The organism is Staphylococcus sp. HMSC068G11, assembly GCF_001815825.1.
Taxonomy (GTDB): Bacteria; Bacillota; Bacilli; order Staphylococcales; family Staphylococcaceae; genus Staphylococcus; species Staphylococcus epidermidis.
In genome coordinates, this window is the sequence record NZ_KV822098.1 from 84,192 (window position 1) to 141,862 (window position 57,671).

Annotated in this window: 48 protein-coding genes and 1 pseudogene (1 of these 49 only partly in view); 2 read left to right on the forward strand and 47 right to left on the reverse strand. The window is 32.5% G+C overall.

Annotated features, from left to right (window positions below):
- From HMPREF3058_RS12235 to hflX, 6 genes and pseudogenes are all read right to left on the reverse strand, one after another.
- Positions 1-319, reverse strand: a pseudogene (locus tag HMPREF3058_RS12235) (transposase); the annotation flags it as partial.
- Positions 320-365: 46 nt separating this feature from the next.
- Positions 366-737, reverse strand: coding sequence for a hypothetical protein (locus tag HMPREF3058_RS08625; protein WP_002491156.1), 372 nt, complete (start codon positions 735-737; stop codon positions 366-368).
- Positions 738-1,178: 441 nt separating this feature from the next.
- A complete protein-coding gene (glnA, locus tag HMPREF3058_RS08630) occupies positions 1,179-2,519 on the reverse strand; it encodes a type I glutamate--ammonia ligase (RefSeq protein ID WP_001829492.1) in 1,341 nt (446 codons plus the stop codon).
- A gap of 18 nt (positions 2,520-2,537) precedes the next feature.
- Entirely contained in the window at positions 2,538-2,903 is a 366-nt protein-coding gene (locus tag HMPREF3058_RS08635) for a MerR family transcriptional regulator (RefSeq protein WP_001829488.1), read from the reverse strand.
- Between the two features lie 479 nt (positions 2,904-3,382).
- Entirely contained in the window at positions 3,383-4,621 is a 1,239-nt protein-coding gene (locus HMPREF3058_RS08640; protein ID WP_002491370.1) for a methionine gamma-lyase family protein, read from the reverse strand.
- A 15-nt stretch (positions 4,622-4,636) separates the two neighbouring features.
- Complete coding sequence (hflX, locus tag HMPREF3058_RS08645; protein WP_002457337.1) at positions 4,637-5,878, reverse strand: GTPase HflX; 1,242 nt, start codon at positions 5,876-5,878, stop codon at positions 4,637-4,639.
- A gap of 109 nt (positions 5,879-5,987) precedes the next feature.
- Between hflX and HMPREF3058_RS08650 the strand changes: the two genes are divergently transcribed.
- Positions 5,988-6,467, forward strand: coding sequence for a glutathione peroxidase (locus HMPREF3058_RS08650; RefSeq protein ID WP_002446329.1), 480 nt, complete (start codon positions 5,988-5,990; stop codon positions 6,465-6,467).
- A 218-nt stretch (positions 6,468-6,685) separates the two neighbouring features.
- On the opposite strand, the gene hfq is transcribed toward HMPREF3058_RS08650, so the two are convergent.
- The 17 genes from hfq to HMPREF3058_RS08735 all read right to left on the reverse strand — a co-directional run bounded on the left by hfq (position 6,686) and on the right by HMPREF3058_RS08735 (position 26,922).
- Complete coding sequence (gene hfq, locus HMPREF3058_RS08655; protein ID WP_001829517.1) at positions 6,686-6,925, reverse strand: RNA chaperone Hfq; 240 nt, start codon at positions 6,923-6,925, stop codon at positions 6,686-6,688.
- The gene (gene miaA, locus HMPREF3058_RS08660) at positions 6,879-7,877 is read right to left on the reverse strand and encodes a tRNA (adenosine(37)-N6)-dimethylallyltransferase MiaA (protein ID WP_002491369.1); all 999 of its coding nucleotides are present in this window, start codon (positions 7,875-7,877) and stop codon (positions 6,879-6,881) included. The genes hfq and miaA overlap by 47 nt, the downstream gene beginning before the upstream one ends.
- Positions 7,878-7,888: 11 nt before the next feature.
- Entirely contained in the window at positions 7,889-8,818 is a 930-nt protein-coding gene (locus HMPREF3058_RS08665; protein WP_070731370.1) for an alpha/beta hydrolase, read from the reverse strand.
- A gap of 221 nt (positions 8,819-9,039) precedes the next feature.
- On the reverse strand, positions 9,040-10,713 hold the full coding sequence (locus tag HMPREF3058_RS08670; RefSeq protein ID WP_002446326.1) for a glycerol-3-phosphate dehydrogenase/oxidase: 1,674 nt from the start codon (positions 10,711-10,713) through the stop codon (positions 9,040-9,042).
- A 176-nt stretch (positions 10,714-10,889) separates the two neighbouring features.
- Positions 10,890-12,389: a glycerol kinase GlpK gene (glpK, locus tag HMPREF3058_RS08675; RefSeq protein ID WP_002491397.1), complete on the reverse strand. Its 1,500-nt coding sequence runs from the start codon at positions 12,387-12,389 to the stop codon at positions 10,890-10,892.
- A 153-nt stretch (positions 12,390-12,542) separates the two neighbouring features.
- A complete protein-coding gene (locus HMPREF3058_RS08680) occupies positions 12,543-13,367 on the reverse strand; it encodes an MIP/aquaporin family protein (RefSeq protein WP_002446324.1) in 825 nt (274 codons plus the stop codon).
- Between the two features lie 372 nt (positions 13,368-13,739).
- Positions 13,740-14,273 (reverse strand): glycerol-3-phosphate responsive antiterminator, encoded by a 534-nt coding sequence (locus HMPREF3058_RS08685; RefSeq protein WP_002487388.1) that lies wholly within the window; start codon positions 14,271-14,273, stop codon positions 13,740-13,742.
- A 13-nt stretch (positions 14,274-14,286) separates the two neighbouring features.
- Positions 14,287-16,224, reverse strand: coding sequence for a DNA mismatch repair endonuclease MutL (gene mutL / locus HMPREF3058_RS08690; RefSeq protein ID WP_002491380.1), 1,938 nt, complete (start codon positions 16,222-16,224; stop codon positions 14,287-14,289).
- A gap of 14 nt (positions 16,225-16,238) precedes the next feature.
- Positions 16,239-18,860: a DNA mismatch repair protein MutS gene (gene mutS / locus HMPREF3058_RS08695; RefSeq protein ID WP_002491378.1), complete on the reverse strand. Its 2,622-nt coding sequence runs from the start codon at positions 18,858-18,860 to the stop codon at positions 16,239-16,241.
- 197 nt (positions 18,861-19,057) lie between these two features.
- Complete coding sequence (gene thiW, locus HMPREF3058_RS08700; protein ID WP_001829480.1) at positions 19,058-19,552, reverse strand: energy coupling factor transporter S component ThiW; 495 nt, start codon at positions 19,550-19,552, stop codon at positions 19,058-19,060.
- A 23-nt stretch (positions 19,553-19,575) separates the two neighbouring features.
- Complete coding sequence (locus HMPREF3058_RS08705; protein WP_002439569.1) at positions 19,576-19,941, reverse strand: YlbF/YmcA family competence regulator; 366 nt, start codon at positions 19,939-19,941, stop codon at positions 19,576-19,578.
- A gap of 1 nt (position 19,942) precedes the next feature.
- On the reverse strand, positions 19,943-21,487 hold the full coding sequence (gene miaB, locus HMPREF3058_RS08710; RefSeq protein WP_002491395.1) for a tRNA (N6-isopentenyl adenosine(37)-C2)-methylthiotransferase MiaB: 1,545 nt from the start codon (positions 21,485-21,487) through the stop codon (positions 19,943-19,945).
- A gap of 342 nt (positions 21,488-21,829) precedes the next feature.
- Positions 21,830-22,120, reverse strand: a complete 291-nt coding sequence (locus HMPREF3058_RS08715) for a thiamine-binding protein (RefSeq protein ID WP_001829496.1) — start codon at positions 22,118-22,120, stop codon at positions 21,830-21,832.
- A gap of 56 nt (positions 22,121-22,176) precedes the next feature.
- The gene (locus tag HMPREF3058_RS08720) at positions 22,177-22,794 is read right to left on the reverse strand and encodes a poly-gamma-glutamate hydrolase family protein (RefSeq protein WP_002491403.1); all 618 of its coding nucleotides are present in this window, start codon (positions 22,792-22,794) and stop codon (positions 22,177-22,179) included.
- Between the two features lie 593 nt (positions 22,795-23,387).
- Complete coding sequence (locus tag HMPREF3058_RS08725) at positions 23,388-24,254, reverse strand: 2-oxoacid:ferredoxin oxidoreductase subunit beta (RefSeq protein ID WP_002491375.1); 867 nt, start codon at positions 24,252-24,254, stop codon at positions 23,388-23,390.
- Positions 24,255-26,015 carry a 2-oxoacid:acceptor oxidoreductase subunit alpha gene (locus HMPREF3058_RS08730; RefSeq protein WP_002491382.1) on the reverse strand — a complete coding sequence of 587 codons (1,761 nt, stop codon included), beginning with the start codon at positions 26,013-26,015 and terminating at the stop codon, positions 24,255-24,257.
- A 112-nt stretch (positions 26,016-26,127) separates the two neighbouring features.
- Positions 26,128-26,922, reverse strand: coding sequence for a TIGR00282 family metallophosphoesterase (locus tag HMPREF3058_RS08735; RefSeq protein WP_002446316.1), 795 nt, complete (start codon positions 26,920-26,922; stop codon positions 26,128-26,130).
- A 162-nt stretch (positions 26,923-27,084) separates the two neighbouring features.
- On the opposite strand from HMPREF3058_RS08735, the gene HMPREF3058_RS08740 reads away from it, so the two are divergent.
- Entirely contained in the window at positions 27,085-27,300 is a 216-nt protein-coding gene (locus tag HMPREF3058_RS08740) for a hypothetical protein (RefSeq protein ID WP_002446315.1), read from the forward strand.
- Between the two features lie 88 nt (positions 27,301-27,388).
- Here HMPREF3058_RS08740 and rny read toward each other — a convergent pair whose 3' ends face one another.
- The 24 genes from rny to HMPREF3058_RS08860 all read right to left on the reverse strand — a co-directional run.
- Positions 27,389-28,948 (reverse strand): ribonuclease Y, encoded by a 1,560-nt coding sequence (rny, locus tag HMPREF3058_RS08745; protein ID WP_001829512.1) that lies wholly within the window; start codon positions 28,946-28,948, stop codon positions 27,389-27,391.
- A 225-nt stretch (positions 28,949-29,173) separates the two neighbouring features.
- On the reverse strand, positions 29,174-30,223 hold the full coding sequence (gene recA / locus HMPREF3058_RS08750; RefSeq protein ID WP_002439552.1) for a recombinase RecA: 1,050 nt from the start codon (positions 30,221-30,223) through the stop codon (positions 29,174-29,176).
- Positions 30,224-30,393: 170 nt separating this feature from the next.
- Positions 30,394-31,539, reverse strand: a complete 1,146-nt coding sequence (locus HMPREF3058_RS08755) for a CinA family nicotinamide mononucleotide deamidase-related protein (RefSeq protein ID WP_002499577.1) — start codon at positions 31,537-31,539, stop codon at positions 30,394-30,396.
- Positions 31,540-31,986: 447 nt separating this feature from the next.
- Positions 31,987-32,568: a CDP-diacylglycerol--glycerol-3-phosphate 3-phosphatidyltransferase gene (pgsA, locus tag HMPREF3058_RS08760; RefSeq protein ID WP_002470245.1), complete on the reverse strand. Its 582-nt coding sequence runs from the start codon at positions 32,566-32,568 to the stop codon at positions 31,987-31,989.
- A 28-nt stretch (positions 32,569-32,596) separates the two neighbouring features.
- Entirely contained in the window at positions 32,597-32,989 is a 393-nt protein-coding gene (locus tag HMPREF3058_RS08765) for a helix-turn-helix domain-containing protein (protein WP_002489928.1), read from the reverse strand.
- 18 nt (positions 32,990-33,007) lie between these two features.
- Positions 33,008-33,835 carry a YmfK family protein gene (locus HMPREF3058_RS08770; RefSeq protein WP_002457352.1) on the reverse strand — a complete coding sequence of 276 codons (828 nt, stop codon included), beginning with the start codon at positions 33,833-33,835 and terminating at the stop codon, positions 33,008-33,010.
- A 153-nt stretch (positions 33,836-33,988) separates the two neighbouring features.
- Entirely contained in the window at positions 33,989-34,693 is a 705-nt protein-coding gene (gene ymfI, locus HMPREF3058_RS08775) for an elongation factor P 5-aminopentanone reductase (RefSeq protein ID WP_002457353.1), read from the reverse strand.
- Complete coding sequence (gene yfmH, locus HMPREF3058_RS08780) at positions 34,690-35,979, reverse strand: EF-P 5-aminopentanol modification-associated protein YfmH (RefSeq protein WP_002491404.1); 1,290 nt, start codon at positions 35,977-35,979, stop codon at positions 34,690-34,692. The genes ymfI and yfmH overlap by 4 nt, the downstream gene beginning before the upstream one ends.
- Positions 35,979-37,250, reverse strand: coding sequence for an EF-P 5-aminopentanol modification-associated protein YfmF (yfmF, locus tag HMPREF3058_RS08785; RefSeq protein ID WP_002491387.1), 1,272 nt, complete (start codon positions 37,248-37,250; stop codon positions 35,979-35,981). Before yfmF ends, yfmH begins: the two co-directional genes overlap by 1 nt.
- Before the next feature lie 29 nt (positions 37,251-37,279).
- Entirely contained in the window at positions 37,280-37,993 is a 714-nt protein-coding gene (locus HMPREF3058_RS08790) for a GntR family transcriptional regulator (protein WP_002499576.1), read from the reverse strand.
- Between the two features lie 2 nt (positions 37,994-37,995).
- The gene (locus HMPREF3058_RS08795) at positions 37,996-40,389 is read right to left on the reverse strand and encodes a DNA translocase FtsK (RefSeq protein WP_070731372.1); all 2,394 of its coding nucleotides are present in this window, start codon (positions 40,387-40,389) and stop codon (positions 37,996-37,998) included.
- A gap of 266 nt (positions 40,390-40,655) precedes the next feature.
- Positions 40,656-42,329: a ribonuclease J2 gene (rnjB, locus tag HMPREF3058_RS08800; RefSeq protein ID WP_002457357.1), complete on the reverse strand. Its 1,674-nt coding sequence runs from the start codon at positions 42,327-42,329 to the stop codon at positions 40,656-40,658.
- 369 nt (positions 42,330-42,698) lie between these two features.
- Positions 42,699-44,804 carry a polyribonucleotide nucleotidyltransferase gene (gene pnp, locus HMPREF3058_RS08805; protein WP_002487417.1) on the reverse strand — a complete coding sequence of 702 codons (2,106 nt, stop codon included), beginning with the start codon at positions 44,802-44,804 and terminating at the stop codon, positions 42,699-42,701.
- A gap of 131 nt (positions 44,805-44,935) precedes the next feature.
- Complete coding sequence (rpsO, locus tag HMPREF3058_RS08810) at positions 44,936-45,205, reverse strand: 30S ribosomal protein S15 (RefSeq protein WP_002476036.1); 270 nt, start codon at positions 45,203-45,205, stop codon at positions 44,936-44,938.
- 118 nt (positions 45,206-45,323) lie between these two features.
- On the reverse strand, positions 45,324-46,295 hold the full coding sequence (locus HMPREF3058_RS08815; protein WP_002476021.1) for a bifunctional riboflavin kinase/FAD synthetase: 972 nt from the start codon (positions 46,293-46,295) through the stop codon (positions 45,324-45,326).
- Between the two features lie 15 nt (positions 46,296-46,310).
- Positions 46,311-47,228, reverse strand: a complete 918-nt coding sequence (gene truB / locus HMPREF3058_RS08820; RefSeq protein WP_002476045.1) for a tRNA pseudouridine(55) synthase TruB — start codon at positions 47,226-47,228, stop codon at positions 46,311-46,313.
- Between the two features lie 137 nt (positions 47,229-47,365).
- The gene (gene rbfA, locus HMPREF3058_RS08825; RefSeq protein WP_002457359.1) at positions 47,366-47,716 is read right to left on the reverse strand and encodes a 30S ribosome-binding factor RbfA; all 351 of its coding nucleotides are present in this window, start codon (positions 47,714-47,716) and stop codon (positions 47,366-47,368) included.
- 300 nt (positions 47,717-48,016) lie between these two features.
- Positions 48,017-50,179, reverse strand: a complete 2,163-nt coding sequence (gene infB / locus HMPREF3058_RS08830) for a translation initiation factor IF-2 (RefSeq protein ID WP_002489946.1) — start codon at positions 50,177-50,179, stop codon at positions 48,017-48,019.
- A 4-nt stretch (positions 50,180-50,183) separates the two neighbouring features.
- A complete protein-coding gene (locus tag HMPREF3058_RS08835; RefSeq protein WP_002476037.1) occupies positions 50,184-50,501 on the reverse strand; it encodes a YlxQ family RNA-binding protein in 318 nt (105 codons plus the stop codon).
- Complete coding sequence (gene rnpM / locus HMPREF3058_RS08840) at positions 50,501-50,785, reverse strand: RNase P modulator RnpM (protein WP_001829465.1); 285 nt, start codon at positions 50,783-50,785, stop codon at positions 50,501-50,503. The genes HMPREF3058_RS08835 and rnpM overlap by 1 nt, the downstream gene beginning before the upstream one ends.
- Positions 50,786-50,802: 17 nt before the next feature.
- Positions 50,803-52,026, reverse strand: coding sequence for a transcription termination factor NusA (nusA, locus tag HMPREF3058_RS08845; protein ID WP_002476040.1), 1,224 nt, complete (start codon positions 52,024-52,026; stop codon positions 50,803-50,805).
- Between the two features lie 21 nt (positions 52,027-52,047).
- Positions 52,048-52,515, reverse strand: coding sequence for a ribosome maturation factor RimP (gene rimP, locus HMPREF3058_RS08850; RefSeq protein ID WP_002446297.1), 468 nt, complete (start codon positions 52,513-52,515; stop codon positions 52,048-52,050).
- Between the two features lie 177 nt (positions 52,516-52,692).
- Positions 52,693-57,003 (reverse strand): PolC-type DNA polymerase III, encoded by a 4,311-nt coding sequence (locus HMPREF3058_RS08855; RefSeq protein ID WP_100214439.1) that lies wholly within the window; start codon positions 57,001-57,003, stop codon positions 52,693-52,695.
- 249 nt (positions 57,004-57,252) lie between these two features.
- Positions 57,253-57,671, reverse strand: the 3' portion of a protein-coding gene (locus tag HMPREF3058_RS08860; protein ID WP_002491396.1) for a proline--tRNA ligase. The gene runs 1,285 nt beyond the window's last position; the window shows 419 of its 1,704 coding nt (coding positions 1,286-1,704); the start codon falls outside the window, past its right edge; its stop codon occupies positions 57,253-57,255.

Genomic DNA, 57,671 nt, shown 5'->3' on the forward strand with positions numbered 1-57,671 from the left:
ATTTTTCTTTGACTGTAGATGGTTTTTGTTTTTGATTCTGAAAGCTTTTTATTAATTTGAGCTTTAAAATATTACAAATTATAATTCTTCATTATTTTTTATTTGCTTTTGAATTGAAGTTCAAACAATGGTGTTTCAGAGGACCCTCTGAACAATCATCACATTCATATAATTTAAAGTCTCGTTTAAAAACATATTTATCATAGCGATAGGCATATCTTTTAAATCCTAGTCTTTTATTGTTCGGACAAATGAATTCATCATTAATTTCGTCATATTTCCAATTTTGAGTAGTAAAGATGTAATTGTTATATTTTTCATTTTATGTTTCTTCTTAAGTTTAAAGAATATTACATATTTTAGTTTCATACTTTTAATTGCTTCTTAATTTCCTGTTCTAATGCATCTTGTAAAAATCTATAATCTCTTTGATTTCTTTTGTAATCTTCAGAAATACCAACTTTCAATGTATTAGGATTTTTCTTTTCTACAACTTCTTTTTGTATGTTTTTTAATAAACTAATATGATTGGTGTTTACAGTAATGTCTATCTCTATAACTTTATAAAAAATCTCATTTGAAAAATAGATTTTGTTTACATTCATAAATGCAATAAACTCTCGACAAGCTTTTTTTAATCTATTTATGTTTGTTTCAATATTATAATATATTCTATAAATTTCTTCTTTTTCATACTTTCTTCTTTCATTTTCTGGTAGTTTACTTAAAAGTTCCAAATTCAAATCACTATATGAATCTATGTCGTTGTAAGTATCTATAAAAGCTTGATTTAATTTATTAACTTTAATATGTGCCTCTTGTAATATAGGTCTTATATATTCTAAATTGTATTTAGCTTTATGAATCTTTTTTCATTAAAATATCTAATACATTCTTTAATAGAATAAATTATAATCCCTAACGCAATTGTAAAGAAAGAATAATAAATAGATGGTGTTTTATCAAGTATATCTAATAATAAGCATTCTATATGTGTATATAATTCCATTTAATTACCTCATATTTTATATGGTTAAAATATTTTTGAATAGTAGACAAGTAAAAATTCTATAATGTAATTTAATAGTATTGTCCACCTAAACTAAATAAAAAAGAAGCTAAGGCAAAATGCCTTAACTCCTTACCCCTATTAGGTTTCCCCTGAAATTGTTTAGCGCTTAGTATTGCTTAATATACTGTTCTCTTTCCCATTCGGATACTTGAGTTCTATAGTAATCCCATTCAATAGATTTTGAGTTAATAAATTGATTGTAAATATGATTACCTAAAGCGTTTTTAATTGATTTATTTTCACGCATTGCTTTTAACGCAGTGTATAAAGTTGAAGGTAAGTCTTGGATACCAACTGCTTCTCGTTCTTCACGATTCATTTCGTAGATATTTTGGTTTACTGGTTCTGGAACCTCAAGTTTATTCTCAATGCCATCTAAGCCTGCTTCTAAAATTGCTGCTAATGCCATGTAAGGGTTAGCTGCAGGATCAACTGAACGTACTTCAATACGAGTTGATAGACCTCTAGATGTTGGAACACGTACTAAAGGAGAACGGTTTTTACCACTCCATGCAATATAACATGGTGCCTCGTAACCTGGTACAAGACGTTTATATGAGTTGACGATTGGATTACATACTGCAGTGAATCCTCTAGCGTTTTTAAGGACACCAGCTGTAAATTGATAAGCAGTATCAGTCAATTGTAGATCACCTTCAGGATCAAAGAACGCATTCTCTTTTCCTTTAAATAGTGATACGTTGAAGTGCATACCACTTCCGTTTACACCAAATAATGGTTTTGGCATAAATGTAGCATGTAAATTATGCTTACGTGCAATTGTTTTAACAACTAGTTTAAATGTTTGGATATTATCACATGCTGTAACAGCGTCTGCATATTTAAAGTCAATTTCATGTTGACCTGGTGCTACTTCATGGTGGCTTGCTTCAATATCAAAGCCCATATCTTCTAATTCTAATACGATGTCACGACGACAATTTTCACCTAAATCTGTAGGAGCTAAATCGAAATAACCACCATCATCGTTTAATTCTAATGTAGGTTCGCCTTTTTCGTCTAATTTAAATAAGAAAAATTCTGGTTCAGGTCCTAGATTAAAATCAGTAAAGCCCATGTCTTCCATTCTTCTTAATACACGCTTCAAGTTAGCTCGTGGATCACCTTCAAATGGTGTACCATCTGTTTTAAATACATCACAGATTAGTCGTGCTACTTTTCCTTGTCCAGCAGTCCAAGGGAAAATAACCCAAGTATCTAAATCAGGATGTAAATACATATCTGATTCTTCGATACGAACGAAACCTTCAATAGATGAACCATCAAACATCATTTCATTGTCTAATACTTTTTCTAATTGACTTACTGGAACTTCAACATTTTTAATAGTCCCTAAAATATCAGTGAATTGTAATCTTAAATATCTTACGTTTTCTTCTTCAGCAAATTTACGAATATCATCTTTTGTAAAACTACGTTTTGGCATGGTATAAATCCTCCAATTTTATTTAATAAATCGTGATAAATCGCCACGATTTATTGGTAATGTTTCACTACGTGGTTTCTGCGTTGCGTCAACAATCATTCTCTTTCTTGTCTCTTGTTCATCAGTAGTTAAATGCCCTTGCTCATCGAATATAATTTGTTTAATACCTCTAATATTAAATCCCTTTTCGATAAGAGACTTTATTTCTAACAACCTCTCTAAATCGTTCATAGAAAATAATCTCTTATTTCCATCTGTTCTTTCAGGCATCACAAGTTCATGTGTTTCATAGTAACGAATTTGTCTTGGTGATAAATCTGTCAATTTACTAACCACACTCATAGAGAAAACGGCCATGTTTCGTCTGATTGAATCATTAGACATTCCTTGAACCTCTCCTCTACTTTTGAACTTGTTATTAATTTAGCATAGTTTTACTTTAATTACAAAAGTATGTAAGGTTTTCTGACATAAACCTTCTAAACCTTATTATATCAATGTTTATTTATTAGTAATTAATTAAAATTAGAAATGAGAATGGCTTATAACACAAAAATTTTATAATTTTCCGACAATTTATATTGTTCGAAATAAAAAGAGATTGCTTTTCAAAGTATAACTAAGCTTAATAACTTTTATCTTAGACGTAACAACTCTAAGAATAAGGCTAGAATATCGTCCATTCTCTTTATATCTATTACTTTTGGGGAGTCGAAAATCTTATCGAAAACAAACTCCTTATAACATCGTTATCATTTATATGATCTTTCTTTGATGATTTAATGAATCATACGAGAATGCTTTTATGCTATATCCTTATATTGAGCCTAATCTTTTATACTTTGATCTCAATCTCTTAAAAATTATAGTAAATTGTTATCTTGCATATCTTGCACCGCACGCGTAACAGCTAATTTGACATGTTCATAAGTTAAACCACCTTGAACATATGCTTCATAAGGCGGGCGTATAGGTCCGTCTGCAGATAATTCAATAGATGAGCCCTGAATAAATGTACCTGCAGCCATGATGACATCATCTTCGTATCCAGGCATATAGCTAGGTTCTGGACTAAAATGTGCGTTAATTGGTGAAGCGTGTTGTATACTTTGACAAAATGAAATCATTTGCTCTTTCGTCTCAAATTGAACCGTTTGAATTAAGTCTGTACGATAAACATTATATTTAGGGGAGGTCTTCATGTTTAGTTTTTCTAATAACAAACTAGTAAACAGTGCACCTTTTAAACTTTGGCTAACCACATGTGGTGCTAGAAAGAAGCCTTGATACATTTCTTGTAGAGAATTAAGTGAGGCACCTGCTTCCTTACCAATGCCTGGTGCTGTTAAACGATAACCACAGCGTTCAATTAAATCTTGTCTACCAGCAATATATCCTCCAATTTTAGCTAAACCTCCACCTGGATTTTTAATTAATGATCCGGCGATTAAATCAGCACCTACTTCAATTGGTTCTTTTTCTTCTACAAATTCCCCATAACAATTATCAACAAAAATAATGATATTGGGATAAACCTCTTTAATTGATTTTATTGCTTGTTCAATTTCATTTATTGTAATTGATGGACGTTGATCATATCCTTTTGATCGCTGAATTGCTACAACTTTTGTATTGTCATTAATTTCAGTGATGACTTTAGGAATATCAATTCGACCGTCACGTAATTCGACTTCATTATAGCGAACACCATATTCTTTAAGACTTTCAACACCATTGCCATTTATGCCAATGACTTCAAGAAGTGTATCATATGGACTACCTGTAATATAAAGTAGTTCATCATTGTTTTTTAACGTACTTTGTAAGGCTAAAGTAATAGCGTGGGTACCTGATATAATTTGAGGTCTAACAAGTGCGTCATCTGCTTTAAATGTGTGCGCATAAATTTCTTCTAAATGGTCTCTCCCAAAATCATCATATCCATAACCCGTAGACCCGTGTAAATCACTTTCGCTAGCTTTAACATGGTGAAAAGCATTTAAGACCTTTTCTTGATTAAATAATGCACGCTTTTCAATTTTCTTAAAGTAAGGAATAAGTGTGTTTTCAACTTCTTCAACTAAATTGCTAAAATCTTGCATAATCTGTCTTCCTTTTTATAATTTTTTAAATCCTTTGATACGATAAGATGCTTGCGTTTCGTCAAATATTAATTCAGTAACAAGCGTATGTTGTTTAAGAAAATATAATCTATCTGCATCAGCACTGTCTACAATTTCTTCGTATGGACTGAGACTATTTTTTATTTCTTGAATTACTAAATTTTTTACCTTTTCTTTATCATTTTCATCACGACTAGATACAAAAACATGCGCAGATTTAGATACAGGTACATCCATCTGTTCGTTACATAAGTCTTTTTTATTAAAAATAACTACTTGTGGAATATGATCCATTTCTAAATCATTAATGATTTGATTTACAGTGTCAATTTGAGTACGGTATTCCGAATGACTTGCATCGACGACATGCATAAGTATGTCTGCACCTTTAGCTTCTTCTAGTGTAGATTTAAACGCAGCCACCAAAGTCGTTGGTAATTTTTGAATAAATCCTACCGTATCAGAAATAATTAAATTAAATCCTTCATTCACTTGTATTTGTCGTGTTTTGGGATCTAATGTTGCAAACAAAATATTTTTTTCATAGGTCTCCTCATTAGCTAAAACATTAAACCATGACGATTTACCCGCATTTGTATAACCAACTAAAGCGATTTGAAAAACTTGATTTTGTTCACGTTTATTTCTATATCTTTCCCGATGATCCACGACCGTTTTTAATTGATGTTTAATCTCATTCATACGTGTTCTAATATGGCGACGATCCATTTCTAACTTTGTTTCACCTGGACCTCTTGTTCCTATGCCACCACCAAGACGAGATAGACTTTTACCATGACCTTGTAGTCTTGGTAACAAATAGTCGAGTTGTGCAAGTTCAACTTGTAGCTTTCCCTCTCTACTTCTCGCTCGCAACGCGAATATCTCTAAAATTAATTGGGTTCTATCGATGATTTTAATGCCCAAATTATCATTTAACGTTTTAGACTGTGCCGTCGTTAATTCATCATTGGTTACGACAACATCTATATCATGGAATTCTATGAAAGATTTTATTTCATCGATTTTTCCTTTTCCAACATAATATTTGTGGTCAAATTGCTCTCTATTTTGAGTGATTTGTCCTTTAACATTAAGTTGGCAAGTTTGTGATAAAGCATCAAGCTCTTCCATAGTAGATTCAAAATTAAATTGACGATCCGTTTGAGCATGTACACCGATTAATACAGCAGTTTCTCGATTATTTTTTGTTTCATAGGTCGCATGCTGTGTCACGTTATACATCTCCTTTTAAAAGTTACTCAAGACATTTTATCATAGAGTGTGAACAAAGACTAACTACACAAATTGTGTTAAATTAGATGTATAGCGAAAGGGTGATAATATGGAAAGTATTTATGATTTCGTTGTAGAAAAAAACAATGGTGAAAGTTATAAATTAGAGCAGTATAAGGGCGACGTTATGCTTATTGTCAACACTGCTAGCGAATGTGGTTTTACACCTCAATTCGAGGGTTTACAGAAGTTATATGATGAGTATAAGGATCAAGGATTTATTATTTTAGGATTTCCATGTAACCAATTTGGTGGTCAAGAACCAGGCTCGGGGGAAGAAGCTGCTCAAAATTGCAAAATTAACTATGGTGTGACTTTCCCTATTCATGAAAAAGTTGATGTTAAAGGTGATAATCAACATCCATTATTCCGATTTTTAACAGACGCTGCTAAAGGTATGATAAACGAAAAAATCAAATGGAACTTCACTAAATTCTTAATTGACCGTGAAGGTAATGTGATTAAACGTTTTTCCCCTCAAAAGAAACCGGAACAAATAAAGTCTGAAATTGAAAAATTACTATCTTAAATTTTAAAAAGAAAATGCTTCATCTAATGTTTTTGAACTGAATTAATAAATTCAATATTTACATTAGATGAAGCATTTTTTATTACAAACATTCCTTGGTTTGTGTTAAAGTGCTACGTTTAAAACATGTGCTTCAATATTTAATAACATTCTTAAATAAGTCAAAATATGACTTCTATTGAGTTGATGCATTATGAATGCACTTTGATTACAACTTTTTATTCTTCACTATTCACTTCAGTTGCTTCAGACGATTCATTGTCTACAGTGAAAGTGCTGATCGCATGTTTGTAAATCAGATGTTGCTTACCTTGAGAATTTAAACTTACAACATATTTGTCATAATTTTCAACGACACCTTTCATTTGAAAGCCGTTTAAAAAGAAAATTGTGACTTCAGTTTTTTCCGATTTAAAGTTCTCTAGTGCTTGGTCTTGGATGTTTTCGTTTGCAATCATGGTTAGAACTCCTTTTATTTATTTGGGTTGTAATCTCATCTAACATCATTTGAAGTGACATCCTTTCTTTATTTAACCAATGAACATTCATTTTATTTTTAAACCAAGTCAACTGTCTTTTAGCATATTGTCGAGAATGCTGTTTTAATTTCTCTACAGCACTTTCCATGCTTATATTTCCCTTTATAACGGGTACAAGCTCTTTATACCCAATGGCTTGCATACTTTGACTCGCTTCAAAACCTTGTTCAACGAGATGTTTCACTTCATTAAATAATCCGTGGCCCAACATAATATCAACACGTTTATTTATTCTTAAATATAATGTTTCACGCGACATTTCAATCCCTATTAATAATGTATCATAATTTTCAGTAAATTGTTGCACTTTCTTGCGAGAACTTAAAAGTTTTTTTGTTTTCAAATAATATTCTATTGCTCGCAACACTCTTTTTCTGTTATTAGGATGTATATCCTTGGCTGATTCTTTGTCGAATGAAGCTAAATATTCGTGAAGCTTATTATTATTAAGCTGCTCAAGTTCTGTTAACTTTAATTTAACTTGCTTCATTTTATCATCAGATATGGATTCATCTTCAAAAGCATAGTTATATAAGAGAGATTGTATATATAGTCCTGTTCCTCCTGCTATAATAGGCACCTTGCCTCTTCCAGTAATATCTTTAATATATTTTTCTGCCCTTGTTTTAAATTCATATGCAGAAAAAGAAGCATCCGGAGGCAAGATATCTATCATATAATGTGGTATACCTTCCATTTCTTCAGTTGTAACTTTTGCTGTACCAATATCCATTCCTTGATAGACCTGCATTGAATCTCCGCTAATAATTTCTCCGTTAAATTTTTTAGCAACTTCAATACTTAACTCAGTTTTACCTGAAGCCGTTGGACCTACAATAACGATTAAAAAAGGCTTTGTCATTTCAGTCATTTAAGATTCACTCACTTTTGTTTTTTCAAAATTTGCTTTTCCATCCATTCAAACATGTGTTGCCAAGTTTTCAAATAATCTTCTTCAAATAATATTTCATGACGCTTATGTTTATATAGTTGTACTGTTATATGTTTAATACCTGCCCTTTTATATAATCTAGCTAAATGCTTTATACCTTTACCATATTCACCAAACGGATCATCTTTCCCAGAAATAAATAGTATAGGTAGATTTTTGTCCGTTCTTTTTAATTGTTGTCGTTCTGCTGTTTTCATCATGGTCTTTAAAGTTTGATAAATGAGCTGATTTGATACTTTGAATCCACAAAATTCATCTTCCACAAATTTATCAACTTCATCTTGACGTGTAGAAATCCAATCACTTTCTGTTCGAGGTTGAGTGATTTTTTTATTGAAAGTTTTATTCAATAATTGATTCACCCATTTGAGTCGACGTCGTTTTCCAAAAATAAATGTAACTATCTTCATCGCTAAACGTATTGGAACACCTTTCCACTTGGGGAACATACCTGTTCCTGTAAGAATTAAACCTTGAGCAATAATGTCAGGATACTTTTCAACAAATAATCTAGCAATAATGGAGCCCATTGAATGACCTATGATAATATAGGGTACATTGAGCTCTTCAAGATATAATGTCTCAATGATTTCATAAGCGTCATCTACAATTTGATTCATGCTATTAAAATGACCACGTTCATTCTCATCTATTTCTTTACCATGTCCACGGTGATTATGTCTGACAACATCATAACCTTGTGTATTTAAAGCTTCAACTAACTCTTGATAACGGTCCATATGTTCAGCCATGCCATGGAAAAGATGAACAATACCAATAGTACTCTTTTTTGCTTTATCAATTTTCACCTCTATCATTGTTCCATCTTCAACTGTTATTTTAAAATGACTTTGACTCACAACATATGCCCCCATTCCTTTTTATTTGTTATGTCATTTATAGTACATCAACCTATATCATATTTAATATACCGTGTGTGAGATATCATATCAAATCGTACGCACATTGAGGTTTTAGAAGTTTATAGTATTAAAATAAAAAACTACTTGCAGATAAAAAGGTCTCCTCCATCTACAAGTAGTTTATTATAATCTATTAGATATACAATCAATAGGAATGATTAAGCTTTAGTTGCGGGTTGATCATTACCTGTACGTGCCTCATCAATCGCAACTTCTACTTCTTTAGTATAAGCCTCTTTTTGAGTTTCACTATAATTAAGCATATCTGCCATAACATCTATCACAGCATTTTTATAATCTAACACATCTTGAATATTAAAGTATAATTTGCCAGAACGACGTACTAAGAAGTCAGTTGGTTTGTAAACCATTTCTTGTTGAATGCTATAAACTAATTCAACATAAATTTCTAATGGCAACTTACTATCATGGTATGGTGCCGTTTGAGCAATATTAAATAGTTGGTCCACATTTGAACCATATTTACTTGCTAAGCGACGTGCCACATCTTCATCAATTCCAAATCCTTTAGCTGCATCAACTTTTTGTTCAACAAAGTGTTCAAAGTTTTTGCTTCCGCCAACGTCACCACCGGAAATTTTTAGATATTTTGTGGCACATGATTCAAATTTTAACCCGTATTCTTGTTTTAAACGTTTAGCTAATAGATCAACAATTTCTAGTGCCATATGACGATAACCAGTTAATTTACCGCCTGCTATAGTTAATAATCCAGATTCACCTTCCCAAACTTCATCTTTACGTGAGATTTCAGAAGGATCTTTACCTTTTTCAAGAATTAACGGACGAATACCTGCCCATGTTGATTCAATATCTTCATCTTTAACATTAACTGTTGGGAACATGTAGTTAATTGCATTAATTAAATAGTCTCTATCTTCTTGTGTTGTTAAAGGAGTTGCTTTTTCATTATCATAAAATGTGTCAGTTGTTCCTACATAGGCTTTTCCTTCACGTGGAATTGCGAAAATCATACGTCCGTCTTTTTCAGTATCAAAGTAAACTGCTTGACCTAATGGGAATTTAGATTGATCTATAACAACGTGCACACCTTTAGTTAATCTTAATTGCTTATTGTTACGAGCATAATCGCCACTTCTCACTTCATCAACCCATGGCCCCGAAGCATTAATAACTTTTTTAGCTTTAATCGCATACGTTTCGCCATCAATCATATCCAATACTTCAATACCATTTACTTTCTTATTGGAATCATAAGTGAAGTGTTCTGATTTTGTATAATTAAGGATTTCTGCTCCATTTTCAGCAGCTTTTTTCATAACTTCAATAGTTAAACGCGCATCATCAGTACGGTATTCTACATAGTAGCCACCGCCTTTTAATCCATCACGTTTAACTAAAGGTTCTTTATTTAAAGTTTCTTGCTTAGATAACATTTTTTTACGTTCAGATTTTTTGACACCAGCTAGACGATCGTACATAGCTAGTCCAATAGAAGTTGAGAACTTACCAAATGTACCACCTTTATGCATAGGTAAAAGCATCCATTCTGGTGTTGTCACATGCGGACCATTTTCATAAACAATAGCACGTTCTTTACCTGTTTCTGCAACTACCCCTACTTGCAGTTGTTTTAAATATCTTAAACCACCATGTACAAGTTTAGTTGAGCGTGAACTTGTACCTTGTGCAAAGTCTTGCATCTCTACTAAAGCTACTTTCATGCCACGATTGCTTGCATCTAAAGCAATACCTGCACCTGTAATACCGCCACCTACGATAACAACATCGTATTCAGTGTCTCTTAAATTCTTTTTAATATGATCCCTTTTCAATGTAGATAATGACATTATCTAAACGCCTCCTAGTTATAAATAAAAAACGAGAAATTTATCCCCACAATAACATTAAATTGTTTTGTACGAACAAATCTCTCGTTTCTCGATTTTCTTATTAACTTATCTAAATTATAACACAGTTAAGAAAATCAAGTCCATTTAAAGATTTAAAAAGTCTAAAACATAGCTTAATCTTCTAATTTAAATACTTGAGTCGCCTTAACAGCTTTTTTCCAACCACTATAACGTTTATGACGTTGATCTTCATCCATTTCTGGTTTGAACTCAGTTTGAAGTTTCCAACGTTCACGGATATCCTCTTTATCATCCCAGAATCCAACAGCTAATCCAGCTAAATATGCAGCACCAAGTGCTGTTGTTTCTTGGATTTCAGGTCTTTCAACAGATGAATTTACGATATCTGCTTGGAACTGCATAATGAAGTTATTTTTTACAGCACCACCATCAACGCGTAAATTTTGAACTTCAATACCTGAGTCCTTAGACATAGCTTCCATAACATCTCTTGTTTGATAACATAAAGATTCTAATGTCGCACGAATGAAATGTTCTTTTTCCGTACCACGAGATAATCCGAAAATAGCTCCTCTTGCTTCTGAATCCCAATAAGGTGTACCTAAACCAACAAATGCTGGAACCATATAAACACCCTCAGTTGACTCTACTCTTGAAGCATAGTTTTCGGTTTGTGGCGCAGAATTAATCATTCTCAAACCATCTCGTAGCCATTGGATAGCAGAACCAGATACGAAAATTGAACCTTCAAGTGCATAATTAACTTTTCCATCTAAACCGTATGCAATAGTTGTTAACAAGCCACTTTCAGACTTAACTGCTTCTTCACCAGTATTCATTAGCATAAATCCACCTGTGCCGTATGTATTTTTTACATCACCACGGTCGAAACATGCTTGACCAAATAATGCTGCTTGTTGGTCACCGGCAATACCAGCAATAGGTACTTCTTGACCAAAGAAGTGATAGTCGATAGTTTTCCCGTAAATTTCACTTGATTCTTTAACTTCAGGTAACATTTGTTTAGGAATATCTAAGAGTTCTAACAACTCATCATCCCATTTTAGGTCATAAATATTAAACATTAATGTACGACTTGCATTTGTGTAATCTGTAATATGAGCAGTACGCCCTGACAATTTCCATACTAACCATGAATCGATTGTTCCGAAGAGTAAATCACCATTTTCAGCTTTTTCTCTAGCACCTTCAACATGATCAAGAATCCATTTTACTTTAGTTCCCGCAAAGTACGGGTCTAAAAGTAGACCTGTTTTTTCTCTAAATGTTTCTTCATAACCTTGTTCCTTTAAATTTGTACAAATATCTTGTGTCTGACGTGATTGCCAAACAATAGCGTGATAGATTGGACGACCTGTATTTTTATCCCATACAACTGTCGTTTCACGTTGGTTTGTAATACCAATACCTTCAATTTGATTTGCATTAATATTGTTTTCATTAAGTAACTCAGCCATAACTGATAGAACAGATGTCCATATTTCATTAGCATCATGTTCTACCCAGCCTGGATGTGGAAAGTGTTGTTTAAATTCTCTTTGAGAAACACCTTTAATTTCTCCTTCTTTATTAAAAAGTATCGCACGTGAACTCGTAGTTCCTTGATCAATTGATAAAATATATTTTTCCATAGGTATATGACTCCTTCAAAAGTGAATAATGAATTCATTATCTAAACAATTAAACATTCTAAAATGATAATTAAATAGACTTTTAAATGTGATTGTTCAACACACATGAACATATCACATTAATCATACGGTTATATATACGAATGCCATATGTTAATAAATTGATTCAATATCGTTGTTTTTATTTTGAGATATCTTATTTAGTATCACACCAAGTATAAGTGTGAATATAAGTACAATTAAACCAATGAAACAACTAAAATTGAATGTTTGTTTATAAAATACTTCATAAACAATCGCACCTAACATACCACCTGCCATTGGTCCCAGAACGGGTACAATTGCGTAAGACCAGTTAGATTTACCTTTACCATGAATTGGCAAAATAGCATGCGCAATACGTGGTGCTAGGTCACGGGCTGGATTAATAGCGTAACCAGTAGTACCTCCTAAGCTTAAACCAATTGCTATGATAAGACTACCAACAATAATTGGATTTAAACCATCAGCAATTTTATTAACCCCGATAAATAAAATTCCTAATGTTAAAGCCATAGTCCCGATAATCTCACTTAAAAAGTTAGCAAAATAATTTTTAATAGCTGGTGCTGTTGAAAATACACCTAATTTGACTGCTGGATCTTCTGTAACTTTCCAGTGTGGTAAATACATTAACCATACTAAAGCTCCACCAACAATACCGCCAAGCATTTGACAAACAATATAGCCCGGTACTTGTGCCCAGCTAAATCCACCATCCATGGCTAAAGCAACTGTTACAGCTGGATTTAAATGTGCACCAGAAAACGTTCCAACAGCATAAACGCCCATTGTTACTGCCAAACCCCAACCAAATGCAATAACAATCCAATCTGCACCGTTACCAGCACTTCTCTTTAAGTTAACGTTTGCACAAACGCCACCACCAAAAAGAATAAGGATTGCAGTACCTAAAAATTCTGCTAAATAAGCATTCATATACATTCCTCCCAAAAAACAGGGAGACCCCTACGTCAAATATATTACTAGTAGAAATCTCCGCGTCTCTCTTCTAATATTAACTTTTAAACTTGTTATAAGTTTACTATTACGTTGTAAGCGTTGTCAACAATTTTGTAAAAAAATTGTCATATTTGATTAAAGTTTTTATTGATATAGTGTGCATTTATTTTTGATGCACTAAATAAAAAGTTTAACAATTTTTTTAAAAGTGCATTTTACTTTTTTTCATATAAAAAAGAATGCACTTTAAGTTATTAATCATCCGGTATTCAAATCCACTCATTCCATGAAAAAGTGATAATACGCTGATTAACAAACTTAAATGCATTCTCATTAACAGTATATGAATTACCAAAGTTTTTCGTAACTTGTAGTAACGTACTTAGCACCATTGGAAATTGCTTCACTAATTTCCGATTGTTCATCAATAAGACCACCAGCTATTACTGATGCTGATGTTTCTTGTTGAATTTTACTTACTGCTTTACTTGCAACACCAGGTAAAACTTCAACATAGTCAGGCTCTACTTTTTTAATGAGTTCAATACTTCTTGTTAATGCTTGACTATCTATAATAAACACTCTAAATATCGTCAATGTATTTAACATTTTAGCTTTTTTGATGACCTTAGCTTTTGTAGAAACAATACCTTTAGGTTTATATTGTTGAATAATGTACTCACAAGCAAATTCATCATGACTGAGTCCTTTGATTAAATCGATATGTACATAACATTCAATCGAATGACTTTTAAGTAACTCCATAATGCTTTTCAAATGACCTATATGCATATCTAACACAACACATGCCTTGTAGTCTGTTTTAATTAACTTTTCTAAATCTCTCATATTTCTAATGGCTGGCAAAATATTCTCTTTCATAATTAAAACTCCTCTACATTACTCTTTTAAATAACTTTTCTAATTCGTAATTTGAAAAATTGATAATAATCGGTCTGCCATGAGGACAAGTAAAAGGATCTTCTGCTTCTCTTAGTTGATCAATTAAATCTGCCATTTCATTATTTTTTAAATAGTGATTAGCCTTAATTGATTTCTTACAAGACATCATGATTGCTGCATCTTCTCTTATTTTCTTCACATCAACACTTTTGTGTTTTAATACAAGTTCAATCATATCTTTAATAATTTCTTCCGCTTCTACTTTTGGAAACCATACTGGGTAGCTATTTACAATATAATCATGCCCACCAAAATGTTCAAGATGTACTCCTACTTTATCTAATTCATCTTTGTACTGATCAATAATCATCTGTTCATCTTTAGAGAAATGGAAAGTGAGTGGTATTAATAAGTTTTGCACTTCATTTGTCACTTCGCCAATTTTTTCTCTAAAATATTCATATTTAATTCTTTCCTGAGCAGCATGTTGGTCAATCATAAACATTCCATTTTCATTTTGTGCAATGATATACGTACCGTGTACTTGACCTACAATTTCCATATAAGGCACCCTACGATGAGGTGTCTGACTCACTGTTCCTTTAATATCTTTTGATTGCTGATTTAATATCTCATATTCGTTAGATGTGTCTTGTTCCATATCAAACAATACTTCTTTTTGACTTTGTAAGTAACTATCATCAATGTGATTGTTTAATTCATTAGAAACTTCCGTACTTTCATTATTTGTCGATGAAGTTGAATCTAAATTATTCCTATGCGACTCAACATCATGATTCTTATCTTTTTGATCATGTACATATGGTGCAGATGTTTCTCCAATTTGTGATTGTTTCTTCTCGAAATTAATCTTTTGTTGTTCAAATGTTTCTAAAACCTTATTCTTTTTGGGCGTACGATTTAAGTCGTTTTGTGGGATGAGAATTTTGTCTTTAAAAGCCTCTCTGATTTTAGTTACGATAAGATCGTAAAGTTGATCTTCTTTAGAAAGTCTCACTTCTAATTTTGTTGGGTGAACATTTACATCAACCAAAATAGGATCCATTTGGATATTAATATAGCATATAGGAAATCTTCCTATTGTAAGCAATGTGTGATAACCTTCTAAAATTGCTTTATTGAGTACAAAGTTTTTGATGTATCTACCATTGATGAAAATAGAAATGTAATGTTTATTACTTCTAGAATGTTCAGGCTTAGCTACAAATCCTTCAAGATGATAATCACTAGTATCACCCGAAATATGCACTAAATCCTTTGCTACTTTCATTCCATAAATTTCAGCCATTACTTCATTTGTTCTTCCTGAGCCATTCGTACTTAAAAGTTTTTTACCATCTGAAACTAAAGAAATTCTAATTTCGGGATGACTCATCGCCATTCTATTTACAATGTCCGTAATTTTACCTAGTTCGGTATACAAACTTTTTATATATTTTAAACGTGCAGGTGTATTGTAGAATAATGACTCCACTTGTATATCTGTACCCTTTTTAGCTTTTGCAGGTTTTTGATGAATAATTTTACCATCTTCAGCATATATTTCATGTCCATTTTCATTATCAGTACAGGTCTTTAATGTCACCTTTGCTACTGATGAAATACTAGCTAAAGCTTCTCCCCTAAACCCTAAAGTACGAATATGGAACAAATCATCATCTGCGACTATTTTACTCGTTGCGTGTCTATGAAATACTAACCCTAAATCTTCCTGAGCAATACCTGTGCCATTATCTACAACCCTTATTGATGAAACTCCAGACTGTTCAACCTCAATATTAATTTCTGTCGCTTGTGCATCAATTGCATTCTCTAAGAGCTCTTTAACTACGGAACTTGGTCTTTCAACTACTTCACCCGCAGCTATTTTATTAGCTAGAGACGTCTCAAGTTCTTTTATTTTCCCCATCGTTTACACCTCTTCTACTTTAATTGACTTTGTAATTCATTCAGCTTGATTAAGGCTTCCAATGGTGTCATATTGGATAGATTTAATTCTCGAATTTGACATTCAACTTCACTTTGTTGATTGTAACCATCAAATAAATCAAAAGTCGCTTGCTCATAATTGTGATTTGATGTATGCGTTTCTATAACTGATTGTTCTTCTTCTATTTGACCAAAATCGTTATACGACGGAACCGTACGTTGATTGTCAGTATCCTGATGAGAAAGTTGATACGAAGGTTTTTGCTCAAATGCATTTAAAATAACTTGCGCTCTATCAATGACTTCATTAGGTAAATCCGCTAATTTTGCCACTTGAATACCATAGCTATCATCCACAGCGCCATCTTTGACTTTATGCAAAAATATCAGTTCACCTTGATACTCGTTTGCAGCAACATGTACATTTTTTAAACACTTAAGCATTTGATCAAGTGAAGTCAATTCATGATAATGTGTTGAGAAAAGTGTCTTAGCATGAGAAGTTTGAGCGACATATTCAATCATCGCTTGCGCTAACGCAAGACCGTCATAAGTGGATGTACCTCTTCCTATTTCGTCAAAGATAATTAAACTATTTTCAGTAGCATAAGTTAAAGCTTTTTGAGCTTCTAACATTTCTACCATAAATGTACTTTTACCTGATACAAGGTCATCTGCTGCACCAATCCTAGTAAAAATTTGATCAAATATAGGTAATGTTGCTGAATCACATGGTACATATGCTCCCATTTGAGCCATGATACTTATTATAGCAACTTGTCTCATATATGTTGACTTACCTGACATATTAGGTCCCGTAATGAGATAAATAAACGTTTCATCATCGAGATGGCAATCATTAGGTACATAATCATTATGATCCATCACTCTCTCAACAACAGGATGTCTTGAGTTTTCTAAATGTAAAACTTTATCATCGCTAAATGTAGGTTTGACATAATTATATTTTTGAGCAATTTCAGCAAAACTTTGTAAACAATCAAGTTCTGAAATGATTTTCGCTTGCTTTTGTAAACGTTCCGTGTACGTTTTAATGTGTTCTCTTAATTTAACAAATAATTCATATTCTAACTCTACTGCTTTATCTTCAGCACCAAGTATTATATCTTCTTTTTCTTTTAATTCATCCGTAATAAATCGTTCAGCATTAGATAATGTTTGTTTTCGATCATAGCCAAACGCTTCAGGTTGAAAATTATTTAAGTTTGCACGTGTAATTTCTATAAAATAACCAAACACTTTATTAAAACTAATCTTCAATGACTTAATACCTGTACGTTCACGTTCCTTAGCTTGTAATTCTGCAAGCCAAGTTTTACCATTTTTTGAAGCTTCTAAATATTCATCTAGTTGCGTGTTGAATCCTTTTTTAAATAAACCACCATCTTTGATGGAAATAGGCGGTTCTTCAACTAAACTTTCTTCTAAAATTTGTAACAAGTCATCTAAAGGTTCCAATTCTTTAAATTGCGTGGTAGTTTGTGCATCCAACTCATTGAGTAATGCTTTAATATGAGGTATTTCGGATATAGAATGCTTAAGTTGTATTAAATCTCTTGCATTTACGTTTCCGTAACTCACTCTTCCTACAAGTCGTTCTATATCATACACTTGATTTAAATGATTACGTAATGTATCTCTTTCAATAAAACGGTCCATAAACTCTTCAACAATATTTAATCTGTCGTTGATTTGTTGTTTATTAATTAATGGGCGATCAATCCACTGCTTTAAACGTCTAGCACCCATTGGTGTTTTTGTCTCATCCATTAACCATAACAAGGTCCCTTTTTTTGATTTTAATCGTATGCTTTCTGTCAGCTCTAAATTTCGCTTGGCATAATAATCCATCTTCATATAATCAACTGCAGCATATTCAATCACTTCCTCAATATGAGATAAATCTCTCTTTTGTGTGTGATGAATATAATCTAGCAATAATTGAGTTGTGTCATGCATTAACTGATGTGTCAACTGATTCATATCATAATCTTCATCAGATATATTTTCACGAACAGTAATCGTCTCAGTTATCATGTTGATTTGTCTTTTTAATTCTTCAGATAGAGCTTGCTTTATGACAATTTCATTGGGATTAATTGTTGTAATCTCATTAAGCAAGGTTGCCGTATCTTTGAAATGAGTTACTTTGAGTTCTCCTGTAGAAACATCACAATAGCATAATCCAAATTCTTCATTTTCGATAAAACTTAAAATATAATTATTTTTCTTTTCATCCATACCATTTTGATCCATAACAGTTCCTGGTGTGACGATTCTTACAACTTCTCTTCTAACCATTCCTTTTGTTTGTTTTGGATCTTCCATTTGTTCACATATAGCGACCTTATACCCATTATTAATCAATGTTTCAATGTAATTATCAGCAGAATGATATGGTACGCCACACATTGGAATAGGATTTTCTTTTTTAGCATCTCTTTTCGTCAATGTTATTTCAAGTACTCTTGATGCTTCTTTAGCATCATCAAAGAACATTTCATAGAAATCTCCGAGTCTAAAAAATAGCAAACAATCATCATATTCAGATTTTATCTTTAAATATTGTTGCATCATTGGTGTAATGTTAGCCATTTCTATTTTCACAACCCTTATTTTTATATCTTTATTCATATTATATGTATAAATTTATGGTTTTTAACTCATTCATTTTAACATATATGTTTTTGAAACGCTTTTGTGTAATAGATACAAAAAGTACGCTTTCATATGAACAGATATCAACATTTTACTTATAATCCCCTATTCATCAAGCGTACTTCAAATAAATATTAATTTTTGTTAAATCTATCTAGTAAACCTCTTCTTTTCAAAATAATAAGCAATATATAACTAATTAAAGCCCCAATAAAGCTTGATACTATGAACATAAGCATTAATGGTTTAATAAAGAAATCTTGAAGTCCTAAAAACCATGCTAAAGGTATACACATTAAACTACCAATAACACCAGTCCCTAACACTTCACCAACTGAAGCCATAAAAATATGCTTCCTATACATATAAAACAGACTGGAAAGTAAGACACCTATCATACTTCCTGGAAAAGCAAATGCACTTCCAGTTCCAAATGAAATTCGTAGTACAGAAGAAATAAAAGCTTGTGCTAAACCATACCATGGTCCAACGAATACAGCACATAATACATTCACAAAATGTTGAACAGGTGCTGCTTTAATTGGACCTAAAGGAATAACAATTAAACTACTTAACACGACATTAATAGCTATTAAGAACGCTGTGATGGTCAACTTTCTAATATTCATTGTGCTTAACTCCTCTAAAATAATTATTCATTATGTTCTTTTTTATTATATTCATTGAGTCTATCTTCCATTGTTTTGACCATCATTTGTAGTAAATCATTCGCCTCGTATTGTGCTGAACGAAATTCTTCAACAATAGGTAATTCATTAATTTCATCTTTTAGATACTGAATTTTAGCTTCAGATTGCTCGAGTGCATTTTGTTTTCCATAATTTTGAAAATTAACCGATTGTTTTTGTTGTGCTTTCAAACGATTCATCTTTTGTTTTATTGCTTGATTATTATGAATTTGTTTTTCTACATTATGATAATCTTGAACAACTTCTAGTTTTCCAATTTTCTCTGCTAAACTTTCGACTTTTCGTATGATTTCTTTTTCACTATACATATTATTGTGTCACCATTGAACGTTGATGTTCTTGTATAAATGTTCCATTTAAAGAATATTGTTTTGCGTCGTCAATTTTGACATCAACGAGTTTACCAATGCTCTCTCTTGGTCCTTTAAAATTCACAAGTTTATTTTTATCAGTATAGCCTGCTAGAACACTCTCATCTTTTTTACTAGAACCTTCACATAATACCGTAACAATCTTACCTTCATACTGACTCATTGCTTGTTGAGAATACATTCCAACCTTCTTATTAAGTCTTTGCAAACGTTCTTTTTTCACTTCTAAAGGTACATTATCCTTCATTTTAGCTGCTGGTGTTCCATCTCTTTGTGAATATAAATATGTGTACGCATGCTCAAATTGAACGTCATCATATAATGTTAATGTTTCTTCAAATTGTTCTTCAGTTTCATTTGGATAACCTACTATAATATCAGTAGTTAAAGCTACGTTAGGGATAGCTTCCTTTATTCTTGAAACTAAATCAAGATAACTCTCTCTTGTATATTTACGACCCATTATCTTTAGTACTTGGTTATTACCTGATTGTACCGGTAAATGGATATGCGGTACTATGTTCCCACCTTTAGCTATAACTTCAATCATTCGATCTGTAAAGTCCCAAGGATGACTTGTTGTAAAACGAACTCGAGGTATATCAATTTTAGAAATATCTTCCAATAAGTCACCTAATTCATAATCCAGACCTTCGATATCTTTACCATATGAATTTACATTTTGACCTAATAAGGTAATTTCTTGATAACCTTCTCTTGCTAATTCTCTAACTTCATCAATGATGTCCTCTGGACGACGACTACGTTCTTTTCCTCTAGTAAACGGAACAATACAATAAGTACAAAACTTGTCGCAACCATACATAATATTAACCCAAGCTTTAATGTGACCATCACGCACTTTAGGTAAATTTTCGATGATGTCTCCCTCTTTAGACCATACTTCAACTACCATCGCTTTTGATAAGTATGCCTCTTCTAAAATTTCAGGTAAATGATGAATGTTGTGTGTCCCAAAGACCATATCTACATTTTGATAAGATTTTAATATTTTATTTACGACTGATTCTTCTTGAGACATGCAACCGCACACCCCAATTAAACAATCTGGGCGTTCTTTTTTTAAATGTTTTAAATTTCCTATTTCACTAAAGACTTTATTTTCAGCATTTTCTCTAATGGCGCATGTATTAATTAAAATCACATCCGCTTCATTAATATCTGATGTCGCACTATAACCTAATGCATTTAATATTCCTGCCATAACTTCAGTGTCATGTGCATTCATTTGACATCCATATGTTTTAATTAAAAAAGTACGACCTTTACCCATACCTTTGTATTTTTCATCTATATGAAAATCTCTGTTATATTGAACTTCTTGTTTTCCTCTTTTTTTAGCTTCTTTTAAGCTAGGTGGCTGATACACTTGTTCAAAGTATTTACTATAATCTTTCTCAGCTTTACGATCACGTTCTGCTAGAATATTTATCGTTCCAGCCTTTCTTTGCTCTTCATTCACTTTGAAAATCCTTTCTATATGCCCATAATCATTACTTCATTATATTAAATTTATAGTCAAAGTGCAAAAAGACATGTATATAATGTTACAGCTATCTTTTATAATTAAATTATTAGCTTTTTATTACAGTAATCGATGTAAATCATATCTAAATGTTTATTTAGACATCATTTATTTATAATATATCAGTTGATAAAAGTCTTTTATATCATATTTTCTGTGTGACAATGCATAGCGTCTGAAGCATACCGATATTTTCTTACAAAATTTTAAGAGCCTTCAACACTATAGCATGTTAGGCTCTTAAATAGACAAGATAAGAAATATTATTCTAATTTACACTTAGTCGTATTTTCCTGTAAGCGTTTCAATTTCTATTCCTTCAGGTACGTGATAAAACTTAACTTGACTAATAATACTTGGACATTCTAATTCAACCATTCTATCATTTAATTTTTGAATTAAAATAAGACATTCACTCATTTCACCTTGAACTGTTGTTTCTAACGGGCCTACTCTGAAATGCAAACCTGAATCATCAATAATTTTAATTGCCTCATCAACATATGGAATAACATCGTTGTTGTTCGGTGTTTTTGGAATAATTTGAATACTCATTAATGTATCTTGCATGTTTCATCTCTCCAATTAAGTTTTATAATATTATTTTAACACGCGTTAGAATTTAATTATGCACGTTCTATAGCTTTTTTCATTGCATCTGCAAAGTCGTACATTAAATCATCCCAATTATCTTTATTTTCACGGTTTTTGCGTGAACTTTTTCTATTTTTAAACAGCTCTTTTCTTAACTGAGCTGTCAATTCTAATTGCACTCCTCCTTGGGTTTGAGTCATATTAACAATATTATTTTCTTGAGTTCCAGAAATATGGTGTGGTGCTTCTTGCACACTAATTCCTATATCTTCAAGGGATTCAGTGATTAACTCAATGAGTCGGTCATCACTACCTCCTATATAAGCCACGCTTTCATTCCCTTCACAACCATGTATGGCTACAGTTCTTTGACTACCTCTCACTAAATCTAATGCAATTTGGTCATCATAGTGTGTAGAAGTCACATGTAACTCATTATTTCCCTCACTTCTCATACCTTTAAAAGAAAAATAGTTATAGTCGCCACGATGTGCAATCATATATGCTAATTCAGTTGTGGCAGGTTCAATTCCACCGCCATGTATTGCTAATATAGTGACCATGCTAGAACGATTTTCAAACTCTATTTCCCAATCTTTTCCTTCTTTAGTTAATTCTTTTAATTCTGTCATAGATTTGAATTTGTCCATATTAACCTCCGAAAAATCATCTTATATTTTTATTATTCCCAAAATTCATATTCTTAAAATGTTTTTACAAAATCTTTTACATATTTATTAAAAAAATAAAATTATTGCATTGATTAGGACTGTTCATTTAACTGTTCGCATTATTTATATATTTAATAATAACTCTGAGCAAAAATTTCATCTGTTAATTACTTTACCTATATTTTTAAAATATTTTGGAATAAATTATGTCATTCTTATATCATTTAACTTTAGATGAGATGGGTGATTAATCGTGTAAAAAATGTTAAATGAGAATTACATTATTGAATCATTATACTTTGATAAGCAATATAGATATAAAATAAGAGTGAGCAGAATTAAAATGTTATTCTGACCCACTCTTTAAATATGTTATTTCCCTATATGCATGCTCTATAATACTTTTTAAATTGAACCGTACTTCTTGATTTTCTATCGTAATCATTAAAGTTATTAGATAAGAAATTTCAGTAAAATTGGATAGTCATGATGTATCATATTAAAAGTACACCTTCGTTTTTATTTTACCTACTTATTTTGACGCAATTCTAGTTACTATGAATGAGTATCCTTTATAAAAATTGTGCAGTTAAGTCGTTAAAAGTTTCTTCTGTAATATGAATGTCTCTTTTAGCTAACGCCTCATGTTCTAGTTCTGAAATTTGCGATTCATAAGAAGGTGTTGTTGTATCTTGATAAACAATACCTTTAACCAATGAATCATGATCCAACACAGTTTTCATAGCAAGTTGTTTATCTGTGTTGTCATAGCCCTCAATATCATCGATACTTGTTAAATGTTCTTTAAACCAGTCATAAGTATTCACTTTATTGTAAGTAACACAAGGTGAGAAAACATTAACAAAAGAAAAACCATCATGATGAATCGCATCTTCAATCATTTTAGTTAATGCCTTTATATCACTTGAGAATCCTTGTGCTACAAAAGTTGCACCAGAGGATAGTGCCAATTCCAATGGGGCTACATTCTTTTCTATATTTCCTTTAGGTGTTGATTTAGTTACAAATCCTTTAGCTGAGGAAGGTGATGTTTGTCCTTTAGTTAATCCATATATTTGATTGTCCATGACAATATACGTCATATTCATATTACGTCTAAGAGCATGAATAGTATGTCCCATTCCTATTGCATAGCCGTCTCCATCGCCACCAGAAGCGATAACTGTTAAATCTTTGTTTGCCATTTTAACGCCTTGCGCTAGAGGCAATGCACGACCATGAATAGAATGCACGCCATAAGAATTAATATAACCTGATAGTCTACCAGAACAACCAATCCCTGTAATGATTGCTACATCTTCTGGTTCTAAACCAATATTCGCTGTCGCTTTTTGTATAGCAGCTTGAACTGAAAAGTCACCGCAACCAGGGCACCAGTTTGGCTTCACATTATTTCTAAAATCTTTAAATGTAGCCAATTACACCAACTCCTTTAACTCTTTAGCAATTTCTAAACCTTTTTCTTCAATTTCATAAGGTAAGAAAGGTTTCCCATCGTATTTTGTTTGATTAACTAATTTATCATTAACTTGTGTGTTCATTTTTAAAATACTTGATAATTGTCCTTGATAATTATGTTCTGCAACTATTACTTTCGAAGCTTTATTAATAGCTTGTTGAACAATATCTTTAGGGAAAGGATGTAATTGTCGAATATGCATCGTATTCACTTTTACACCTTGTCGTTCTAGTCTTTTTGCCCCTTCTCCAATAGCACCTTTAGTAGATATAAATCCTATATACAGTATATCTGCTTTGTCATCATGTTCATTGAGTAACACAGGATTATTGATAACCAAGCTTTCAGTTTTGCGCATTCGTTTTTCCATCTGATTCTGACGATTCATAGGCGCCTCACTTGGCTTCCCTTCTTCATTATGTTCAACACCTGTTACATGATGTATACCACCTTTAACACCTGGTATTGGTCGTGGTGATACACCACTAGCTGTTAATGCATATCTTTTAAAGTATGCTTTATCATCTTCAGCTCTCTCGATATCTGACTGTATTATTTCTCCACGACGAATATCGATTTTATTATAATCGAGTGTTTTAACAGTTTGTTTTCCTAATGATAATTGTAAATCACTTAACAGAATGACTGGACATTGGTATTCTTCAGCTAAATTAAATGCTTCCATAGTAAGATAAAACGCATCTTCAGCATCTGTAGGAGCAACGACAATTTTCGGAATATCACCATGGGTACCATAAATCATTTGTAATAAATCTGATTGTTCTTGCTTTGTTGGTAAGCCAGTAGAAGGACCACCTCTTTGAGTATTAATAATGACTAACGGCGTTTCAGTCATACCAGACAATCCAATAGATTCCATCATTAAGGAAAGACCTGGACCTGCACTTGCTGTAAATCCTCGTACGCCTGCATAGTTAGCACCAATCGCCATCGTTGCTGCTGCTATTTCATCTTCAGTTTGAACGACAGTACCATCAACTTTAGGTAGATTGGCAATCATGTATTCCATAATTTCAGAAGCTGGCGTAATTGGATAAGCAGACATAAATCTTGATCCAGCTGCTATTGCTCCTAATCCAATTGCGTCATTACCTATCATATATAAATGAGGATGACCGCTACCATTCTCTAACGTAAAGTCTCCATTAACGTTGGTAACTTGTTGTTTCATTAAATCATAACCCATATTAAGAGCTTGTATATTCATATCAACAACTTTATTACCTTTTTTTGAAAACATGTTATCGATTAAAGTTTCAAAAGTTGATGTATTTAAATCCATCAGTGCAGATGTCGCACCAATTGCCACCATATTCTTCATTAATGCTGTTCCAAGTTCCTTTGCAGTGCTAGTGAATGGTAACTCAATTAATTGAGCCACACAGTTCTCTGGCTTTTGGGGTTTTGCTTTAGCATCTGCAATTATAATACTATCTTCTCTCATTTCATGATGATTTAATTCAATCGTTTCCTGGTCAAAAGCAATGAGTATATCTAAATCATCACTAATCGCATGCACAGGCGATGTTGAAACTCTTATCTTATTATTAGTATGGCCACCTTTTATACGACTAGAAAAGTGTCTATATCCATACAAAAAATAACCTTTTCTATTCATTGCAGTAGCAAAGATTTCACCGGTAGATTCAATACCTTCGCCTTGCTGACCGCCCACTTTCCATGATATTTGTGATTTCATATCACATGCCTCCTGTGGTATTAATTCACTCTCTATGATAACAAAATAAACCACTGTTTTACTATTTCAACAGTGGTACAAGTTTAAATTCATACTAATGGACTATATCCTTTTAAATTTGGAAAGGATGGTCCTCATTTATTAACAGTCTCTTTATTTGAATCGTTTTACCTTCTTTATCTAAATCTATGATAACTCCTGATAATACGCCTCGCCCATCATCTGGAACAACATGCCTTTGTGGCAAACTGGTAATAAAACGTTGAATAACTTCATCTCTATTGATACCTAAAATACCATCGTAATAACCTGTCATTCCGACATCTGTGATATATCCTGTGCCATGAGGTAATATACGATCGTCAGAAGTTTGAATATGTGTATGAGTACCAACAACAGCGCTCACTCTGCCATCTAAATACCAACCCATAGCATTTTTTTCAGATGTAGTTTCAGCGTGAAAATCTACAAATATGTATGGTGTAGATTTTTGAGCTTCCTCGATTAACTGGTCAGCCTTTTTAAATGGATCATCAATATCTTGCATAAATGAACGCCCTTGTAAATTAATAATAGCCAATTTAATATCGTTAATTTTTATTATTCTCATACCTGTTCCTGGAGCTTCATCAGGAAAATTTGCAGGTCTAACCATTCGATGAGCATCATCAATAAAATCGTAAATTTCTCTTTGACCATATGTATGATTACCCATAGTCATGAAATCCACGCCTTCTCTTAGAAGTTGTTTGTAAATTTTTTCTGTTAATCCTTTACCGTGTGCGGCATTTTCAGCGTTTACTATAGAAACTGTTGGGTGATAAGCTTGTTTAATTTTAGGTAAATAAGTAGTCATCATTTTCCTGCCTACTTTACCAACGATGTCACCTATAAACAATATTCTCATTTCTGTTCATCCTCTCATAAATTAAGTTTAATGGATACTGTACTATAATAAAAGTCTCATCAACAAATTAATTATTCTGAAAATTAAAAGACTTTACTTTTTTGTATTTATGTATTGTGTTAATATAAAACTAATAAAAATATAGGAGTTGTTTATTCATTCATGTCTATTAATATTGATCCTGAAAAATTTGCTGAATTAGTTGTAACTTCAAATCCAGCCAAATCTGATGAAGCTGAAGATATCGCTAAAGAAAGTTTAATTTTATACATTAATGCTTATCGTTTAGCAGAAAAATATGCAAACATCGCTACAAATTGCTATGATACAGCTGAAATTTTAAAAGAAATTAATGAAGTTGATTTACAATTAAAATAAATCATTATATCCGAGCGTTTATACGCTCGGTTTTTTATATTATATTTAATAAGCCACTGGCCGTAGATACGGTCAGTGGCTTATGGAATTATTTAGCATATTCTATTGCTCTAGTCTCTCGAACAACTGTCACTTTGATATGTCCAGGATATTGTAACTCTTCTTCAATTTGGTTCTTAATATCTCTTGCCAATCTATATGATTTTAAATCATCAATTTCTTCAGGTGAGACGACTACACGAATCTCTCTACCAGCTTGTATAGCAAATGCTTTTTCTACCCCATCATAACTTTCAGATAACGTTTCGAGTCTCTCAAGTCTTCTAATATAATTTTCAAGTGTCTCTTTACGTGCACCTGGTCGCGCAGCTGATAATGCATCTGCTGCTGCAACTAAAATAGAAATGATAGAGGTTGGTTCAACATCACCATGATGTGAGTGAATAGCATTAATAATTATGTTATTTTCATTATATTTCTTGGCTAATTCAACACCTATTTCTACGTGACTACCTTCAACTTCATGATCAATAGCTTTACCAACATCATGTAATAATCCTGCACGTTTAGCTAGAGTAACATCCTCTCCTAGTTCTGCTGCAAGCATACCTGAGAGGTGGGCAACTTCAATTGAATGTTTAAGTACATTCTGACCATAACTAGTTCGATAATTTAATCGACCCAAAATTTTCACTAAATCAGGATGCATATTGTGTACATTTATTTCAAAAGTAGCTTGTTCTCCAGCATCTCTTATGATATCGTCTACTTCCTTTCTAGCTTTTTCGACCATATCTTCAATACGTCCAGGATGAATACGTCCATCAGAAACTAAATTAACTAGTGCAGTTCTAGCAATTTCACGTCTAATTGGATCAAAGCCTGATAAAATAACTGCTTCTGGTGTGTCATCAATGATTAAATCAATGCCAGTAAGTGTTTCTAACGTACGTATATTTCTACCTTCTCTACCTATGATACGACCTTTCATTTCATCATTAGGCAGATTTACGACTGAAACAGTTGACTCAGTTGTATGTTCTGCTGCTAATCTTTGTACAGTTGTAGCAAGTAATTCTTTAGCTGTCTTATCAACTTTTTCTTTCGCTTCTTTTTCTTTTTCTTTAACAAGTATTGCAATATCTTGTGACAGTTCTTCTTCAACTCTTTGAAGCTGTTCTTTCACAGCTTCTTCTTGAGTGAGACCGGAGATGCGTTCTAATTCTTGTTCATGCTTCATTATTAATGTTTGAACACTACTCTCTTTTGCATCTACTTGTTGTTGTCTTTCTTCAAGTTTTGATTCTTTTTGTTCCAAAATCTCATCTTTTTTATCTAAAAGATCAGATTTCCGATCCAAATTTTCTTCTTTTTGAAGAAGTCGGGTTTCTTGTCTTTGAAGTTCACCACGTCTTTCACGCAGTTCATTCTCAGCTTGTTCTTTTAAAATTTGGTTCTCTTCTTTTGCCTCAAGTAATTTTTCTTTTTTAATATTGTCTGCTTCTTTATTAGCATAGCTAACAATATCATCGGCAGTTTGTCTTGCTTGAACTTGTTTTTGGTGTAATAAATTTCGGGCAACAATATACCCTACAACAACGCCTAGAATAATCCCCAGCAAAATGAGTAGGAGGCTTAATAAATTCACATAAACACCTCCTTTATCTAGGGTTTGCTTTGTATATCAAAATCAATATGATTATATGAAATTATATAAGAATCATACATATTAATTGTACGTTTATCGACAGATATGTGTCAAGATATGAAATTGCACTACACTCACTTTAAATTGCTTTTCTTAAAGAACAAATCAAAAACTACAAAAAAAGATGGCTAATTGAGCCATCCTTTTACTTAATCAACTAAAAAACTATTCATCAAATAAAGTTTTTGGTGAATCGTCTTCATTTTCATTTTCATCCACATCACCATCGAAAATACCTAACTTTTCACGTAACTTACGGTCAATTTCTTCTTTGATTTGTGGATTTTCCTTAAGATAATTTTTGACGTTTTCTTTACCTTGCCCCATTCTATCTCCATTATAAGAATACCAGGCACCTGATTTATCAACGATATCATTCTCTACACCTAAATCAATGAGCTCTCCTTCCTTAGAGATACCTTGACCATACATAATATCTACTTCTGCAACTCTAAATGGAGGTGCAACTTTATTTTTCACAACTTTTATTTTGGTTCTGTTACCTACAATGTCTTGACCTTGTTTTAACTGCTCTGCTCTTCTTACCTCTAAACGTACAGAACTATAGAATTTTAGGGCTCTACCACCGGGCGTTGTTTCAGGATTCCCGAACATCACGCCAACCTTTTCACGAATTTGGTTAATAAATATAGCTGTAGTATTAGATTTAGAAATAGCCCCTGATAACTTTCTTAATGCTTGAGACATTAATCTTGCTTGTAAACCAACATGAGTATCTCCCATTTCACCTTCAATTTCAGCTTTAGGTGTTAAGGCTGCTACTGAATCGACAACAACTATGTCCACAGCACCACTACGAACAAAAGCTTCGGCGATTTCAAGACCTTGCTCACCATGATCTGGTTGAGATAAGTATAAATTGTCAATATCTACACCTAATGCTTGTGCATATACTGGATCGAGAGCGTGTTCGGCATCGATAAATGCTGCTACACCACCGTTTTTTTGTACTTCAGCGATAGCATGTAAAGCTACTGTCGTCTTACCTGAACTTTCAGGTCCATATATTTCGATAATTCTTCCTTTAGGATAACCTCCAACCCCTAATGCATTATCAACTGTGACAGAACCACTTGAAGTACTTGATACTCTGCGACCTTTATTATCGCCTAATTTCATAACGGCACCTTTACCAAAAGATTTTTCCATATTTTTAATGACTGTATCTAAAGCTTTTTGACGTTCATTATCCAAAACGAGACCTCCTACTACAGAAAGTTATCTGTATAATATCTTATACTTACTATACAAGTATTTTAAGCAAAACACAAGTCTTTTGCGAATATTTGTTCGCATTTATTGTGTTTTAGCTAATACAAAAACGAACAAACGTACTTATATTTTTAGCAAAAATTTAAAATTTACTATTTATTAAGCCAATTTAATAATCTAATCATCGCATAATTTTGACTTCTGCTTCTCAATAAATTACGACTTTGAGACATCTTAAATGTTTCGATATCGAAATTATTTCCATCATAAATTCCTAAATATACAATATTATCTTTATTTAAAAGTACAATACCCAAATCTGTTTGGTACAAATCCCTGACATATTGAGCAGCATTGAATAAAACGGTATTAAACTCACAAGTTATATCAATAAATTGGTTAGAATGTGGTAGCATACCTTTAACTAGATTTTTACTGTCAGCATTTTTTAATCGAGTAAACAAAGCTCCATTAGTTACACCGTCATAAATAGCAAAATTCTGTTTTGCACTATTTATAACCGATTCTTCAATGCTAACTTCGTCTGAACCAAAATAATAAGTACCAATCCTATTTAAAATTTCATCTCGAATAGGCTTAATAAGCAGTTGACATCGTTCCTTACTTTCGGCATTGGCTGTTAATCTAACATATACTTCATGCGTACCTGCAAGAGGTGCGATTGTCGGATTAGTTTGCTCATCTATAAGGTCAATTAATAGTGTTTCTAATTTCGACTCTCCTATACCAGCAAATCTAAGTAATTCAGAAAAAATAACTTCATCTTTATCCATAAGATAAGGTAATAATTCATTTTTCGCCATAGGTTGCATTTCTTTCGGTGGACCTGGTAGTAGAATTATTTTTTGTTTACCTAATTCTACAAGCATACCAGGAGCCATACCATTTTTATTTGGTAAAACTATGGCATCTTCAATCACTAATGCTTGTTGCTTATTATTAGAGGTCATATCTTGACCTTGTTCTTTAAAATAGTTTTTGATAAAGTTTAACGATGCTTCATCCGTCACTAGATTTTTTCCTAATACTTTAGCTACAGTATGTTTAGTTAAATCATCTTTTGTTGGCCCTAATCCACCTGTTAAAACAATAGTATCAAATCTAGATAGACATTGCTTTATTACATATTCTAACCTTTGAGGGTTATCACCAATAACTGTGTGTTCTACTACACTTTTACCAATACTATTAAAAAGTTTTGAAAGATATTGTCCATTTGTATTAGCTATTTGACCTAGTAATAATTCAGAGCCAACAGCTACTATTGAAATATTCATCAATGATATACTCCCTGATATTTATATTGTCTTTTCAATAAGTCCATTATATATTTTTTTGTAATATAAATCTAAAATAAGAATCTTTATAGAAACAGTTTAATTATGTATCACAGAACTGTCATCTAATATAACTTAAACATAACATCACATTTTTTTATAACATGCTGAAATTGCATTTTTATAAAAGATTTACCAGATGTATATCAATATTACATCTGAAAAGTGAAATATTAAATCAATTCTAGTAATTGTTTTATCTTCTTTGTCACACTAAAGCAACTAAATAAATAAAAGGTTTGCATCCCATATAAAATAGGAAACAAACCTTTGACAAAGATAACTAAATCAAAATGTATTTATTTTAGAGAGTATGATTATATAACAAATTGATATGGTACTTTATAGATGAAATAAATATACAAGCTCAATTTTTTAATTACACATTTATTTAGAATGTTTAAATACATCTCTTCCTTTATAAAAATATTCAATACCTGAAAGAATAGTAAAGAATACTCCAATGTATAATAACCACACTCCAATTGGGAAATGTACATAGTGCACGAAAGGATCGCCGAATAAAATCCATATAATTGCAACCATTGTCACTGCAGTTTTTATTTTTCCGAGTTGCCCTGCAGCACTTACAAAGCCTTGTTCAATTTGTAGTAATCGTAATCCTGTAACGGCAAATTCTCGAGCAATAATAATGATAGCAACGACAGAATTAGTAAAACCAAGTTGCACCATAACAATTAATGCACTCGCAACCAATAATTTGTCTGCAAGTGGATCTAAGAATTTCCCCATATTAGTAACTAATTGCCATTTACGGGCAAGATAACCATCAGCAAAATCACTTAATGATGCAACCACAAATATGATAGCACTAATTAATATTTCAATTCTGATATGATTTCCACCTAAAATTGAAATTTGCCCAAAACCAAAATCAACTAAAGCAAATAAAATAAAAAATGGTATTAAAATAACTCTAAATACCGTTATTTGATTCGGTATATTCATATTAAATCCTCATTTCTAAAACATATATTTATATAATTAATATTGCGAGTATCCAAACGATTAAAGATATTAAAATAATGAAACCCATCCACATCAGCAATTGAAACGCTTCTTTAGATTGACGTCGGTAAGGGGGTTCATACCCATTAGAAAATGTTTGTATCACATCATCAATTTGATATTGTGTTTCAGGAATCTCATCTTGATGTGCTTCAATAAGTTGATTTGGTTCGATATTTACAACTTTAGCGTATTTTCTAATAAAACCTTCAGTATAATCACTCTTGGCTAGTTCATTAAAATCATTATTTTCTATATGTATTAACGTTTGACGCTTTAACTGAGTTCTTTGTTCTAATTCACTTAGTGTCATACCCAATCTTTCACGTCTACTTTTCAACACTTCACCAATCGTTTTCACTCAAAGTCCTCCTAGAAATTATTCAAAGAAACCAAACCCTCCACCAAATGGATCTCCAAAATCTAAATTATTCTTACTTTGAACCGTATGTTTCTTCATTTCTTCATATCGAATCTCTTGATTTTCATTTTCTCTTAATTCAATAATATAGTCAAAATCTTCCATATTATAATTGCACGACTCTACAAATAAATCTGGATGCTCAACTACTTTTATTGAGGGCAACGTCATAACCTCTCTCACCAATTCTTGGTGTTCAGGGTTCAATTCACGTGCTGTTACCGCACCATCAATGATATATACGTGATTAGAATCATATTCACCTTTAAATAGTGAACGCCTTACTGTTTGTTTAATTAAAGTTGAGCTAATGAATAACCATCTTTTATGTGCACAAACACTTCCAGCTACAATAGATTCAGTTTTACCAACTCTAGGCATTCCACGTATACCGATTAATTTATGTCCCTCTTCTTTAAATAACTCAGCTAAAAAATCAACAAGTAATCCTAAATCTTCTCGTTCAAATTTAAAAGTTTTTTTATCATCAGCATCTTGTTCAATATATCTACCGTGTCGTACAGCGAGTCTATCTCGTAATTCAGGAACTCTTAACTTTGTAATTTCTATTTCATTAATTTCTTTTACAATTTGTTCGAACCTTTCGACCTTTTCTAGTTGATCTGTTTTGATTAACAATCCCCTTTTTCCCTGATCAACACCATTAATTGTAACAATACTAATACCGAGCATTCCAAGCAAACTTGAAATATCACCGAGTAAGCCAGCACGATTTACAGTTATCTCATATTCTAAGTACCACTCTTTCCTTTTTGCAAAAGTCACCTCTTGATCACCCCTTGTTAACAACGAAGCACATGAAATCTTTGTTTATCATATTATAACACCAATAATAAAAAGATACTTCTTTTATTATTACTTATATGTTGCTCCTATAACAATTGAAACAAGAAAACTTATCTTTTACTGACAAAACATTTAAATATACCATCCGCCATTCACTTTGTGGACCGTTCCCGTTATACTTTTTGACATAGTACTACACAAGTATGCACAAGCATGTGCCACTTCAGAGGGATCAATCATTCTTTGCTGAGGTAACTCTGATACTATATTCGATAACTCATCTTTCGACCATACATCACTCATTTTCCCTTTTACCATACCTGGAGTAATAGCATTTACAGTTACTGAAGTTAAAGCTAATTCTTGACTTAATGCTTTAACAAAACCAATTTGAGCACTTTTCATCGCCGAATAGATTGTCTCTAAACTAGCACCAGTTTCTCCCCAAATTGATGAAATAACAATGATACGTCCATTGTTACTCTGCCTTAAAATATCAATAAAGTAGCGAGTCAAACGTATAAATTGTCTTACATTTAATGCATAACTATTATCGATGTCACAATCACTCATATCTTGTAACATGCCATATAATGCTGTTCCACTGGTATAAATTAGACAATCTAGCTCGTCAATGTGTCCAAAGTAATCTTCGAGCTTTATATCTTTGGTTAAATCACATTGAATAAATGTAATTTTGCTATTTTTAAATTGATTACTTAAATCAGAATATTGAGCTGAATGATAATGTAAGAAGACTTCATAACCTTCAAATAGCAGTCGTTTTACAATGGCACGACCTATTGTTCCAGAACCACCTATGACTAGCGCTTTCATCTATTTTCCATCTCCAGACGACTATCAACAAGTTGGTCAAAGTTCAAGAATAATTCGGAAGTTTCATTTACACTCTCTAACGTAATATTTTCTACGATATCTAGCATATCAAATACACTCACTCCCTCGAAATAGAGTTTTGCATATTGATTAGCAATATATTCTGGAGAATTTAAACTTGATATGAATTCTCCAATAAATTGCTTTTTCAATAAATCAAATGCTTCTTGATCTTTAAGGTTTCCTTTATATTTTCTTAATTCATCCATTATTAGTTGTTTAAATAGATCAGGCTGTTGTGTTGCACTAGTAATAATTGAAAAACTGTAACTTGGTTCCAATACAAATTGATAACCGAATGTTTCATCTATTAAATCTTTATTTAAAAGTTGTTGATAAAACTCAGTTTCCTCACCAAAAACTAATTCGTAGAAAAATGTCATTTCCAAATCTCTTTGAACAAATTTCGTTGCACTTTCATCTAATGGTTCATTTTTAAAACCTAACATCAATCGTGGTGACTGTAATTTCATTTTCTCGGAAACAAACCGTTGATTTACCTCTCTAGGCTCATCAATTTGCGCACGTTCAATACGTGGTTGATAAGTTTTATCTCTTTGATTTTCATGCTTTTCTACAAGTTTAATTATCGATTGAGGACTAACATCGCCTACCACAAACAACACCATATTAGAGGGATGATAAAATGTTTCATAACATAAGTATAGATCATCTTTAGTTATTTCATAAATGCTTTCAACACTACCAGCAATATCCACCCGTATCGGGTGTTTGGAATACATAGCCCTTAAAGTATTAAACATTAATTTATATCCTGGTTGTTCCTGGTACATTTTAATTTCCTCAGCTATAATCCCTTTTTCTTTATTAACTGTTTCTTCAGTAAAATAAGGTGTTTCTACCATATTGAGGAGACGTTTAATGTTACTTTCAATATTACTTGTTGCGCTAAATAAATAACTCGTACGATCAAAGCTTGTAAACGCATTAGCTTGCGCATTCTCTTCGGCAAATGCAGTAAATAAATCTTCATCTTCTTTTTCAAACAATTTATGTTCTAAAAAGTGTGCCACACCGTCTGGAACTTCTACAAATTGCTGACTACCTAAGGGCTTAAATTGATTGTCCAATGAACCAAACTGAGTTGTGTAGGTCACATACGTTTTTTGAAAACCAGGCTTTGGTATGACAAATAATTTCAACCCATTATCAAACTCATGTTCGAAAACTTTCTCATCTATAAGTTCATATTGATGTGTTTTCATCAGTGTTGGTCTCCTTTCGTTAGTACATAAATTGTATCTAGAACAGCTTCATTTGCCAATTTAATAACATCTGTCTTCGTCACTCGATTCACTGCATTTATAAAATCTTGATCAGTTTGCTGTTGGTTTAATAATAATTGATTATGCAGTATTTCAATTATACTTTTGGGTCTATCTGATGCTTCGTGTCTATGAGAAATAATGATTTTTTTAGCTAATTCAATTTTATTAGAATCGAAATCTCCATTTTTTATCTTATCAAACTCTTTGATAACAGTTTCTTTTGCTTGCTCATATTTCTCAGCAGAAACACCACTTAAAACAAATAAAAATCCGTTTTTACCATCAATTTGTGAATGTATAGAGTATGCCAAACTTTGCTTTTCTCTGACTTCGTTAAATAGTACTGAGGAAGGATCTCCTCCAAACATCATATTTAATACTATAAATGCATAGTAATTACTTTTTCCATAATAAGATGGAAAGCGATATCCCAAATTCAATTTAGCTTGGTCAACATCGTCTTTTTCAATTATATATTGTGGTTGATCAAAAGAAGGTGTGATTTTAGTAGTTTCTCCATTTTCTAAATAGAAAGGCTTAATTGCAAACTTATCTAGAATTAGTTGTGTTACTTCCTCTTTGTTAATATTTCCTACAACATAAATGGCACAATCATCATTTTGTATCATGGATAGATATGTATCGTATAGACTTTCAGAAGTCACTTGTGGAATTTGTTCTAATTGACCTGTCGCTATATATCGATAAGGCTCCTGTTTAAACATATAATTCATTAACTGAAGAAATGAATACTGTGCTTTATTATCTTCCATTGCTTCAAGTTTTTTGCTAAGTAAAGACTTTTCTTGAGCTACATATGTATGATCAAAGCATCTATCTTTGATTAATGGATTCCAAATTATTTCTTTTAACGTATCTAATCCCTTTTCAAATAAAGGGGTTTTATCTTTTAAGAATTTTTCATTAACTACTTCTAATGAGATTGTAATAACATGCCTATCTTTAAACTTTGAAACAAAACTATTAACATAGGCGCCATACAATTCTGATAACTGTTTATTTAAAGTTTTATCGGTGGGCCATTGTTGTGTTGCACGAACTAATACTTTACTTAAAATTGAACGTGAAGTAATTGTTTTATAGTTTAATGGTGCCATAAATTTAAAGGTAATTGTCGTTGTTTTAAATTTATCGGTAGGCAAAACATTGACTCGAACTTTTGTATTATCTTGATTGAATCTCTCCAAAATCTAACCTCCTGGTCTAATATGACAATTTATTCACTTTTAGTAATAGTGAATTTAACTAAACTACTCTTAATATAATTTAAAGAATACAAAATTGGTTGATGCTTTTCGTCATAATGTACTATTTTAAGTAACATAAGCCCTTCGTGAGGTGAAGCATTAAGCACTTCTGAGATATGAGGTTCGTAACTAATTGCTTCTAAATCCATTTCTGCATGCATGATTACATGATTTGTAGATGCTTTAATAGCTTCTAACATTGAACCACTACTCTGTTGATAATCTGTGCAAGTTAGATAAGTTTTTGCTATTTTGTCTAAACAATATACGACCGGCTTATGATTAGCAGTCCTTAGTCTCTCAATAATTGTTATAGGTTCTTTTGTTTCTATACCTAAATGTTCAGCATCTAAAATAGTTGCAGGTTGCTCGTCAAGATTCAGATATTCTGTTCCTGCTTCATAACCTGCTTCTTTAATCATAGTCCCTATACTAATAATTTTATTTAACGGGTAATAGAAAGGGGGCTTGATTTTTACGCTAGTCCCCTCTTCAAAATTATCCGTTACTACTTGTTCAGTAATCAACTCATCTATACCATCGTAAACATCATCTGTTTTAACATTTAATGCTCTCGCAATTGACAAATTACTAGGTAATTTACTTCCATTAGTAAGTTCACCATCTTTAATTAAATTTAAAATGTATTGTTTTACTCTATAGATTGCACTCATTTCCGACATTTTTACACCTCGTCATTTTCTAAATCAACTAAAATTTGTCTAGGTTTACTTCCTTTTTGTGGACCAATAACTTGGTTACGTTCCAAATCATCCATGAGCCTTGAAGCTCGATTATAACCGATTCTAAATTGTCGTTGTAATAAAGAAGTACTAGCTTTTTGCTTTTCTATTACAAATAAATAAGCTTCATCATATAAAGCGTCCTCACTCTTCATTTCTGATTTATCTACAGGTGCATCTGGTTCCATTTCTTTAACATAATTTGCTTTCTGTTGCTCTACAACATAATTAACAACATCTTGCACTTCTTGATCGCTTAAAAAAGCACCTTGAATTCGGGTTGTGGTAGATTCTCCGTTACCAACATATAGCATATCACCTTTACCAAGTAGCTTTTCAGCTCCACCAGCACCAATTATTGTTCTAGAGTCAGTTTGAGAACTTACAGCGAACGCAATTCTTGATGGAATGTTATTTTTAATAATACCAGTAATAACATCAACTGAAGGTCTTTGAGTAGCTACAATTAAGTGTATACCCGCAGCTCTAGCCATTTGAGTAATACGTTGGATAGCATTTTCTACTTCTTTACCTGCAACCATCATTAAATCAGCCAATTCATCCACTATTACGACGATATATGGTAACTCAGATTGTTTTTCATCAAGTTCCTCATTCTGTTTGCGTATATATTGGTTATATCCTTCAATATTTCGTGTCGATGAATGTTGAAACAAATCATAACGACGTTCCATTTCTGAAACAATTTTTTCTAAAGCTTGAGACGCTTTATGTGGATTTGTTACAACCGGTATAAGTAAATGAGGAATACCATTGTAAACATTTAACTCTACCATTTTAGGATCGATTAACATAAGTTTAACTTCGTGCGGTTTTGTATTGAGCAATATACTCGTTATAATACCGTTAATACAAACTGATTTACCGCTTCCTGTTGAACCAGCAACGAGTAAGTGAGGCATTTCATTTAATTGAATTGATATTGGATCACCAGAAATATCTCTACCAATGCCGACTTCTAATTTATACTTAGATGGGAACTTATCTTCTAAAACTTCTTTTAGAGTGACAAGTGAGATTTTATCATTAGGAACCTCAATTCCTACCGCAGAGCGACCTGGAATAGGTGCTTCTATTCGTACATCTTTCGCAGCCAAAGCTAATGCAATGTCATTATGGAGATTGACTATTTTACTTACTTTAACACCTTGTGCTGGTTGAATTTCATATTGTGTCACTGCAGGACCGATTTTAATTTGTGTTACTTTAGCATTAACACCAAAGTTTTTTAGTGTAGATTCTAAAACCTGACCTTTACGTTGGACTTCAGCTTTTGAAGTAGTTTTTTGTTTGGTAGGCTGTTTTAATAAGGATAAAGGTGGCACCGTATACTCAATATTTGCTTCTTCACCAGCTTCAGATATTGAGCCTTCAGCCTGACTTTGCGGTTGATTGTTTTCAGCAGTTGTAGATGGCTGATTATTATTTATTGATTGATTTTTAGTACTTGGTAATGATTGTTGAAATTGTTCATTATCCAAAACACGTTTTTGACGTTGGTTAGTAGTATTTTGTCTTTTATCTTCTTGCTCATTATGACCATATATTGGAATATCGTCTGACTGGGAAATCTCTGGAAAATCACTAACATCTTTAATGACATTATTATTCTGACGTGATTTTTTTTGTTTTTTCCGTTCAATTTTTGCCTCTTTTAATTGAGCTTTTTCTTCTTTTTTAATCTTATTTTGTTCTCTTTTTTGTTTTATTGACTCAGATGCATGATTACTTGATGACTTGAGGTTGTCGAATAAACTTTTTGTAACATCTCTATGCCTTAAATTAAGTAATAAAATGAAACTCGAAGCTAGTAGCAAAATAGTTATTATTATTACACCTACAATAGATATGAGAGGTATAAATAGTTTAAGTAAATAAAAACCTATTAAGCCGCCCCCAAAATTTGGAAAATGTGTTTTTTCATAAGCTTTATAAACAAAGGACAGTACAGGCTCTCTTTGTGAAGTAATATTATGTGAAAAATGAAAATACAATTGCGTTATAAATAACAAAGCTAATTGTAAAACTATTGCACCGATACTACGTCGAGTTCTAGGTATTTGCTTAGAGTATGTTATAAAGATTGTTGCAATAAGTACTAAAATATAAGTTAAGTATCGACTCATTCCAAAAAGATAATTAAAAAAGCTATCAATCATTCTACCAATGATTCCTAATTGAAAAGCGCCTAGTATAATAAGAATTACTATAATTATTGAGAATATATATCTTAAAGGCGTTTCATTTTGCTTTTTTTTATTCGTTTTTTTATTACCCTTTCTCTTCGTCGATGTTCTTTTTTTTGCTTGTGGCAATACCTACACCTTCTTTTTTAATCTCTCATCATTACTATATTTAGAGTATTCATCCCATTTGAATATATAATTTATATGTATTTTTAATAAGATGAAAGAGGCAAGAACAACTTAGATTATTTAGATTCACTCTCATATTTACCAAACTCTAAGATATTAGAAACTGATAAATATTTAAAAGAAAAACTAATTGTTGAACAAAGTCATTAAACATGATTTTGCTTTGCTAAATTGTCCCAACCTCTTTAAATATTATTCTATTAAGATTAGATTTCCGATATGACTGGAATAATCATTGGACGGCGTTTTGTACTCTCAAATAGTAACTTACTGATTTGATCTCTCATATTTTGCTTGATTTCTGACCATTCTATTCGTTTTTCTTGAAGACCTTCCTCTACAATTTTACGTACTTTTTCTTCAGCCTCTTTCAAAAGTTCTTCACTTTCTCTAACATAGACGAAGCCTCTTGATTGAATTTCAGGTCCTGCAGCAATACGTCGATTTTTAGGGTCTAATGTCACAACCGCAATAAAAATACCGTCTTCGGCTAATAGATGTCGATCTCTTAATACGATATTACCTACGTCACCAACGCCAATCCCATCAATAAGTATATTACCTGATTGAACTTTTTCATTTAAGATCATATCTTTACCGTTATAACTAATCACGTCGCCTTTTTCAACTAAGAAAATTTTCTCAGGTGCTACACCTGTTTCTGCTGCTAATTTGGCATGTGCAATCTGCATTTTAAATTCACCTTGAACAGGTACAAAATATTCAGGTTTCATGATATTTAACATCATTTTCAATTCTTCCATACAACCATGACTTGACGCATGAATTTTCTTGTTGTTTGGAATTATATGTGCTCCAGCACGCACTAACTCATTTAATGTATCTGCAATAATAACTTCCATATTAGCTGAAGCAGTAATTGCTAGGAATATTGAATCCCCTTCTTCTATGTTCATAATTTTATGCTTCTTGCGAGCCATTTGACTTAATGCTTCTACTGGTTCACCTTGCATACCTGTAGCAATAATAATCACTTCATTTTTAGGGTAATTTTCCACTTCATTAATAGGTATTAATAAATCTTTTGGTATATCAAAGTATCCCATTTTACGTGCTATGTTAAACGAACTTTCAAGTGAACGACCTAAAAATGACACTTTACGATTAAGTTGACTTGCAATGTTAAGCACTTGTTGAATACGAACGAAGTTTGAAGCATAGCATGATACAATAAGTCTACCTTTAACCTTGGCAAAAGCATCATACATGTGATGTTCAATAATATTTTCAGGCGTGTTATATCCTGGCTTTTCAGCTTCTGTTGAATCACTGATTAATGCGAACACACCTTCATCACCAATTTCAGCCATGCGTTTCAAATCTGGAGCATAATGTCCATGCAAACTTTGATCAAACTTAAACTCTCCAGTATAAACTATAGAACCATAAGAAGTATGAATACATACGCCTAAGCTATCGGGAATGCTATGTGTTGTATTAAAGAAACTAACGTTAACATTTTTAAATCTCATAATTGAATCATGGTTTACAGTATAGTAACGTACTTTCTTTTTAATATTTCGGGCCTTCATTGCTTCTTTAACAAGTGCAATTGTCAATTTAGAACCATAAACTGGTGCGTCGATTTGTTCTAACACATAGCTTACTGCGCCTATAGCATGTTCATGACCGTGTGTAAGAAATATCCCTTTTAATCTTTCTTTGTTTTCAATGACATATTGAATGTCAGGAATAACGATATCTACCCCAAGCATTTCATCTTCTGGGAACATTAATCCTGCATCCAACATAAACATTTCATCGTCTACTTCAACGATGTACATATTTTTAGCGATTTCGCCAACTCCACCGAGTGGAATAATACGAATATCTTTATTTTTTTTCTTTATTAAACTCAAAATGTTACCTCCTATAAATAGTGACCCGTCCATATACAAATTCACTATTTATTATAAGTTAAAACGACCTTGATGTACACTATTATTGCACTGTTATACCATTTGATTATTGAGAGTATATTTTTTAAAATTAATGTTTTTATCATATTTAATAAAACAATTGTCACATGTACATACTAAATATTACTTTTACTTATTAAATGATATTAATTGAATGTAAGTTTTTAAGTCACCCTATAACATTACTAACAAAATACATTTATCCCACTGAATAGTCATATTAATAATAAAAAAACTGCTCGCAAAGCATTTAGCTTTGTCGGCAGTTTTTTACAGAACACATACATTAGGTTCATATATTGATACATTTTAATTTTTAGATTGTTCTAATACTTTATGTGACGCATTAACTCGACCTTGTTTATCGATTTCAGTAATTTTCACTTCAATTGTATCTCCAATTTTAAGAACATCTTCTACTTTATTAATTCTTTCTTGTGAAATTTGAGAAATGTGTAATAATGCGTCTTTACCAGGGAACAATTCAACGAAAGCACCATACTTTTCAATACGTTTTACTTTAGCATGATATACTTGTCCAACTTCCGCTTCGCGTGTAATATCTTCGATAATTTCTTTTGCACGATTAATCATCGCTTGATCTACAGCCCCTATAAAGATTGTACCATCTTGTTCAATATCTAATTTAACTCCAGTTTCGTCAATGATTTCATTGATTTTCTTACCACCTGGTCCAATCACGTCTCGAATTTTATCTGGTTTAATACTCATAGTTACCACTTTTGGTGCATAAGCACTTAATTCTTCGCGTGGTTGCTCAATCGTGTGAAGCATATGATCCATAATAGCTAATCGTCCTTGACGCGCTTGTTCTAGTGCTTCTTCGATAACTTCTCGAGTTAAACCATCAATTTTAATATCCATTTGAATCGCAGTAATACCGTCTTTAGTACCTGCTACTTTGAAGTCCATATCACCTAATGCATCTTCCATACCTTGAATATCAGTTAAAATTGTATAGCTATCGTCACGCGTTACTAGTCCCATTGCAATCCCTGCGACTGGCGCTTTAATTGGTACACCAGCATCCATTAATGCTAATGTTGAACCACAAATCGATGCTTGAGATGATGAACCGTTAGACTCTAGTACTTCACTTACAATACGAATTGTGTAAGGGAAATCTTGAGTATCAGGTATAATGTATCGTAATGCTCTTTCACCAAGCGCACCATGGCCAATCTCACGTCTACCAGGTGCACGTACAGGGCCAGTTTCTCCTACAGAGAAATTAGGAAAGTTATAATGATGCATAAATCGTTTCTCTACCTCAGGTCCTAAACCATCAATTAATTGATAATCTCCAAGTGCGCCTAAAGTTAAAACTGAAAGTGCTTGTGTCTGACCACGAGTAAATAAACCTGACCCATGTGCTCTTGGCAACAAACCAACTTCTGATTCAAGAGGTCTTATTTCATCTACTTTACGTCCATCAGGTCGTATTTTTTCATCAGCAATTAGACGTCTTACTTCTTCTTTAATTAAGTCATTTAGAATTGCATAAACTTCTTTAACAAGCGTTTCATTTTCTGGATCTTCTTCATCTAGAAAATGACCAACAACTTCTTCTTTCAGAGCATCTAAGTTTTCATCTCGTTGTTGCTTATCGAAAGTTAAAACCGTCTCCTTAAGTCCTTTATCTTCAGTTAGACGTTTTACTTTTTCAACTAAATCTTCGTCTCTTTCCACCGGTACAAATTCTTGTTTGATTGGTTGAATGTGATCTATGATTTCTTGTTGGAATGTAACAAGTCGTTTGATTTCCTCGTGTCCGAAGAAAATAGCCTCAAGCATCTCACTCTCAGTAATTTCACTTGCACCTGCTTCAACCATGTTTACCGCATCTTTATGCCCAGCAACTTCTAAATCTAATCTAGAAATTTCTTTATCGGCGACGGAAGGATTAATGACATATTTGCCATCGATATAACCTACATTGACACCTGCTATGGGGCCTTGGAATGGAATATCTGAAACACTTAACGCCATCGAAGAACCAATCATTGCAGCCATTTCTGGTGAGCAATCTGGATCAGCACTTAAGACAATATTCATGATTTGTACGTCATGTCTATATCCTTTGGGAAACAGTGGACGAATAGGTCTATCAATGAGACGAGCTGTTAACGTTGCTTCATCACCAGGGCGACCTTCTCTTTTTTTGAATCCTCCTGGAATTTTACCAGCAGCATACATTTTTTCTTCGTAATTTACAGTTAATGGGAAAAAATCGCCATCTCTAGGTTCTTTAGAAGCAGTTGCAGTTGATAGGACAACTGTATCTCCATAACGCACCAAAACAGCACCATTAGCTTGCTTTGCTAATTGTCCTGTCTCAATAGTTAAAGAACGCCCAGCCCATTCAGTTTTAAAAACTTTCTTCTCTTGAGACATTATGAATCTCCTCTCTTAATTCTAATATTTATATCATATCATTTATTTAACTGATTTTATATTTTTTATTATGTATCATAATAAAAAAAGGAAAGTACCATCCATGGTGCTTTCCTAGTTCTATATTAAGATTAACGACGAATACCTAATGATTTAATTAATTCACGGTAACGTTGAATATCTTTACTACGTAAGTAGTTTAATAAGTGACGACGACGACCTACCATTTTCAATAAACCACGACGTGAATGGTGGTCTTTCTTGTGTTCACGTAAATGCTCATTTAATGCAGAAATTTCTGCAGTTAATACAGCGATTTGAACTTCTGGTGAACCAGTATCAGTTTCGTGCACACGATATTCCTTAATTAATTCATCTTTACGTTGTTGTGAAATTGCCATTATCAATTTCCTCCTTAATTATATTTAACTCCTTAATCTGAGTGAGGCGTCGGAGAATCGACCTACTAAGAAAAAGGTATATCTAGAGAATAAGAATAATCTTGTATCTCTGTCAACTTTATATATTATATGATATATCATCATCGAAATCAATAGATAATAAATGTTTAGCCTTCGCTTTATCTTCATTCATTTGTTTAACTAATGGATCGATACCATCAAATTTAACTTCTGGTCTTAAAAAGTGATGCCAATACACAGTCACACGTTCACCGTAAATATTTTCATTAAAATCAAATATATTCACTTCAATAACTAACTCAGCCCTAGCTGGATCGTGGAATGTAGGTTTAACACCAACGTTAGCTACACCACGATGTAATTTACTCTCAGGACCAATTTCCATACTCACCGCGTAAACACCTTTTTTTGGTAGTACATAATCGTCACTGGGTTGCACATTAGCTGTTGGAAAACCAATTGTTCTTCCACGTTTTTCACCTTGTACTACAGTTCCTTTAATCCTATATATATACCCCAATTCGTCATTTGCTTTCTGTAAATGACCATCTGTAAGCGCTTGGCGTATTGCAGTTGTAGAAATTTTTTCAGAATCCATCTCTTGTTTTCCTACAATCGTCGTATTAAAAGCTTTAGATTCCTGAAGTACCGTCATATTTCCTTTTCCAAATTTACCAAAGGTAAAATCAAACCCTGCAATCACTTCTTTAACATGATTATTAATAATATAATTTCTTATGAAATCGTCAGATGTCACACTAGCAAATCTTGATGAAAAATTGATAACGATACAATAGTCTATACCGTGTTCTGCTATCATTTCTAACTTATCTGAAAGTGGTGTTAGGTAGGTTGTACGTTTACGCTCAGGGTTTAATACGACTGAGGGGTGTGGATCAAACGTCATAACAGCCTTTTTAAGTTGATGCTCTTTTGCCTTTTCATCAAGCACTTGAAACACCTTGTCGTGACCTCTATGCATACCATCGAAGAAACCAAAAGCCATAGCAACATTTTCAGTTATGAATTGATTACTTTGTATGGGATGAGTAACTTCTATCACTTTCATAATATTATTTCTCCTTTAATTAAAAACTTTTTTAGGTTTTATTTCATAAGGTTTATCTGGATGAACTATATATATTGCTAAAACTTTTTGAGTACTATTATCGACAAATATAAAAGGTTCTTTAACATCTTGACTTAACACTTTTTTATGAAATTTTTGACCATTACAGATTTTCTTTTTAAAATTTGAATCTTTCACTTGGAATGATTTCAGACCTTTCAAGCCATATTCTATAGGAAACAATTCATTATGTAATGAATCATGCTCATGTAATTCTTTAATTTGATCAATCGTTAAACTACTTTCTAATTGAAAACCGCCTGAAGCTATTCTAGTTAGACGTGACATATGAGCTGGAAAACCAAGTTTAAGTCCAATATCTGTAGCTAAAGTTCTAATATAAGTTCCTTTACCACATGTTACTTCAACTTCAAAATGACATGTCTGCTCCTGAAAAGTAACTTCAGATATTCTATGTATATCTTTAATAAATACTTGCCGTTTAGGGCGTTCGACAGTTTCATTATTTCTCGCATATTCATATAATTTTCTTCCATTTACTTTAACTGAAGAATACATAGGCGGAATTTGCTGAATATGCCCCTCAAATTGCTGCAACACTTGGTCAATCGTATCTTCATTGATATCATTCTTATCAATAGCTCTAGTTTCTAAAATATCTCCGGTTTGGTCTTCAGTAGTCGTACTCATTCCTAACGTTACCGTAGCGTGATAAGTTTTTCCCATTTCCATGATATAATCACTGACTTTTGTCGCATCACCTAAACAAATTGGTAACACACCATTTACTTCAGGATCTAATGTTCCTGTATGACCAATTTTTTTCATTTTTAAAATTTTACGTAATTTAAAAACGACGTCATGACTTGTTAAACCTCGTTCCTTAAATACCGGTAGTATGCCATTATACATATTGTCACACCTTTAACTTTTAATAACGTTTATTATTATAACACGATATTTTAATTCTTTAATTAGCGTTTTACATAAAAATAGTAGGCAATATCAAAAATATGCTTTATGAATGACTGTGCCTACTATAAAATATATTATTTATCATTTTTGTGTAAATCTTGAATCATGCGTTCTATTTTATTACCGTATTCGATAGATTCATCATATTCGAATGTTAACTCAGGTATAATTCTTAGGCGCATTCGAGAACCAAGTTCAGATTTTATAAATCCAGTTGCTTTATGCAAAGCTTTAAATGTATTATCAACTTCTTTATCATTCCCTAACACTGTTAAATATACTTTTGCTTGTGAAAGGTCATTTGTTAATTCAACATCAGTAATTGTTAAAAAACCAACTCTAGGATCTTTAACTTTATTATTAACAATGTCCATGATTTCTTGTTTCATTTGTTCTCCTACACGTTCTGCTCTTATATTATTCATCATCTCACCTCTCTTCATTTTTACTTTACTCACAAATAACTGTGAAATATCAGAGTTAATGATTAACTTTTGATGTTCATTTTATTAAATTATCAACAATGAATCAATAAAATAATATTAAATGAGAGACCATAACTAAAGTATTGATAGCATAACATTATGCTTTTCCAAATCAAAATTTATATCTTCACTTTGATTGTTGGTTAAGCAAAGTATGTCATACTCTACTTTAAGATATTAGGTTTATGAAATATCTTAAAGCAGTTAACTTAGCATATAGCCTCTCCATAAGTTTCAAAATTATCTTTGAATTTCTACCATTTCAAACGCTTCAATAATGTCTCCTTCTTTGAGATCATTATATTTTTCAATTGTAATACCACATTCATAGCCTTGAGCTACCTCTTTAGCATCATCTTTGAAACGTTTTAATGTGTCAAGTTCACCTTCAAATAACACGATACCATCTCTAATTACGCGTACACCCGCGTTACGAGTGATTTTACCTTCAGTCACATAACTACCAGCAATTGTACCAACTTTAGAAACTTTAAATGTTTGACGCACTTCAGCTTGTCCGATGACTTGCTCTTCAAATTCTGGGTCAAGTAAACCTTTCATAGCTGATTCTATCTCTTCAATAACATTATAAATAACTCTGTGTAATCGCATATCTACATTTTCAGCTTCAGCCGCGCGTTTCGCACCAGCATCTGGGCGTACATTAAAACCAATAATAATACCATTTGATGCATTAGCTAAAGTAACATCTGATTCATTGATAGCACCAACAGCTGTATGAATAATTCGTACATTCACACCTTCAACATCTATTTTCATTAGTGATGCAGCCAATGCTTCAACTGAACCTTGTACATCACCTTTAATGATGACATTTAAATCTTTCATTTCACCTTGTTTCATTTGCTCAAATAAATTGTCTAATGAAACATTTTTACTTTCTTGACGTTGCTGTATGACACTTGCCTCATGACGTGCTTCACCAATTCGACGTGCTTGTTTTTCATCACCAAATACAACAAAACGATCACCTGCAAGTGGAACATCGTTAATACCAGTAATTTCTACAGGCGTTGAAGGGCCGGCAGATTTGATTCTTTTTCCTAAATCATTAACCATTGCACGTATACGTCCATAAGTATTACCTACAACAATTGCATCTCCAACGTTTAAAGTACCATTTTGAACAAGTAAAGATGCAGCTGGACCGCGTGATTTATCTAATTCAGCCTCAATCACAGTACCTACAGCTTGTTTGTTAGGATTAGCTTTAAGTTCTTGTACTTCCGCTACTAAGCCAATCATTTCTAATAAATCATCAATACCGTCTCCACTCAATGCAGATAGTGGTACAAAGATTGTGTCACCGCCCCAGTCTTCTGGAATTAATCCATACTCAGTGAGTTCTTGCATAACACGATCAGGGTTAGCAGTTGGTTTATCAATTTTGTTTACTGCAACAATCGTTGGTACTTCTGCTTCTTTAGCGTGATTTATAGCTTCAATTGTTTGAGGCATCACACCATCATCAGCAGCCACGACTAAAATTGTAATATCAGTAACTTGAGCACCACGTGCACGCATAGTCGTAAATGCAGCATGTCCAGGAGTATCTAAGAACGTAATTTTTTTACCTGAATTTTCAATTTGATAAGCACCAATATGTTGAGTGATTCCGCCAGCTTCTCCTTCGGTAACTTTAGTATTACGAATAGAATCTAATAAAGTCGTTTTACCATGGTCCACGTGACCCATGATTGTAACAACTGCTGGACGTTCAATTGCATCGGAATCATCCGTCTCATCATCAAAATAAATTGATAAATCTTCTTCATCAACGACTACTTCTTTCTCTATTTCAACGCCATAGTCATCTGCAATTAATTCTAATGTTTCTTCATCCAATGATTGGTTGATATTAGCCATAATACCTAATAAGAACAATTTTTTAATAATACCAGCTGATTCTACATTTAGTTTTTCAGCTAACTCACCAACAGTTATGCCTTCTTGATAAGTGATTTTAGAGGGCATTTCTTTTGTTTCTGCTACCTCATTTTGAGGTTTATTATTTTTATTATTCTTTTTATTTTTATTATTTTTTTGATTCTTATTAGTTTTATTGTTTTTATTTTGCTGTTTTCCTTTGTTGTTTTGTTCTTTTTTCTTAGTTGGTTTACTATTATTCTTATTTTGCTGTTTTTCTTTATTGTTAGAATTTTGTTTATTATTAGATTTTTGGTGATTATTTTGAGTATTTTGTTTATTAGTGTCTTTCACTTGAGAGGCTTTAAATTTTTTATCTAATGCTTTAATTTGTTCTTCTTCTAAAGCTTGCATATGGTTTGACACTTCAACATTCATACTTTTTAACTCATCTATAATCTCTTTACTCTTTAGATTTAATTCTTTCGCATATTCGTAAATTCTTTTTTTACTCATATAATCACTCCTTACCATATTCATCTATCATTGATAACAATTTTTTTGCAAAACCATTATCTGTTATACCAATATTAACTCTATCGCTTTTACCTATTGCTAACCCTAATTCATTTCTAGTACCAAACACTTTTAATGGCACTTGATAACTATTACATTTATTATTCATCTGTTTTAGAGTATTACTAGATGCATCGCTAGCTAATATGACAAGTTTTATTTGCTTCTTTTTAAGCTCGTTTAATATGACCGATTCACCGCTTTTGATTTTACCAGCTCTCATAGCTAAACCAAGTAAATTAAAAATTTTCATTTTAGTCATTATTTTGGAATCTCTTCTCTATAAATCAGTCTTATTATTTCTTTATAAACAGGGTCAAGTGTATCTTTAGTAGCGTTAAAATATTTTTCTAAAACTTCTCTTTGTTGAGCCTTTTCAACTAAAGCTACATCTTTAGACACATATGCACCGCGCCCTTGTTTTTTTCCTGTCGCATCTGCAAAGATTTCGCCTTCTTTGTTAATAACCACTCGAATCATATCTTTTTTGGGACGCATTTCATTAGATATAATACATTTTCTCATTGGAATTTTTTTCTTTCTCATTAATTTATCACTCCAACCTATGATTCTGTGTCATTATCTTCTTCTGTTTTAGCTGTTTTTTCTTCATCAGTTTCAGCAGTTAATTCTGTACTAGTTAAGTTTGTCTCTTCTAAGTTAACATTATCAAACTCAACATCTTCGTCACCTGAATTAACAATTTCATCTGCAACTTCTTCTGTTTCAATAACAGGATAAATTCCAGCTTCTCGGGCATCAGATTCTGATTTAATATCTATCTTCCAACTTGTTAATTTAGCAGCTAAACGTGCGTTTTGTCCTCGTTTACCTATAGCTAAGGATAATTGGTAATCAGGAACTACCACTACAGTTGATTGATTCTCTTCATCAACAATTACTTCTAAAACTTGTGATGGACTTAAAGCATTACGAACAAATACTTTCGGATCTTCATCCCATTGGACGATATCTATTTTTTCGCCACCAAGTTCTTCAACAACCGCTTCTACTCGTGCTCCTTTAGAACCTACACATGCTCCAACAGCATCTATATCAGGATTATCAGAATACACGCTAATTTTAGAACGATCTCCAGCTTCACGCGCTACTGATTTAACAATAACAGTACCATCATAAATTTCTGGAACTTCTTGTTCGAATAAACGTTTTAATAATCCAGGATGACTTCTTGATACATAAATTTGTGGACCTTTTGTAGTCTGTTCAACTTTATTTACATATACCTTGATACGTTCATTAGGAATATATTTCTCATTAGGACTTCTTTCAGCTTCTGACAGCACAGCTTCAATTCTTCCTAAATTCACATATACATAGCGATGGTCTACACGGTCAATCACACCTGTTAGAATATCTTCTTCTTTATCGATAAATTCATCATATAGAATTTCTCTTTCTGCGTCTCTAAGTCGTTGCATCACAGCTTGCTTAGCTGCTTGAGCTCCTACTCGTCCGAAGTCTTTCGGTGTTACATCTTGTTCATAAATATCTCCTACTTCATAGGCAGGATTTTTGACTAAAGCAGTACTTAAATCAACTTCATCTCTGTCATCAAACACTTCTTCAACGACTTCTTTACGTGCAATCACTCTAAATGAACCTTCGTCCATATTTAATTCTACTCTTACATTTCTAGCACTATCATAGTTTTTCTTGTACGCAGTAATTAAAGCTGCTTCAATTGCATCAATTAAAACTTCTCTAGGAATTTTCTTTTCCTTTTCTAAATATTCAGTAGCTAATAATAATTCATTACTTGACACGTTTTTTTCCTCCTCATCACGTTAAATCATTACAGCGTGACGTGCTTTTGCGATTTTATTCCTTGGAATTTCAATTTCTTTTGTTTTTGCCTTTTCTTTAACTTCCATATTAATTGATTCATCATTTACAGATTTTAAAATACCTAACCATTCTTTATCTCCTTCAATTGGTGCATAAAGAGATACAAAAATGGGCTGATTGATAGCATTATAAAAATCTTTTTCTTTTTTTATTGGTCTTTCTGCCCCTGGCGATGCAACATCAAGATAATACATTTCAGGTATTGGATCATTTTCATCCATAACTTCACTAATTTTTTCTGAAGCTAAAGTGCAATCATTAAGATCTACGCCACCTTCTTTATCAATAGAAATCCTTAAAAAATGGTCTTTACCTTCTTTAACATACTCAATGTCTACTAATTCAAAGTCCAAATCATTTAAAACTGGTTGAATCAATGCTTCAACTTGTTCAGTAATTTTACTCATACAGGCCTCCTTTTTGGCAAATAGAAAAGAGCGGGTTTATGCCCACTCTTCTGCCTGAGTTAATCATTTTTTACGCACATTTAGTATATCACAAGTCTAATAAGTAAACAAACTGATATAGGTTTACTAATAAAGATGATTGAACGTATATAATATCAATTTATTAATAAGAAATGCTTACATATCAAATATCGACAATTGTGCCTTGTCAGGTAAATCTGGCAATGAGCCTAATTCATCTAAATAGTCAATAACCTTTTGAGATAAGCCGGCTTTTTTATTTAAATCTTCTTTTGATAAAAATGGTCCCTCTTCTCTCGCTTCAACAATTCTTTGTGCAACGTTTTCTCCAAGTCCTGGCACTGAAATGAATGGAGGAATCAATGTGTCCCCTTCAATGATGAAGTCAAAAGCCTGACTTTTTTCTAAACTAATCGGTTGCAATCGAAAACCTCGATGTGCCATTTCATTCATTATTTCTAATACAGTTAATACATCTTTCTCTTTTTTTCCTAAATCCATATATCGTGAATACATATCTTTAACTGTATTACGAATACTCGTTTTATCTTTAATCATCGTTATAAGGTCAAAATCGGAAGCTCTTATAGTAAAGTATGCTGCATAATAATATAGTGGATGATGTACTTTAAAGTATGCAATTCTTACAGCCATTAGTACATAAGCTGCAGCATGAGCTTTAGGGAACATATATTTAATTTTACGACAAGAATCTAAATACCAATCTGGTACGTTATTCTCCTTCATCGCTTCAACCATTTCATCTGTTAAACCGCGACCTTTACGTACAAATTCCATCGTTTTAAAAGCCATTGACGGTTCAAGTCCAGCATACATTAGATATACCATGATATCATCACGACAGCCTATCACACTAGATAAATCACATATCCCTTGACGAATTAACTCTTGAGCATTACCTAACCAAACGTCCGTTCCGTGAGATAAACCTGAAATTTGAACTAATTCTGAGAATGTCGTTGGCTTAGTATCTTCAAGCATTTGACGTACAAATCCAGTACCAAATTCTGGCACACCAAATGTACCTGTCTTACATAATATTTCGTCTTCTGTAACACCTAAACTCTCAGGGCCACTAAATATTTGCATTGTTTCTTTATCATCTACTGGTATAGTTTTCGGGTCAATTCCTGATAAGTCTTGTAACATACGAATCATCGTTGGATCATCATGTCCTAATATATCTAATTTTAAGACATTATCGTGTATTGAATGGAAGTCGAAATGGGTTGTCATCCACGCTGCACTTTGGTCGTCTGCTGGAAATTGAATCGGAGTAAAATCATAAATATCCATGTAATCCGGTACAACAATAATTCCCCCAGGATGTTGACCAGTCGTACGTTTAACCCCTGTACAACCTTTAACCAACCGATCAATTTCAGCACCACGTTTGTGAATACCTTGATCATTTAAGTAACCTTTAACGAAACCAAAAGCTGTTTTTTCAGCAACAGTACCTATTGTTCCAGCACGAAATACTTTATCTTCACCAAACAATACTTTTGTGTAATTATGCGCGTTAGGTTGGTATTCACCACTAAAGTTCAAGTCAATATCTGGAACTTTATCTCCTTTAAATCCAAGGAATGTCTCAAAGGGGATATCTTGCCCTTCTTTAATTAATTCATTACCACAAGTGGGACATTTTTTATCTGGTAAATCGAATCCAGATCCAACCGAACCATCATCAAAGAACTCACTTGTCTTACAATGTGAACAAATGTAATGTGGTGGAAGCGGATTAACTTCTGTAATTTCAGTCATTGTTGCTACGAAACTAGAACCTACTGAACCACGCGATCCTACTAAATAACCATCATCTAGCGATTTTTTCACCAAACGTTGAGATATGAGGTAAATAACAGAAAAGCCATTACCAATAATACTATCTAATTCTTTTTCAAGGCGATCTATAACAATTTGTGGTAGATTTTCACCATATAGTTTTTTCGCATTAGAATAACTCAACTCACGAATTTCTTCATTAGCCCCATCCATTCTTGGCGTAAATAGTTTATCTTTTATAGGTACTACTTTTTCAATTTTATTAGCGAGCTCATTTGTATTTGTTACAACGATTTCATATGCTTTTTCTTCACCTAAGAAGTGAAAATCATCTAACATTTCATCAGTGGTTCTAAAGTGAGCTTCTGGTAATGTTGAACGATTTAATGGATTCCCTGGTTGGGATGCAATTAAAATTTTTCTGGCTATAGCATCATGCTCATATAGATAATGTGCGTTACCAGTAGCAATCACTGGGATATTAGCACTTTTACCAGCATCTATTAATCGCTTGTAAATTTGTGTTAACGTTTCATTGTCTCGTATTAATTCTCTATCCATTAAATCTTGATAAAGTGCAGGCGGTTGAACTTCTATAAAATCATAGAACTTTGCTATTTTTTCTACTTCCGACTGATCCTTCTGCATTACTGCTGTGAATAATTCACCCTCATCACACGCTGTGCCAATTAAGAGCCCTTCTCGATACTCATTTAAAAGAGAACGTGGAATTCTTGGCGTACGGTAATAATACTTAACTAATGAAGCACTGACTATTTTAAATAAATTTTTAAGACCTTCTTGATTTTGAACAATGAGTGTAACGTGGGATGGACGAGCTCTTTTATATGCATCTTCATTAGTTAATTTTTTATTAATTTCTAGATGGTTGTTCACACCTAGTTCTTTCATTTGTTGAACCATTTTTATAAAAATATAAGCTGTTGCTTCTGTATCATAAATCGCTCTATGGTGTTGTGTTAATTCGACACCATATTTTTTGGCAAGGAAATTTAAACCATGTTTCCCATATTCGGTATTAATTGTACGTGATAGCTCAAGTGTATCAATGACACCGTTTGTAGAAGGTCCAAAGCCTAACCTTTCATACCCTGTGTCAATAAATCCCATATCAAATGAAGCATTATGAGCTACAAATATCGCATCTCCAACCCACTCTTTAAATTCAGTTAACACTTCTTCAATTTCAGGAGCATCAGTTAACATATCATCCGTGATATGTGTAAGATTGATAATGGTTTCAGATAATCTTTCGTGTGGATTACTAAAACGTTCAAACTTATCTATAATTTCACCGTTATGCACTTTTACTGCAGCTAATTCAATAATTTTATCATATTGATTAGAAAGACCTGTTGTCTCTACGTCAAACACCACATATGTTGCATCTTTTAAATTACGGTCTGTTGGTTTATAAGCTATAGGAACACCATCGTCTACTAGCATACCTTCCATACCATAAATCATCTTAATACCGTACTTTTCCGCAGCATTGTGTGCATCGGGAAAGGCTTGTACTACATTGTGATCTGTTACTGCTAAGGCTTGGTGTCCCCATTTAGCAGCTTGTTCAACATATGCACTAATATTAGGAATACCATCCATTTGACTCATAGACGTATGTAAATGAAACTCTACACGCTTATTTTCTGCTTTATCTTGTTTAGGTGTCTTTTTAATTTCTTCAATATCTGACATCATCATGACAAGATCTCTAACAAAAGTATCTTCTTCAATACGACCTTGAGCTCTAACCCATTTACCAACACTAAGTGCCTTAAAGTGCTCCAAGTCATCTTTATTTTTTCTTGTAAACATTTTTAATACAAGTGAATCTGTGTAATCAGTAACTTTAAGCTCAACTATATGACGTCCACTCTTAAGTTCTTTTAGGTTAATATCAAATATAACACCCTCAATAGCTACTTTGAATTCTTCTTCAATAATTGATTCAATTGGTTTTATATTTTCAATCTGAATTGGTTTTCCAATCTGACATTTTTCCACTGTACTTTCATTATTATCTTGTTGTTTCGCTTTTTCTGCTTTCATTTTTTCTAATTTTTCAGTTGCTTCTCTTGCACTTTGTTCATCTTCTTGTTGAATATGTGCTTCTAAAGATGCAAGGTCATCATCGTGATTTGTTGTATCTGTTTCAAAAACGACTTTATCAATTTCAAAGCCACACTGTCTAAATGCTTTAATTAAACTACCATTACATGCCTTATCAAAATGATTTCTCTCAATATCATTTGAAACTAAGACTTTTAAAACATTTCCACTCATAATGAGTTTTTTTTGTTTCAATTGACCTTTCACTTTTGGCGACAATCGTGTTTGATCAATACAATGTCCGAAATATTTTAAAGCAAACTCATCTTGATTGTTGGTATCTTTAATTGAAAAATCAATTGCTACTGTAGCTATTTCTTTAAATTCTTCTTCAATTGCATGTGTAAAAAGAAGATAATCTTCATGAGATAAAAAATGTGGGAGTGATATTTGGAAAGTCCATGTTCTGTTTTTATTTGAAACATCTATACGCGTGAGTTCACCTTGTTCAAGAATATCTTGTTCTAGTTGATTTGATATTTTTATTTGATCGGCAAGCACTTTAAACTTTTCTCGATTTGTCATTGCCAAAATAATAACCACCTTAATTAATACTAAATTTAAAACTATTAAACATCATTGGATATATTACAACTGTTCATAAAGTTACTTAATAAATTCGTTTCATATTATACTACTGATTGGACGTATTTTCATGAAAAACAAATAGTAAATAATACAATAAAGAAGAGCAGGTTAGATTTAAGATTATGTTTCATCATCTTTCCTGCTCTTTATTAATATCAATTTAACTATCAACAATTATATTACAACTTACTTAATATTCTTAAATAAATCTTGTAAGTAAGTCTCTAATTCATCAATTTGCACTTCTTCGCTTAAACCGTTAAAGCGTTGTTTTACCTCAACAATACCTTCTTCAGCTCTTTTACCAACAACAACTCGTACCGGTAACCCTATTAGGTCTGAATCATTAAATTTAACACCAGCACGTTCTTTTCGGTCATCATATAAAACATCGTATGAATTCATTAATTTTTGATAAAGTTGATCACCTAAAGTACGTTGATCATCTTTTTTAGGATTGATAGTGATTAGATGGATATCGAAAGGCGTTACTGATTTTGGCCAAATAATTCCATTCTCGTCATTGTTTTGTTCAACAATTGCACTTAATGTTCTTGATACTCCAATACCATAACACCCCATAATGAGTGGTTGTGCTTTTCCCT

Excerpts from the sequence above, each read along its gene's own strand:
- glnA (WP_001829492.1), bottom strand. The coding sequence starts at position 2,519 with ATGCCAAAACGTAGTTTTACAAAAGATGATATTCGTAAATTTGCTGAA.
- HMPREF3058_RS08635 (WP_001829488.1), bottom strand. The coding sequence starts at position 2,903 with ATGTCTAATGATTCAATCAGACGAAACATGGCCGTTTTCTCTATGAGT.
- HMPREF3058_RS08640 (WP_002491370.1), bottom strand. The coding sequence starts at position 4,621 with ATGCAAGATTTTAGCAATTTAGTTGAAGAAGTTGAAAACACACTTATT.
- HMPREF3058_RS08650 (WP_002446329.1), top strand. The coding sequence starts at position 5,988 with ATGGAAAGTATTTATGATTTCGTTGTAGAAAAAAACAATGGTGAAAGT.
- hfq (WP_001829517.1), bottom strand. The coding sequence starts at position 6,925 with ATGATTGCAAACGAAAACATCCAAGACCAAGCACTAGAGAACTTTAAA.
- miaA (WP_002491369.1), bottom strand. The coding sequence starts at position 7,877 with ATGACTGAAATGACAAAGCCTTTTTTAATCGTTATTGTAGGTCCAACG.
- HMPREF3058_RS08670 (WP_002446326.1), bottom strand. The coding sequence starts at position 10,713 with ATGTCATTATCTACATTGAAAAGGGATCATATTAAAAAGAATTTAAGA.
- glpK (WP_002491397.1), bottom strand. The coding sequence starts at position 12,389 with ATGGAAAAATATATTTTATCAATTGATCAAGGAACTACGAGTTCACGT.
- HMPREF3058_RS08680 (WP_002446324.1), bottom strand. The coding sequence starts at position 13,367 with ATGAATGCTTATTTAGCAGAATTTTTAGGTACTGCAATCCTTATTCTT.
- HMPREF3058_RS08685 (WP_002487388.1), bottom strand. The coding sequence starts at position 14,273 with ATGAAAGAGAATATTTTGCCAGCCATTAGAAATATGAGAGATTTAGAA.
- mutL (WP_002491380.1), bottom strand. The coding sequence starts at position 16,224 with ATGGGGAAAATAAAAGAACTTGAGACGTCTCTAGCTAATAAAATAGCT.
- mutS (WP_002491378.1), bottom strand. The coding sequence starts at position 18,860 with ATGGCTAACATTACACCAATGATGCAACAATATTTAAAGATAAAATCT.
- thiW (WP_001829480.1), bottom strand. The coding sequence starts at position 19,552 with ATGAATATTAGAAAGTTGACCATCACAGCGTTCTTAATAGCTATTAAT.
- HMPREF3058_RS08705 (WP_002439569.1), bottom strand. The coding sequence starts at position 19,941 with ATGTATAGTGAAAAAGAAATCATACGAAAAGTCGAAAGTTTAGCAGAG.
- HMPREF3058_RS08715 (WP_001829496.1), bottom strand. The coding sequence starts at position 22,120 with ATGCAAGATACATTAATGAGTATTCAAATTATTCCAAAAACACCGAAC.
- HMPREF3058_RS08720 (WP_002491403.1), bottom strand. The coding sequence starts at position 22,794 with ATGGACAAATTCAAATCTATGACAGAATTAAAAGAATTAACTAAAGAA.
- HMPREF3058_RS08730 (WP_002491382.1), bottom strand. The coding sequence starts at position 26,015 with ATGAAATCACAAATATCATGGAAAGTGGGCGGTCAGCAAGGCGAAGGT.
- HMPREF3058_RS08735 (WP_002446316.1), bottom strand. The coding sequence starts at position 26,922 with ATGAGAATATTGTTTATAGGTGACATCGTTGGTAAAGTAGGCAGGAAA.
- HMPREF3058_RS08740 (WP_002446315.1), top strand. The coding sequence starts at position 27,085 with ATGTCTATTAATATTGATCCTGAAAAATTTGCTGAATTAGTTGTAACT.
- HMPREF3058_RS08755 (WP_002499577.1), bottom strand. The coding sequence starts at position 31,539 with ATGAATATTTCAATAGTAGCTGTTGGCTCTGAATTATTACTAGGTCAA.
- pgsA (WP_002470245.1), bottom strand. The coding sequence starts at position 32,568 with ATGAATATACCGAATCAAATAACGGTATTTAGAGTTATTTTAATACCA.
- ymfI (WP_002457353.1), bottom strand. The coding sequence starts at position 34,693 with ATGAAAGCGCTAGTCATAGGTGGTTCTGGAACAATAGGTCGTGCCATT.
- yfmH (WP_002491404.1), bottom strand. The coding sequence starts at position 35,979 with ATGAAAACACATCAATATGAACTTATAGATGAGAAAGTTTTCGAACAT.
- HMPREF3058_RS08790 (WP_002499576.1), bottom strand. The coding sequence starts at position 37,993 with ATGTCGGAAATGAGTGCAATCTATAGAGTAAAACAATACATTTTAAAT.
- pnp (WP_002487417.1), bottom strand. The coding sequence starts at position 44,804 with ATGTCTCAAGAGAAGAAAGTTTTTAAAACTGAATGGGCTGGGCGTTCT.
- rpsO (WP_002476036.1), bottom strand. The coding sequence starts at position 45,205 with ATGGCAATTTCACAACAACGTAAAGATGAATTAATTAAGGAATATCGT.
- HMPREF3058_RS08815 (WP_002476021.1), bottom strand. The coding sequence starts at position 46,295 with ATGAAAGTGATAGAAGTTACTCATCCCATACAAAGTAATCAATTCATA.
- truB (WP_002476045.1), bottom strand. The coding sequence starts at position 47,228 with ATGTATAATGGCATACTACCGGTATTTAAGGAACGAGGTTTAACAAGT.
- rbfA (WP_002457359.1), bottom strand. The coding sequence starts at position 47,716 with ATGAATAATATAAGAGCAGAACGTGTAGGAGAACAAATGAAACAAGAA.
- infB (WP_002489946.1), bottom strand. The coding sequence starts at position 50,179 with ATGAGTAAAAAAAGAATTTACGAATATGCGAAAGAATTAAATCTAAAG.
- HMPREF3058_RS08835 (WP_002476037.1), bottom strand. The coding sequence starts at position 50,501 with ATGACTAAAATGAAAATTTTTAATTTACTTGGTTTAGCTATGAGAGCT.
- rnpM (WP_001829465.1), bottom strand. The coding sequence starts at position 50,785 with ATGAGAAAGAAAAAAATTCCAATGAGAAAATGTATTATATCTAATGAA.
- rimP (WP_002446297.1), bottom strand. The coding sequence starts at position 52,515 with ATGAGTAAAATTACTGAACAAGTTGAAGCATTGATTCAACCAGTTTTA.
- HMPREF3058_RS08855 (WP_100214439.1), bottom strand. The coding sequence starts at position 57,003 with ATGACAAATCGAGAAAAGTTTAAAGTGCTTGCCGATCAAATAAAAATA.